At 66.8% G+C, this 56,165-nt stretch carries 48 protein-coding genes, 3 tRNA genes and 1 pseudogene (2 of these 52 running past the window's edge); 19 read left to right on the forward strand and 33 right to left on the reverse strand.

The genetic code is table 11. From position 1 onward, the window contains the following. Nucleotides 1-242 carry the 3' portion of a hypothetical protein gene (locus tag LK539_RS11305; RefSeq protein WP_227801006.1) on the forward strand. The gene continues 229 nt to the left of window position 1, outside the view, so 242 of the gene's 471 nt are visible here — the last part of the coding sequence; its start codon lies beyond the left edge, outside the window; the stop codon is at nt 240-242. Between the two features lie 9 nt (nt 243-251). Here the strand turns inward: LK539_RS11305 and LK539_RS11310 are convergent, their stop codons facing one another. Beyond that, nucleotides 252-1,235, reverse strand: a complete 984-nt coding sequence (locus tag LK539_RS11310; protein WP_227801007.1) for an aldo/keto reductase — start codon at nt 1,233-1,235, stop codon at nt 252-254. Nucleotides 1,236-1,314: 79 nt separating this feature from the next. After that, a complete protein-coding gene (locus LK539_RS11315; protein ID WP_227801008.1) occupies nt 1,315-1,704 on the reverse strand; it encodes a nuclear transport factor 2 family protein in 390 nt (129 codons plus the stop codon). Between the two features lie 147 nt (nt 1,705-1,851). On the opposite strand from LK539_RS11315, the gene LK539_RS11320 reads away from it, so the two are divergent. Beyond that, nucleotides 1,852-3,153 (forward strand): NAD(P)/FAD-dependent oxidoreductase, encoded by a 1,302-nt coding sequence (locus LK539_RS11320; protein ID WP_227801009.1) that lies wholly within the window; start codon nt 1,852-1,854, stop codon nt 3,151-3,153. A gap of 151 nt (nt 3,154-3,304) precedes the next feature. Here LK539_RS11320 and LK539_RS11325 read toward each other — a convergent pair whose 3' ends face one another. Continuing rightward, a complete protein-coding gene (locus LK539_RS11325; RefSeq protein WP_227801010.1) occupies nt 3,305-4,042 on the reverse strand; it encodes a sensor histidine kinase in 738 nt (245 codons plus the stop codon). A gap of 198 nt (nt 4,043-4,240) precedes the next feature. Between LK539_RS11325 and LK539_RS11330 the strand changes: the two genes are divergently transcribed. Continuing rightward, on the forward strand, nt 4,241-4,696 hold the full coding sequence (locus LK539_RS11330; RefSeq protein ID WP_227801011.1) for a hemerythrin domain-containing protein: 456 nt from the start codon (nt 4,241-4,243) through the stop codon (nt 4,694-4,696). Between the two features lie 16 nt (nt 4,697-4,712). Here the strand turns inward: LK539_RS11330 and LK539_RS11335 are convergent, their stop codons facing one another. After that, a complete protein-coding gene (locus LK539_RS11335; RefSeq protein ID WP_227801012.1) occupies nt 4,713-6,341 on the reverse strand; it encodes a response regulator in 1,629 nt (542 codons plus the stop codon). Between the two features lie 349 nt (nt 6,342-6,690). Here LK539_RS11335 and LK539_RS11340 point away from each other — a divergent pair, with 349 nt between their 5' ends. After that, nucleotides 6,691-7,053: a hypothetical protein gene (locus tag LK539_RS11340; protein ID WP_373889535.1), complete on the forward strand. Its 363-nt coding sequence runs from the start codon at nt 6,691-6,693 to the stop codon at nt 7,051-7,053. 253 nt (nt 7,054-7,306) lie between these two features. Here the strand turns inward: LK539_RS11340 and LK539_RS11345 are convergent, their stop codons facing one another. The 4 genes from LK539_RS11345 to LK539_RS11360 all read right to left on the reverse strand — a co-directional run bounded on the left by LK539_RS11345 (nt 7,307) and on the right by LK539_RS11360 (nt 13,467). Next, nucleotides 7,307-8,308 carry a diguanylate cyclase domain-containing protein gene (locus LK539_RS11345; RefSeq protein WP_227801014.1) on the reverse strand — a complete coding sequence of 334 codons (1,002 nt, stop codon included), beginning with the start codon at nt 8,306-8,308 and terminating at the stop codon, nt 7,307-7,309. 131 nt (nt 8,309-8,439) lie between these two features. Next, nucleotides 8,440-11,478: an ATP-binding protein gene (locus tag LK539_RS11350; RefSeq protein ID WP_227801015.1), complete on the reverse strand. Its 3,039-nt coding sequence runs from the start codon at nt 11,476-11,478 to the stop codon at nt 8,440-8,442. Further along, entirely contained in the window at nt 11,475-12,530 is a 1,056-nt protein-coding gene (locus LK539_RS11355; protein ID WP_227801016.1) for a 5-methyltetrahydropteroyltriglutamate--homocysteine methyltransferase, read from the reverse strand. The genes LK539_RS11350 and LK539_RS11355 overlap by 4 nt, the downstream gene beginning before the upstream one ends. Nucleotides 12,531-12,630: 100 nt before the next feature. Next, nucleotides 12,631-13,467 (reverse strand): response regulator, encoded by an 837-nt coding sequence (locus tag LK539_RS11360; RefSeq protein ID WP_227801017.1) that lies wholly within the window; start codon nt 13,465-13,467, stop codon nt 12,631-12,633. A gap of 338 nt (nt 13,468-13,805) precedes the next feature. Between LK539_RS11360 and LK539_RS11365 the strand changes: the two genes are divergently transcribed. From LK539_RS11365 to LK539_RS11375, 3 genes are read left to right on the forward strand one after another with little or no spacing between them, the layout of a single operon-like run. Next, a complete protein-coding gene (locus LK539_RS11365) occupies nt 13,806-15,728 on the forward strand; it encodes a TonB-dependent siderophore receptor (protein ID WP_227801018.1) in 1,923 nt (640 codons plus the stop codon). A 15-nt stretch (nt 15,729-15,743) separates the two neighbouring features. Further along, complete coding sequence (locus LK539_RS11370; RefSeq protein ID WP_227801019.1) at nt 15,744-16,343, forward strand: YfiR family protein; 600 nt, start codon at nt 15,744-15,746, stop codon at nt 16,341-16,343. Continuing rightward, nucleotides 16,340-18,235 carry an ATP-binding protein gene (locus LK539_RS11375; RefSeq protein ID WP_227801020.1) on the forward strand — a complete coding sequence of 632 codons (1,896 nt, stop codon included), beginning with the start codon at nt 16,340-16,342 and terminating at the stop codon, nt 18,233-18,235. The genes LK539_RS11370 and LK539_RS11375 overlap by 4 nt, the downstream gene beginning before the upstream one ends. 168 nt (nt 18,236-18,403) lie before the next feature. Here LK539_RS11375 and LK539_RS11380 read toward each other — a convergent pair whose 3' ends face one another. The 3 genes from LK539_RS11380 to LK539_RS11390 all read right to left on the reverse strand — a co-directional run bounded on the left by LK539_RS11380 (nt 18,404) and on the right by LK539_RS11390 (nt 19,721). Continuing rightward, nucleotides 18,404-18,949 (reverse strand): FxDxF family PEP-CTERM protein, encoded by a 546-nt coding sequence (locus tag LK539_RS11380; RefSeq protein WP_227801021.1) that lies wholly within the window; start codon nt 18,947-18,949, stop codon nt 18,404-18,406. A 498-nt stretch (nt 18,950-19,447) separates the two neighbouring features. Next, nucleotides 19,448-19,524: transfer RNA gene (locus LK539_RS11385), tRNA-Arg, on the reverse strand. 120 nt (nt 19,525-19,644) lie between these two features. Next, a tRNA-Arg gene (locus LK539_RS11390) sits at nt 19,645-19,721 on the reverse strand. Nucleotides 19,722-19,888: 167 nt separating this feature from the next. Here LK539_RS11390 and LK539_RS11395 point away from each other — a divergent pair. Next, nucleotides 19,889-20,149 carry a hypothetical protein gene (locus LK539_RS11395; RefSeq protein ID WP_227801022.1) on the forward strand — a complete coding sequence of 87 codons (261 nt, stop codon included), beginning with the start codon at nt 19,889-19,891 and terminating at the stop codon, nt 20,147-20,149. A 54-nt stretch (nt 20,150-20,203) separates the two neighbouring features. Here the strand turns inward: LK539_RS11395 and LK539_RS11400 are convergent. Further along, nucleotides 20,204-20,280: transfer RNA gene (locus LK539_RS11400), tRNA-Arg, on the reverse strand. 108 nt (nt 20,281-20,388) lie between these two features. Between LK539_RS11400 and LK539_RS11405 the strand changes: the two genes are divergently transcribed. Further along, complete coding sequence (locus LK539_RS11405; RefSeq protein WP_227801023.1) at nt 20,389-24,351, forward strand: sensor histidine kinase; 3,963 nt, start codon at nt 20,389-20,391, stop codon at nt 24,349-24,351. Nucleotides 24,352-24,354: 3 nt separating this feature from the next. Here LK539_RS11405 and LK539_RS11410 read toward each other — a convergent pair whose 3' ends face one another. After that, nucleotides 24,355-25,302: a D-2-hydroxyacid dehydrogenase gene (locus LK539_RS11410; RefSeq protein WP_227801024.1), complete on the reverse strand. Its 948-nt coding sequence runs from the start codon at nt 25,300-25,302 to the stop codon at nt 24,355-24,357. A gap of 96 nt (nt 25,303-25,398) precedes the next feature. Beyond that, the gene (locus tag LK539_RS11415; protein WP_307729100.1) at nt 25,399-25,725 is read right to left on the reverse strand and encodes a hypothetical protein; all 327 of its coding nucleotides are present in this window, start codon (nt 25,723-25,725) and stop codon (nt 25,399-25,401) included. Nucleotides 25,726-25,918: 193 nt separating this feature from the next. Here LK539_RS11415 and ligD point away from each other — a divergent pair, with 193 nt between their 5' ends. Further along, nucleotides 25,919-28,603 (forward strand): DNA ligase D, encoded by a 2,685-nt coding sequence (gene ligD / locus LK539_RS11420; RefSeq protein WP_227801025.1) that lies wholly within the window; start codon nt 25,919-25,921, stop codon nt 28,601-28,603. A 153-nt stretch (nt 28,604-28,756) separates the two neighbouring features. On the opposite strand, the gene LK539_RS11425 is transcribed toward ligD, so the two are convergent. Both LK539_RS11425 and LK539_RS11430 read right to left on the reverse strand, forming a co-directional pair. After that, nucleotides 28,757-30,220 carry a catalase gene (locus tag LK539_RS11425; RefSeq protein WP_227801026.1) on the reverse strand — a complete coding sequence of 488 codons (1,464 nt, stop codon included), beginning with the start codon at nt 30,218-30,220 and terminating at the stop codon, nt 28,757-28,759. Between the two features lie 94 nt (nt 30,221-30,314). Then, the gene (locus LK539_RS11430) at nt 30,315-31,775 is read right to left on the reverse strand and encodes an App1 family protein (RefSeq protein WP_227801027.1); all 1,461 of its coding nucleotides are present in this window, start codon (nt 31,773-31,775) and stop codon (nt 30,315-30,317) included. Nucleotides 31,776-31,966: 191 nt separating this feature from the next. Here LK539_RS11430 and LK539_RS11435 point away from each other — a divergent pair, with 191 nt between their 5' ends. Then, nucleotides 31,967-32,539, forward strand: coding sequence for a hypothetical protein (locus tag LK539_RS11435; protein WP_227801028.1), 573 nt, complete (start codon nt 31,967-31,969; stop codon nt 32,537-32,539). A 167-nt stretch (nt 32,540-32,706) separates the two neighbouring features. Here the strand turns inward: LK539_RS11435 and LK539_RS11440 are convergent, their stop codons facing one another. The 3 genes from LK539_RS11440 to LK539_RS11450 are packed head-to-tail and all read right to left on the reverse strand — an operon-like array spanning nt 32,707 to nt 35,014. Beyond that, nucleotides 32,707-32,943, reverse strand: coding sequence for a hypothetical protein (locus LK539_RS11440; protein WP_227801029.1), 237 nt, complete (start codon nt 32,941-32,943; stop codon nt 32,707-32,709). Between the two features lie 3 nt (nt 32,944-32,946). Continuing rightward, nucleotides 32,947-34,014 (reverse strand): Ku protein, encoded by a 1,068-nt coding sequence (locus LK539_RS11445; RefSeq protein ID WP_227801030.1) that lies wholly within the window; start codon nt 34,012-34,014, stop codon nt 32,947-32,949. Between the two features lie 34 nt (nt 34,015-34,048). After that, the gene (locus LK539_RS11450) at nt 34,049-35,014 is read right to left on the reverse strand and encodes an SDR family oxidoreductase (protein WP_227801031.1); all 966 of its coding nucleotides are present in this window, start codon (nt 35,012-35,014) and stop codon (nt 34,049-34,051) included. Nucleotides 35,015-35,199: 185 nt separating this feature from the next. Here LK539_RS11450 and LK539_RS11455 point away from each other — a divergent pair, with 185 nt between their 5' ends. From LK539_RS11455 to LK539_RS11465, 3 genes are all read left to right on the forward strand, one after another. Next, nucleotides 35,200-36,669: a diguanylate cyclase gene (locus tag LK539_RS11455; RefSeq protein WP_227801032.1), complete on the forward strand. Its 1,470-nt coding sequence runs from the start codon at nt 35,200-35,202 to the stop codon at nt 36,667-36,669. 49 nt (nt 36,670-36,718) lie between these two features. Then, complete coding sequence (locus tag LK539_RS11460; protein ID WP_227801033.1) at nt 36,719-38,359, forward strand: SulP family inorganic anion transporter; 1,641 nt, start codon at nt 36,719-36,721, stop codon at nt 38,357-38,359. 62 nt (nt 38,360-38,421) lie between these two features. Next, the gene (locus LK539_RS11465; protein ID WP_227801034.1) at nt 38,422-38,592 is read left to right on the forward strand and encodes a hypothetical protein; all 171 of its coding nucleotides are present in this window, start codon (nt 38,422-38,424) and stop codon (nt 38,590-38,592) included. A 105-nt stretch (nt 38,593-38,697) separates the two neighbouring features. Here the strand turns inward: LK539_RS11465 and LK539_RS11470 are convergent, their stop codons facing one another. After that, complete coding sequence (locus LK539_RS11470; RefSeq protein ID WP_227801035.1) at nt 38,698-39,330, reverse strand: 1-acyl-sn-glycerol-3-phosphate acyltransferase; 633 nt, start codon at nt 39,328-39,330, stop codon at nt 38,698-38,700. A gap of 168 nt (nt 39,331-39,498) precedes the next feature. Between LK539_RS11470 and arsC the strand changes: the two are divergent. Further along, a pseudogene (gene arsC, locus LK539_RS11475) lies at nt 39,499-39,843 on the forward strand (arsenate reductase (glutaredoxin)); the annotation flags it as partial. Between the two features lie 87 nt (nt 39,844-39,930). Here the strand turns inward: arsC and LK539_RS11480 are convergent. From LK539_RS11480 to LK539_RS11490, 3 genes are all read right to left on the reverse strand, one after another. After that, nucleotides 39,931-41,157, reverse strand: coding sequence for a right-handed parallel beta-helix repeat-containing protein (locus LK539_RS11480; protein WP_227801036.1), 1,227 nt, complete (start codon nt 41,155-41,157; stop codon nt 39,931-39,933). Between the two features lie 118 nt (nt 41,158-41,275). Beyond that, nucleotides 41,276-41,713, reverse strand: a complete 438-nt coding sequence (locus tag LK539_RS11485) for a thioesterase family protein (RefSeq protein ID WP_227801037.1) — start codon at nt 41,711-41,713, stop codon at nt 41,276-41,278. A gap of 76 nt (nt 41,714-41,789) precedes the next feature. After that, on the reverse strand, nt 41,790-42,641 hold the full coding sequence (locus LK539_RS11490; protein WP_227801038.1) for an endonuclease/exonuclease/phosphatase family protein: 852 nt from the start codon (nt 42,639-42,641) through the stop codon (nt 41,790-41,792). Nucleotides 42,642-42,741: 100 nt separating this feature from the next. On the opposite strand from LK539_RS11490, the gene LK539_RS11495 reads away from it, so the two are divergent. Beyond that, the gene (locus LK539_RS11495) at nt 42,742-43,077 is read left to right on the forward strand and encodes a hypothetical protein (protein WP_227801039.1); all 336 of its coding nucleotides are present in this window, start codon (nt 42,742-42,744) and stop codon (nt 43,075-43,077) included. A gap of 4 nt (nt 43,078-43,081) precedes the next feature. On the opposite strand, the gene LK539_RS11500 is transcribed toward LK539_RS11495, so the two are convergent. The 6 genes from LK539_RS11500 to LK539_RS11525 form a co-directional block, all read right to left on the reverse strand. After that, nucleotides 43,082-43,480, reverse strand: a complete 399-nt coding sequence (locus LK539_RS11500; protein ID WP_227801147.1) for a DUF4019 domain-containing protein — start codon at nt 43,478-43,480, stop codon at nt 43,082-43,084. Nucleotides 43,481-43,621: 141 nt separating this feature from the next. Then, nucleotides 43,622-44,206 (reverse strand): hypothetical protein, encoded by a 585-nt coding sequence (locus tag LK539_RS11505; RefSeq protein WP_227801040.1) that lies wholly within the window; start codon nt 44,204-44,206, stop codon nt 43,622-43,624. Nucleotides 44,207-44,336: 130 nt separating this feature from the next. After that, nucleotides 44,337-46,982, reverse strand: a complete 2,646-nt coding sequence (gene pepN / locus LK539_RS11510) for an aminopeptidase N (protein WP_227801041.1) — start codon at nt 46,980-46,982, stop codon at nt 44,337-44,339. Nucleotides 46,983-47,256: 274 nt separating this feature from the next. Beyond that, nucleotides 47,257-48,312, reverse strand: a complete 1,056-nt coding sequence (locus tag LK539_RS11515; protein WP_227801042.1) for an alkene reductase — start codon at nt 48,310-48,312, stop codon at nt 47,257-47,259. An 11-nt stretch (nt 48,313-48,323) separates the two neighbouring features. Beyond that, complete coding sequence (locus tag LK539_RS11520; protein ID WP_227801043.1) at nt 48,324-48,620, reverse strand: helix-turn-helix transcriptional regulator; 297 nt, start codon at nt 48,618-48,620, stop codon at nt 48,324-48,326. Nucleotides 48,621-48,719: 99 nt separating this feature from the next. Then, a complete protein-coding gene (locus tag LK539_RS11525) occupies nt 48,720-49,691 on the reverse strand; it encodes a succinylglutamate desuccinylase/aspartoacylase family protein (protein ID WP_227801044.1) in 972 nt (323 codons plus the stop codon). A gap of 110 nt (nt 49,692-49,801) precedes the next feature. On the opposite strand from LK539_RS11525, the gene LK539_RS11530 reads away from it, so the two are divergent. After that, nucleotides 49,802-50,938: an acyltransferase gene (locus LK539_RS11530; protein WP_227801045.1), complete on the forward strand. Its 1,137-nt coding sequence runs from the start codon at nt 49,802-49,804 to the stop codon at nt 50,936-50,938. Here LK539_RS11530 and LK539_RS11535 read toward each other — a convergent pair. The 3 genes from LK539_RS11535 to LK539_RS11545 form a co-directional block, all read right to left on the reverse strand. Beyond that, nucleotides 50,919-51,392 carry a hypothetical protein gene (locus LK539_RS11535; RefSeq protein ID WP_227801046.1) on the reverse strand — a complete coding sequence of 158 codons (474 nt, stop codon included), beginning with the start codon at nt 51,390-51,392 and terminating at the stop codon, nt 50,919-50,921. The two genes, LK539_RS11530 and LK539_RS11535, sit on opposite strands and share 20 nt — an antisense overlap. Before the next feature lie 66 nt (nt 51,393-51,458). Continuing rightward, entirely contained in the window at nt 51,459-52,328 is an 870-nt protein-coding gene (locus LK539_RS11540; protein ID WP_227801047.1) for a pirin family protein, read from the reverse strand. A gap of 54 nt (nt 52,329-52,382) precedes the next feature. Next, nucleotides 52,383-52,979 carry an FMN-dependent NADH-azoreductase gene (locus tag LK539_RS11545; protein ID WP_227801048.1) on the reverse strand — a complete coding sequence of 199 codons (597 nt, stop codon included), beginning with the start codon at nt 52,977-52,979 and terminating at the stop codon, nt 52,383-52,385. A 105-nt stretch (nt 52,980-53,084) separates the two neighbouring features. Here LK539_RS11545 and LK539_RS11550 point away from each other — a divergent pair, with 105 nt between their 5' ends. Continuing rightward, nucleotides 53,085-54,068: a LysR family transcriptional regulator gene (locus LK539_RS11550; protein WP_227801049.1), complete on the forward strand. Its 984-nt coding sequence runs from the start codon at nt 53,085-53,087 to the stop codon at nt 54,066-54,068. On the opposite strand, the gene asd is transcribed toward LK539_RS11550, so the two are convergent. Further along, on the reverse strand, nt 54,001-54,816 hold the full coding sequence (asd, locus tag LK539_RS11555) for an archaetidylserine decarboxylase (protein ID WP_227801050.1): 816 nt from the start codon (nt 54,814-54,816) through the stop codon (nt 54,001-54,003). The two genes, LK539_RS11550 and asd, sit on opposite strands and share 68 nt — an antisense overlap. Nucleotides 54,817-55,068: 252 nt before the next feature. Here asd and LK539_RS11560 point away from each other — a divergent pair, with 252 nt between their 5' ends. Further along, on the forward strand, nt 55,069-56,165 hold the 5' portion of the coding sequence (locus LK539_RS11560) for a TonB-dependent siderophore receptor (RefSeq protein ID WP_227801051.1). It continues 1,117 nt past the right edge of the window; only the first 1,097 of its 2,214 coding nucleotides appear in the window; the start codon lies at nt 55,069-55,071; its stop codon lies off the right edge, out of view.

Consider the following 56,165-nt stretch of genomic DNA (forward strand, 5'->3'; position numbering starts at 1 on the left):
GCAAGAACTGGAACAAGCACTGCCGCAAATACGGCGCCTGCGGCCAGCCGGTGCTGTTCGTGCAGGATCGCTGGTATGCCGACGTGTATGCGCCGCGCTACCGCGAGCGCCACGGCGGCGGCCACCACGAACGCTGGGACGATCGCGGCCATGATCGCGACCGTCACGAAGAGCGCGGCCATGGCAGGGGCCATGGCAACGGACACGGCAAGGGTCACGGCCACGGCCACGGCCGCGACTGATCCGATTCCTTACCGCGGCAGCGGAGCGTCCGGCGGCAGCAGTCCTTCGTGCACCAGTTCCTGCCAGAAGGCGGCGGGAATCTGCAGCGCCATCAGGACCGCATTGCGCCCGAGGTGCTGCGTGCTGCTGGCGCCGGGGATGGTGGCCGACACCACCGGATGGGCGGCGCCGAACTGCAGCGCCGCCGCGGCCAGGTCGACGCCGTGGCGTCCCGCCACCTGGCGCAGGCGCTCGCGCCGTTCGTAGTGTTCCGGCCTGGCGGGCAGGTAGTCGTAGCGGTCGCCGCCGGCCAGGAAACCCGAGTTGTACGGGCCGCCCAGCACGACCGAAGCGCCGCGCTCCATACACAGCGGGAACAGGGCCTCCAGCGGCGTGGTCTCCATCAGCGTGTAGCGTCCGGCCAGCAGGAAGATGTCGGGGTCCGACTGCTGCAGCGCGCGCATGCAGGGCTCGACCGTGTTCACGCCCAGTCCCCAGGCCTTGATCAGGCCTTCCTCGCGCATGCGCACCAGCTCCTCAAAAGCACCGCCGGGGCCGGCCGCGATCCGGAAGTAATGCTCGAAACTGTCGCCGAAAGCATCGACCGAGAGGTCGTGCACGTAGACGACATCGATGCTGCCCAGCGCCAGGCGCTGCAGGCTGTCCTCGACCGAGCGGCGCGCGCCTGCGGCCGTGAAGTCGATCACGCGCCGGAAGGGCAGGGCCGAGACGAAGGGCGGCGCCACCTCGCCGGCTACATCGGGTGCCAGCAGGCGGCCGACCTTGGTCGAGAGCGTGTACTCCCCACGCGGCCGGGTGCGCAGGGCCTGGCCGAAGCGGTGCTCGGACAGGCCGGCGCCGTAGTGCGGCGCGGTGTCGAAATAGCGGATGCCGGCATCCCAGGCCGCGTCGACGGTGGCGCGCGCCGCCTCGTCGGACGTGGTGTGGTACATGTCGCCGAGCCCGGTGCCGCCCAGGCCCAGGCGCGTGATTGGTCGGTAGCGCTGGTTCATGTCGCATCCTTTCAAGCGTGTCGAGCGGCCATGCTACAGGACCGGCCCATCGCGCCACGCACGGATCGCTGAAGGCCCATCAAGGCGCCGGTGCGCGGATTTCGCTGGCATGCGCCGCCACCACGCGCCAGGCGCCGTCCGGCGCGCGCCGCCACACGCGGCTGTAGCGCAGGTCGGCGCTGAAGGGTGAGCGGCCAAACTGGCCCGCCACCGCCACGCGCACCGAGACGATGGCGCAGTCGCCGTCGACGACCACACGCATCTCGGAGGGCTCCATGCGGGCCAGTCGCAACAGGCCCGAGCGGTGCGTTTCGAGATCGTCGTGCTTGCCGAAGACCTGGCCGAGGTGGTTGGTGAAGATCAGTCCATGGTCGATCAGCTCGTCCAGCACGGCCAGGTCGGAGGCGAGCATGGCGGCGTGCAGGCGGGCTTCGGCATCGGCAATCTCGGCGGGGACGTGGTTGGGCATGGCATCGTTCTCGAGGATGGAATGGCATGATCTTAACCCGGCGTGGGTACCAGGGTGGCGCGCCGCGCCCGCAACGAATGCGTAGTAAGATTGCCACATCGCCCATGTGCTGGCATTGCCGGACGGGCGCCATGAGAGGAGCTTACTTTGCGTAGCGAATTCGTGATCGTGGGTGGCGGTGCGGGCGGCCTGGAACTGGCCTGCAAACTGGGCCGCAAGCTGGGCCCGTCGAAGGTAACGCTGGTGGACAGCCGGCTGTACCACATCTGGAAGCCCTCCTTGCACGAGGTCGCGGCCGGCACCCTGGACATCCACCAGGAAGGTCTGTCCTACCAGATGCTGGCGCACGACAACGGCTTCAACTTCGTATTCGGACCGATGACCGCCCTGGATGCGGCTTCGAAGACCGTCACGGTCGGCGCGATCGTCGCCGCCACCGACAACGACGAGGTGCTCCCCGAGCGCCGCATCCGCTACGACGCGCTGGTGCTGGCGATCGGCAGCACCTCGAATTACTTCGGCGTGCCGGGGGCGCAGGAAAACACCATCTCCCTGAACGCCACCGAGGACGCCGAGCGCTTCCGCCTGCGCATGCTGCGCCTGATGCTGGCCGCGGAACAGGACCATGAAGAAGGCAAGGGCGGTGGCCTGGACGTGGTGATTATCGGCGGCGGCGCCACCGGCGTGGAGCTGGCAGCCGAGCTCCGCGAGGCCTCCGGCGCCTACGTCACCTACGGGTTCGACCAGCTCGACGTCAAGCGCGACGTGCGCATCACCATCCTGGAAGGGGCGCCGCGCGTGCTGGCCCCGCTGCCGGAAAAGGTATCCGCCGCCGCCAACGAGCTGCTGGGCAAGCGCGGCATCCGGGTCGTGACCGACTGCCGCGTGACGCAGATCGAGCGCGACCGGGTGGTCGACAAGGACGGCAACGTGTACCCGGCCAATCTGTGCGTGTGGGCGGCGGGCATCAAGGCGCCCGACCTGCTGGCTTCACTGGGCCTACCGACCGCGAAGGGCGGCCAGGTCGAGGTCGACCCGCACCTGCGGGTGAAGGGCATGGACGACATCTATGCCTTGGGCGACTGCGCCGCCTGCGTCGACGGCAATGGCAACGCCGTGCCGCCGCGCGCCCAGGCCGCGCACCAGCAGGCCGACTACCTGGTGACCACCTTCCTGCGCCGTTCCAAGGGCCATGCGCCGCAGGAGCGGCCCTACGAATACCGCGACTATGGCTCGCTGGTGTCGGTGGGGCGCTCGACCAGCGTGGGCAGCCTGATGGGATCGCTGCGCGGGGCCAGCTGGTTCGTGCAGGGGACGATGGCGCGGCTGATGTATACGAGCCTGCACCTGATGCACCACCGGGCGGTGCTCGGCACCATGCGCACCGGCGTGCTGGCGCTGGCGCGCTTCCTGGTGCGGCGGGCGACGCCGCTGGTCAAGCTGCATTGAGTAGGGTGGGCGGCTATGCCGCCCACGCAGTAGAGCGACATCCGATCTGCTGGAACTTCTGTTCTTGCGCTAACTATCACCGCGTGGGCGTTCGTAGTGCAGGCCACTGGCCTGCACTACCCCGCCCACCCTACGATACTAATCGCGGGAATCAGGCGACCGGCACCTGCCTCGGCAGCGTCATGCGCAGCACGGCGCCGCCGCTCTCGCCGGCGCCGAGTTCCAGAGTGCCGCCGAGGAAACGGGCGCGTTCGCGCAACAGGCGCAGGCCGTGGCAGCTGGTCGACTCCAGCACCTTGTCGTCGTTCGGGAAGCCGGTGCCGTTGTCGCGGATGGTCAGCATCACCTGGTCGCCGTCATCGTCCAGGATCACGTCGACCTCGGTCGCCTGTGCATGGGCGGCGACGTTGCGCAGGCCCTCTTCGACGCAGCGCAGCAGCACCACGCCCTGGGTGCGGGTATAGCTGCCGTCTTCGTCCGGCAGGCTGGTGCGCGCCTTGATGTTGTTGGCGGCGGCAAAGCCTGGCACCAGCTCGGCCAGCGCGGCCTTCAGGCCAAGGAACTCGAGCTTGTCGTTCCACAGCTCGAGCTGCATCTTGCGGTTGGTCTCGATGATGTTGGCGAGCAGCCCCTTCATCTGCGCGCTGCGGTCGCGCATGGCCTGGTTCTCGGCCGGGATGTGCTGGGTCAGCAGCGCCAGGTGCATGGTCAGGGCCGTCATCGACGAGCCCAGGCTGTCATGGAGCTGGCGCGCCAGCAGGCGGCGCTCCTCGTCCCAGCAGGCGGCGAGGTAGCCCAGCATCTCGGTGAGTTCAGCGGTGCGGTCCGCGCCCGGCGCTGCAGATGCGGCAGCGGCCGGGCCGGACTGCGGATGTGCCGGTTCGGTCATCGTAGGCTCGGTTAAATGTTTCCCAAATCATACAACAGTTGGCTCGTGGGCGGCGCGAGCGCAGTGCTGCATTGTACCGGGGGAGGGGACGGAAACAGCGTGCGGTGCCGTACAGTCGGCCCGGCTGTTTCGGGCGAAGCTTGGGGTGTGGCAGATGCCACTTTATTAATAGTTGGGCTCAACAACGGGGGTATTACAATGACAAACGCTACCAAACCGCAGGATGCCATCACGCTGCTGACCGCGCAGCACCGCGAAGTGCACGCGATGTTCGAGAAGTTCGAGAACATGACCGACCGCGCCAAGGTCAGCAAGAAGAAGCTTGCCGACGAAATCTGCCAGGCCCTGATCATGCACACCACGATCGAGGAAGAAATCCTGTATCCGGCGGTCCGCGAAGCAACCGAGGAAACCGAAGACATGGTCGACGAGGCTGTCGTCGAGCACGCTTCGGCCAAGGACCTGATCGCCCAGATCCAGGAAATGGACCCGGGCGACGACCTGTACGACGCCAAGGTCAAGGTCCTCGGCGAGCTGGTCGACCACCACGTCGAGGAAGAAGAAGAGGAAATGTTCCCGAAGATGAAGGAACTGAAGCTGGACCTGCAGGCGCTGGGTCAGGAAATGGCGGCGCGCGCCGCCGAACTGCAGTAATCCTGTTGGCGGCCGGTCAGGCCGCGTCCGCAGCCGGCTGCAGCGCGGCCGGCGCCAGCGCCTCCAGCAACTGGTCCATGCCGACCGGCTTGACCAGGTGCTGGTCGAAACCGGCTTCCAGCACGCGGCGCTGGTCTTCGGCGAGGCCATAGCCGGTCAGGGCGATGAGCCGGATGCCGTTGGTGGCCGGATCGCGCCGCAGGCGGCGCGCCACTTCGTAGCCATCGATGCCGGGCAGGCCGATGTCCACCAGCGCGGCCGCCGGACGGCCGGCCAGCGCCGCCGCCACGCCCTGCAGGCCGTCGGCCGCGGTCGATACCGGGAAGCCGTGGGCGGCCAGCATGGTCGCCATCATTTCGCGTCCATCTTCATTGTCTTCGATCAGGAGCACCGACGGCTTGCCGCTGTTGTCGCCCAGGCTCTGCTGCGGCGCCGTGCTGGCGCTGACCGCTTCGGTACGCGGCAGGCGGATCGTGAAGGTGCTGCCGTTGCCGCTGCCTTCGCTGGCTGCGCTGACGCTGCCGCCATGCAGCTCGACCAGGCGCCGCACCAGCGACAGGCCGATGCCGAGGCCACCCTGCGAGCGGTCGATCGAGATCGCGCCCTGCACGAACACATCGAACACGTGGGGCAGCAGCTCGGCCGGGATGCCGACCCCGCTGTCGCGCACCGTAAGCACCACGTCCTCGCCGGCTTGCGCCAGGTTGATGTCGATGCTGCCGCCGGCCGGCGTGTACTTGATCGCGTTGTCGAGCAGGTTGGAGGTGATCTGTTCCAGCCGGGTCGGGTCGCCGTCGACCCAGCCCGGGGCCAGGTCGACGCTGAAGCGGTAGCCGGCGGTGCGGCCGGTGGCGCGGAAGGTTTCCAGGCAGCCGGACACCAGGTTGGACAGGTCGGTCGGTTTGCGCGCCAGCAGGATTTTGCCGGACATGGCGCGCGACAGGTCGAGGAGGTCGTCGACAATGCGCGACAGGTGCTGGCTCTGGCGCTGGATGATCTGCTTGGCGCGGGTGACGGTCTCGGCATTGGCGCCGGTCATGCCGATCAGCGAGGAGGCGCTGCTGATGGCCGACAGCGGATTGCGCAGCTCGTGGCCGAGCATGGCCAGGAATTCGTCCTTGGCGTGGCTCTTGCGTTCGGCGTCGCGCCGTTCTTCCATCTCGCGTACGAGACGGCGGTTGGTCGCGGTCAGTTCGGTGGTGCGCTGCGACAGCTTTTCGGCCTGGCGCTTGAGCTGTTCGTTCTTCATGGCCAGGGCCACGAACACCGACACCTTGGCGTGCAGGATCTGCGGGATCACCGGGGTGAACAGGAAATCCGCCGCGCCGCGCTGGTAAGCCTTGAGGCGGTCGATTTCGTCGGCCAGGAAGGCGGTGACGAAGATGATCGGGATGTCGGCCGAGCGGGCGCGCTGGTGGATCGCCTCGGCAGTCTCGAAGCCGTCCATGCCCGGCATGTTCACGTCAAGCAGGATCACGGCGAAATCGTGGAGCAGGACCTGGCGCAGCGCTTCCTGGCCGGAGCGGGCCGAATGCACCGTGTAGTTGCTCTCATCTGCCCACTGGTCGAGAAGGCTCGTCAGCGCAAGCAGGCTGGCGGCGTCATCGTTGACGACCAGGATTTTGGGTTTGTCTGTGTGTTCCACGATCGTGTGTAGTGCTTTCGCTAAAAGGTTTTACCTTCAGGAAAGAATCATACCAAAGCAAAGTGTTACGTAAAAGGAACAGCTGTAATAACAAACAATGATATCACGAGCAACTAAAGTGCAAACCGGCAAATCTCAATCGTGCGCTATGACGGTGTACGTTGCCGCACATACGCGGAGCGCGGCTTGTGCGATAGTCAACCCGTCCAGTTTTCAACCGACTCGGATCGAGGACGGGGCTGCCTACATGAAAGGACACACAATGAATATCGACTCTATCGTAAATCAAGATTATCGCGGTAAATCGCTTACTGAGCTCGTCAATTCGCCGCTGAGCGCCCTGAATGGTGTGAGCGAACAACAGGCGAATGCCTTCGCCGCTGCCGGCGTGCGCACCATTGGCGACCTTGCCAATATGCAGATCGTCAACTACGCCATCGCCATCAAGGCCCTGTCCAGCTGCGAAAGCGCTTCCAGCAAGGAGCAGGCCGAAGAAGCGCTGATGGACGACGCCGTGGAAATGACTTTCCCGGCCAGCGACCCGGTCGCGGTCCAGTCCAGCATCACGCGCATCGAAGTGGCGCCGGACAAGGTCGACGCCAGCCGCGACCACCAGCACGCCCAGGCCATGGAAGCGCACAACGAAGAGCTGCTGCGCTCGGCCGAGCCGTCGACGCGCTACATGCAGAAGGACGAGGGCGGGAATCGCTGATCTCCGGCGCTTGTTAGCCTGAAGACGGGCCATCGGTGGCGGGAGCTGCCGGTGGCCTGTTTGTTTTGGGGATAAACACGCGTTCGTGGAGCGCGGCGCAATTAGGCGGAACAATGCCAGTGGCATTGTTCCGGCCTTCACCGGACGTCTTACTGCAAACGCATGGAAAGAGCTTCGTAGTCGGCTGCGTCAAAACGTCATCCCGGCGAAGGCCGGGATCCAAGTTTCTACGAGCAATCGAAAAAACCGACGCTCACCGATGCGGCGCCATCTCCACCGCGGGCGCCGGAGTCGGCGCGGCCGGCATCTTGGCGCCCGACTGGCGGTTGGCTGCCGGCGAGCAGAAGCGGTTCTTGCCGGCGCGCTTGGCTTCGTACAGGGCGTAGTCGGCGATGCTGATCAGGGCGTCCACCGATTCGGCGTCGTCCGGGTAGATGCTGATGCCGATCGAGGTCGACAGGCGCAGCGTCAGGTCGTTGATGAAGTAGGGCTCGGACAGCGCTTCGACCAGCTTGGCGGCCGGGCCCTGGGCGTCGGCCAGGCTGTGGATGTCGCCCAGCACCACCATGAACTCGTCGCCGCCCAGGCGCGCGACCGTGTCTTCCTTGCGCGAACTGGCCAGCAGGCGCTGCGACACCATCTTGAGGATGTCGTCGCCGTAGGCGTGGCCATAGGTGTCGTTGATCGCCTTGAAGCCGTCCAGGTCGAGGTACATGATCGCGGCCTTGGCGTGGCTGCGGTTGGCGTGCTGCAGGGCGGTCTCGATACGGTCTTCCAGCAGGCGCCGGTTGGGCAGGCCGGTGAGGGCGTCGTGCAGGGCCAGTTCCTGCTGCGCGCGGCTGTACTGTGCCAATTCCTTGTAGAGCAGGCGCACTTCCAGCATGTTGTGGATGCGCTTGTGCACTTCGAGCAGGTCGAAGGGCTTGCTGATGAAGTCGCGGGCCCCGGCTTCCAGCGCGGCGATCTTGAAGCTGGGCTGGGCCGTCAGGGCCAGCACCGGCAGGTAGCCGCCCTGTTCGATTTCCTTCAGGCCCTTCATGACCTGGAAGCCGTTCAGGCCGGGCATCTGCAGGTCGAGCAGGATCAGGTCATAGTTGTGCTCGCGATGCAGCGGGCATACCTGTTCCGGCAGCATCGTCGAACTCACGCAGGTGTAGCCTTCCTCGCGCAATATCTCTTCCATCAGCTCGATATTGTCGGGCGAGTCGTCGACCACCAGGATCTTTGCGTTCAAAATGTCTTGTCTGCTCGGCATGCTCGTTCTCTTCTATGCTGTCGGGTTATGTGTTCCATTTCCTTTTGGAATGGACTCATCCCATCACTTCATAGTCTAACAAACCTCATAAAATTTCTTGTAGGACAGCGCCGCGTGTCCGGGTAGGATCATTATCGACCATGGACGCGATTGCCGCCATTGACCAATTGTGCAGGCGGCGCGGCCACCGACGCCACCGCCGCAATCAGTTCGCCCGGCTCCACCGGCTTCGAAATATGGGTCGAAAATCCGGCCTCCAGCGCCTTCAACCGGTCTTCCGGGCGCGCGAACGCGGTCAGGGCGATGGCCGGCAGCTGGCCGCCCTGTTCGCGCGGCAGGGCGCGCACCCAGCCGATCAGTTCGAAGCCGTCGACCTCGGGCATGCCCAGGTCGCTGATCAGAACATGCGGACGGTCGGCGCGCAGGGCGTCGAAGGCTTCGCGCGCGCTCGCCGCGATGCGCACGCGCGCATGGCAGTCGGTCAGGATACGCGCGATCAGCTCGCGGCCGTCGCGCGCGTCGTCCACCACCAGCACCGTCATCCCGGTCAGGTCGCCCGCCGCCGCGTCCGGCGCCCCGGCTGCATCCTGGGCCGGCGCGGGCGCGGGCGTGCCGCTGCCCGGGCGGTTGCCGCTTGCCGGCGCCTCGACCGCCGGCAGCTCGATCGTGAAACTGGAGCCCAGGCCTTCGCCGGGACTCTCGGCGCGCACCGTGCCGCCGTGCTGCTCGACCAGGTGCTTGACGATCGACAGCCCCAGGCCCAGGCCGCCGTGGCGGCGCGTCATCGAGGCGTCTTCCTGGCGGAAGCGTTCGAACACATGGGTGATGAATTCGGGGCGGATGCCGGCGCCGGTGTCGCGCACCGTGACCGCCACCACCTTGCCGCCCTCGGCCTCGCGTTCGCCCACTTCGACCGCCACGCTGCCGTCGCGCGGCGTGAACTTGATGGCGTTCGACAGCAGGTTCCAGATCACCTGCTGCAGGCGGCCGCTGTCGCCCGCCACCAGCGCGCCGGGTGCGCCATAGCGCTTCTCGATGGCGATGTGCTTGGCGTCGGCCGCCGGGCGCACGGTCTCGATGGCGGCGTCGATGAAGCTGGCTGGTGCGATCGTCTGCATGTCGAGCAGTACCTTGCCGGAGGTGATGCGGCTCATGTCGAGCAGGTCTTCGATCAGCTGGGCCTGGGCGCGCGCATTGCGCTCGATGGTCTGCAGGCCGCGCTGCAGGTCGGCGCCGTCGCGGCTGCCGCGGCGCAGCACCTGCGACCAGCCGAGGATGGCCGACAGCGGGGTGCGCAGCTCGTGCGACAGGGTTGCCAGGAACTCGTCCTTCATCTGGCTGCTGCGCTCGGCCTCGGCGCGCGCATCGCGCTCGTTCTCGAGCAGCAGCTTGCGTTCCTCGGCGGCGCGGCGGGTAGCGTCGTACAGGCGCACGTTGTCGACCGCGATCGCGGCCTGGGCGGCGATGCCGCGCACGATGCGCTCGCTGCGCTCGGTGAACATGCCCGGCTCGGGATGGCCGAAGAACAGGGTGCCGAGCAGTTCGCCGGAGCGTGGCGCCACCGGCACCGCCATGTAGCTGCGGATGCCGGCGGGGGCGGCGCCGAAATGCCAGGCTTCGCCTGACAGCGAGGCGTCGGCGGCGAGATCGTCCACCCGCACCAGGTCCTGGCGCCGCAGCGCCGGCGGGAACAGGGCGGAGGCAGTCGCCGGGTCCAGGCTTTCGCTGCCGGCGGCCATCGAGAACAGGGTCGCGGCGCCGTCCTGGCCGTAGTGGATGAAGGCGCCATGACGGGCGCCGCTGACGCCGGCGGCAGCTTCGGTCGCGGCGCGCAGCAGGGTCGGCAGGTCGCGGGTCGAGGCCAGCTCGCTGCCGGTATTGTTCAGCAGCTCCAGCACGTGCGACTCGTCGCGCAGCGCCTGCTCGACGCGCTTGACCTGGTCGACGTCGGTATTGGTGCCGAACCAGCGCACCACGCGTCCCTCGGGATCGCGCACCGCGCTCACCCGGGTCAGGAACCAGCGGTAGCTGCCGTCGGCGCCGCGCAGCGGGAATTCCATCTCGAAGGCCGCGCCGTCGTGGATGGTGGCCTTCCAGCGCGCCATCACAGTGGACAGCACGCCAGGATCGATGACCTGCTGCCACCCCCAGCCGACGCTCTGCTCGGGCGTGCGTCCGGTGTACGCGTACCAGCGGTCGTTGAACCAGACGATGCCGCCGTCGGTGCCGGCCATCCAGGCCAGCTGGGGAATCGTGTTGGCCAGCGCGCGCAGCAGCTCCTCGCTCTGGCGCAAGGTCGCTTCCGCGCCCTTGCGGTCGCTGATGTCCTGCACCACGCCGGTCATCCCGACCAGGGTGTCGCTGCCCTTGCGTTCGGCATAGTCGGGGCGCCCGACCAGCGCCACCCAGCGTGCGCCCCCATGCGGGCCGCTGTCGGGCGGGCAGACCCGGCATTCGATGTTCAGGTCGGCGCGCGCCTTGAAGGCCTTGAGCACCGCGCGCCGCACCTGGATGCGGTGCTCGGGATGCAGGCGCACGCGCAGCTGTGGCCAGGGCAGCGGGGTCTCGGCCGGCAGTCCGAAGATCCCGGCCGCGCGCGGGCCTAGGATGACGCGGTCGAGCGCGGCGTCCCAGCGCCAGTCGCCCAGGCGTCCGGCGGCCAGCGCCACCTGCAGGCGGTTGTTGTTCTCGACCAGGGCCTGCTGGTCCAGCTTGCGCTGGGTGATGTCCTGGAAGTAGAGCGTGAGGCCGTCGGGCGAGGGGTGCAGGCGCATCTCGAGCCAGCACTGCAGGCGCACATAATAGAAGTCGCGCACCACGGTCTCGCGCAGCTCCATCGCCCGCCGGCAGTCGGCCGCCACCGAGGTGCCGTGCAGGTCCTCGAACTCTTCCCACAGATTCCTGCCGAGCAGGCCGGCGCGGCTCTTGTCGAGCGCGGCGATCATGTCGAGCGCGCGCCCGTTGATATAGGTGATGCGCCAGTCGCGGTCGACCGCGCAGAAGCCGTCGGACAGGCTTTCGAGCATGTTTTCCATGCGCTCGCTGGCGCGCCGCAGGGCGTCCTGGGCGGCCATCAGCTCTTCCTCGGCGCGCTGGCGCGCGGCCAGCACGCTCTGGGCGTTGCGCAGGGCGGCGGTACGCATCATCTCGAGCTCGTGTTCCTCGCTCATGCGGCCCCCTGCAGCAGTGCGGCGGCCAGGCGCGTGCCTTCCACCCGCGCGCGCACCTTGGCAAACGCGGTGGCGCGACTGAGGCTGTCGTCGTCGAAGAAGGGCGCGAACCCGGCGTCGTCGGTGGTGCCGAGGCGTCCCGGCTCCAGGTAGCGCGAGGCCAGCAGCACCCGATCGCGCACCTGCTGGGCGCTCTCCACGCGCGCATCGCGCGGGTCGGTGACCCCGACGAACACGCGCTGGCCGGGGCGCGCATAGTCGCGCGCGATGCGCAGCACGCGCTCGGGATCGGGCTGCCCGGCCATGGCGATATAGAAGCTGCCGGCGCGGATCTCGAACAGGGTCGGCAGCAGGTCCGCGTAGTCGACGTCGCCGCCGCCCACGCCGGCAGGCGACACGTGCAGGCCGATCAGCGCACGCTCGGCATCGGAGAAGCGGCCCAGGGCCATGTTGTTGAGGTGGACGAAGCTGGCCAGCAGGGCGCCGCTGGGGTCGAGCCGCATCGCCAGCGGCCCTTCGGCAAAATCGACCTGCACCTTGTGCGCGCCCGCCTCCAGGCAGCGCCGGATCTCGGTCTCGTGTTCGCGCACCAGGTCTTCCAGGAACTGCTCGCGCGGGTAGCCGGGCAAGCCTTCGGGCGGATACATGAGCGACAGGGCGGACGGCGAGATGACGGCCTGCTTGAGCGGCCGGGTGGCGTGCCGTTGCGCCGCGCGCAGGAAGCCGTCGGCATGGCGGGCGTAGCCGAAGGGCCCGTGGGTCAGGCGCGGCATGCGGTGCTGGCGGCCGCCGGCGCCGACCGGCAGCGGAATGTGGAAACCGTCCGGCGCCGTGTTGGCGCAGCCGTGCACCGGGTAGCACCAGAAGTTGTCGAGCTTGCCCTGTTCGCCGTCGCTGATGACGGGCGATCCACTGGCTTCGAATGCGGCGACGGTGGCGCGCACCGCCGCGTCGAGCAGGGGCGCGAGCGCGTCCGGCCCGGCGCCGCCGCGGATCGCGGCGACCAGCTCGGGCGGACGAGGAATGCTGCCGATCGGTTCAGTCGGTATCATCAATGCTGGCATGGATGGGGACCGCAGGCGCACGACGGCCCCGGACCCGGTACGGCCCATTGTAGCCCAGCCGGAGCGCAACGGCACAGGGGCACCAGCCTCACCTGGCGGGCGCCGGCTGGCGCGCCACCTTGGCCAGGGCATCCTGGAGCTGGTCCAGCTCGTAGGGTTTCTGGAGCGACAGATAGGGGAACTCGAGGTGGCGCAGCAGCGAGTCGCCGTAGCCGGAGGCAAAGATCACCTTCAGGCCCGGGTTGCCGGCAAGCGCCTGGCGCGCCAGGTCGACGCCCGACATGCCGGGCAGGCTGACGTCCGAGAACAGCACGTGGTAGCGCCCCTTGGCCAGCAGTTCGAGGGCGTCGTCCGGATGCGCCACGCCGTCCGCTTCGTGGCCGAAGGCCTTGAGCATCTCGCACACCAGGTATTGGGAATCGAGGTTGTCCTCGACCACCAGGATGCGCATGGCGGCGTCGGGCGTGTCCGGTTCCGCGGCAGCCGCGACGCCCGCCGGCGGCGCCAGCAGGACATGCACGCCGGCCACGCCGCCGCTGCCGTCCGCCAGCGGCGTAAGAATCAGGTCGCAGCGGTATTCCTGCGGGCCGTCCGCATGGCGGAAGGACAGCACGGCGCCTGCCACCACGCCAGGCTGGCCCGCCCATGCCGCCTGCAGCGCCGCACCCGCGTTCGACAGCGGCGGCGGCAGCACCGAAGGCACCGAGCCGCCCGGAACCCGGCCGCAGCCCAGGCCGGCCAGAGCAGCATAAGCTTCGTTGAAGACCAGGATCGTTTCACGTCCCCACACGAGCAGCGTCGGCAGGGGAGAATTGAGCAGCAGGTCGGCGGCCACCCGCAGGGGCAGGGGCCAGCGCGCCGGGTCGCCCAGGCTGCTTCCCGTCCAGTCGTAGGAAGCAGCGGTGCGCGGATCGTGTTCAGGCATGGGCAAAGTGTTGTAGGAACGAAAACATGGCGGCCATGCTACACCAAAAGCCGCCTTACCGCCGTCTCGATCCGTGCGCGATACCTTGCCGCGAAACGGGCAAAAAAAAGCCCGCTTCAGGGAAGCGGGCTGAATCTATTTCCTTGGAGGAGAATAGAGGAGACAGGAAGGATGATGCTGCATTGCCGCAAATTAGTCCAATTTATATTTCTAATGACTGCCATCAAGAATATTGATGAGTTAGATTTGTCAACCCGAGCGTGGCGTGCGTGCGACGCCGCGCTGACGGGAATCGTGCACCCTTGGTGCGTGACAGAAAATGTTCTACGATGGCAACTATGTTAAAACCTTCCCAGCTTGCCTGCGCCTGTGCGGCACTGTTGTTACTGCACGCGGGCAGCGGGCATGCGGCTGCGCAGGCGGCCAGCGAGGGCGGCTCGGCCGAGCAGCTGGCGGACTATTCCCTCGAGCAACTGGCCGATATCGTGGTCACCTCGGTCTCGCGCCAGCAGGGCCGTCTGAGCCAGGCCCCGGCCTCCGTGTACGTCATCAGCGGCGCCGACATCGCCCGTTCCGGCGCCACCAGCATTCCCGAAGCGCTGCGCCTGGCGCCGAATCTGCAGGTGGCGCTGACGGGCGCCCAGGAGTATGCGATCAGCGCGCGCGGTTTTTCCTCGCCGCTGGCCAATAAACTGCTGGTGCTGGTCGATGGCCGTAGCGTGTATTCGCCGCTGTTTTCGGGCGTGTTCTGGGAAGCGCTGGACGTGGTGCTGGTCGACGTCGAGCGGATCGAGGTCATCAGCGGCCCCGGCGGCACCATCTGGGGCACCAATGCCGTCAACGGCGTCATCAACATCATCACGCGCAGCGCCGCCGATACCCAGGGCATGCTGGCCGAGGTGCATGCGGGGACGCGCTATGCCGGCGCGACCCTGCGCCAGGGCAAGCGCCTGGCCAACGGCGCCTTCGTGCGCGCCTACGCCAAGCGCGACGAGACCGATGCCGCCCCCGGCGAAGCGGGCGAGGGCGGCGGCGTGGGCCGGCGCCAGGCCGGTTTCCGGCTCGACTGGGAAGGCGGCAGCCAATCCCTGAGCGTGAGCGGCGACCTGCACGCCGGCGCCCTGCGTGCCTACCGCCTCGAACCGCGTACCGAGTTCTCGGGCGCCAACCTGGTCGCCCGTCTCGATACCCGCCTGGCGGGCGAGGCGGAGCTTCGCCTGCAGGCCTGGGTCGACCAGGGCCGGCGCGAGCAGCCCGGCGTCGGGAAGCACGCGCTCGATACCTTCGACATCGAAGCGCAGTATGCCACCCGGCTGGACGAGCGCCACGCGCTGACCTGGGGCGGCGGCTACCGCCATGCGCGCGACCGCTTCGAGAACGGCCCGGTGCTGCAGTTCGCGCCGACCCGGCGCCGCCTGCGCTGGGGAAACTTGTTCGTCCAGGACGAGTTCGCCGTCACGCCGGCGCTGCGCGCGACCGCGGGGCTGCGCCTGGAGCACAATGACTACACCGGCATGGAGCTGTTGCCGAATCTGCGCCTGGCCTGGGACCATGCGCCCGGCGCCATGCTGTGGGCGGCAGCCTCGCGCACGGTGCGGGCCCCGGCGCGCATCGACCGCGACCTGCGCCTGGTCGACCCGGCCTCCGGCGGGGCGCGCTACCTGGTGGCGGGCGGCCCCGATATGGGGTCGGAGACGGCCAGGGTGCTGGAACTGGGTTACCGCGCCCAGCCCACCGCGGCGCTGTCGTTCGCGGCAACCCTGTTCTACAGCCATTACGAGCGCCTGCGCACCCTGGAACCAAGGCCAGGGGGCGCGGTGTTCGCCAACCTCGGCCATGGCGGGGCGCGCGGGCTGGAACTGTGGGGCAACTGGCAGGCGATGCGCGGCTGGCGCCTGGCGGCCGGTGCGGTGCTGCAGGACGTCGACACCGCCGTGCTGCCGCAGAGCGCCGACGTCTCTGCCATGCTTGGCCTGGCGAGCAATGACCCGCGCAGCTACTGGCAGCTGCGCAGCTCGCACGACCTGGCCCGCGGCGTGACAGCCGACCTGCTGCTGCGGCGCGTCGCGCGCCTGCCGCAGCCGGCCCTGCCGGGCTATCATGAACTCGATGCAAGGATCGCGTGGCAGGCACGCCCCGGCGTCGAACTGGCCCTCGCGGGCCGTAACCTGCTGCATGCGCGCCACCCCGAGTTCGGGGCGGCGGGCATGCGTCAACTGGCCGAACGCAGTGTGTTCGCCAGCGCTTCGCTGCGTTTCTGAAGGCCCATGACTAGTATGAAGACACTTCCTCCCGACCGACTGCGACGCCGCCTGGCCTGCCGGGCGCTCGCACTGCCGCTGCTGCTGGCGGCCGCGGGAACCTCGCCGCGCGCGTTCGCCGATCGGTATGCCGAAACGGGCGCGCCCGCACTCGAGCGCCGGGTCAAGGCTGCATTCCTGTACAAATTCCTCGGCTATGCCGAATTCCCGCCCCAGGCCTTCGGCGATCCGGCGGGCCCCTTGATGCTGGCGGTGGTGGGCTCGGACGACATGGCCGCCGAACTGGCGCGCATCGCCGCCGGCCGCGTGATCGCCGGGCGCCCGATCGCCGTGCGCCGGCTGGGCGAGCACGAGCCGATTCCCCCGGTGCACCTGCTGTTCGTGGCCGGCAGCGACAACGAACGGGCCGCCCGCGTGCTGCGCGCCGCGCCTGCCGCCTACCTGACCGTGACCGAGTGCGAAGGCGGGCTGCGCTTCGGCAGCGTGATCAACTTCCGCATCATCGACGAGCGGGTGCGCTTCGACGTGTCGCTCGACGCCGCCGACAGGAAAAACCTGAAGCTCAGTTCGCGTCTGCTGACGGTCGCGAACCGGGTGCAGAAGGGAGGTGCATGATGGGCATGCACGATACCGGCTCGGTCCGCAGCAAACTGATTTTAATGGCGGTGGCCACCACCATCGTGGCCCTGCTGTCGGCCGCCGTCGCCATGCTGGTGGTCGACGTGCGCACCTTCCAGCGCGTCTGGGTCGACGACCTGACCACCCAGGCCGACTTCGTCGCCGACGTCGCCGCCCCGGCGGTGTCCTTCAACGACACCGCCGCCGCCACGCGCAGCCTGTCGGTGCTGCGGGTGCGTCCGCAGATCGAGGCCGGCGCCATCTATACCAACAGCGGCCAGCGCTTCGCCACCTATGCCAGGGCAGGCGTCGAGGCCGCGCTCCCGGCGCGCCCGGAAGCGGCGGGCTACCGCATCGAGCATGGCGCGCTGGTGGTGTTCCGCCCGATCGTCGAGAACGGCGAGCCGCTCGGCACCGTCTACCTGCGCTCGCGCTACGGCCTGTTAGACCGCGTCCTGAGCTACGGCGCGATCCTGGGCGGCGTGATGCTGGCCGCGCTGGTGATCGCCGCCCTGGTGGCCTCGCGCCTGCAGGCCTCGATCACGCGTCCGCTGGAAGCGGTGACCAACGTCGCGCGCCAGGTGATGCTGCGGCGCGACTTCACGCTGCGCGTGCCCGGCAACGAGAAGGGCGAGATCGGGGTGCTGGTGGAAGCCTTCAACGACATGCTGGCCGAGATCGGACGCCGCTCGGACGCGCTGCAGGCCGCCAACCGCACCCTCGAACACGAGATGACGGTGCGCGAGCGCGCCGAGCAGGCCCTGATCGTGGCCGATCGCCGGAAGGACGAATTCCTGGCCACCCTGGCGCACGAACTGCGCAACCCGCTGGCGCCGATCCGCACCGGCCTGGACATCCTGCGCATCCGCAGCGGCGACGCCCAGGCGACCCAGCGCGCCACCGACATCATGGAACGCCAGCTGCGCCAGATGGTGCGCCTGGTCGACGACCTGCTGGACGTTTCACGCATCAACACCGGCAAGTTCACCATCAAGATGGGCCGGGTGGAACTGAAAGCGGTGGTCAACGACGCGCTCGAAGTGGTGCGCTCCTATATAGAACTGCACGGCCACGAACTGGTGATCGACCTGCCGGACCGCCCGGTGTTCCTGCATGGTGACGCCACGCGCCTGGCCCAGGTGCTGTCGAACCTGCTGAACAACGCCGCCAAGTACACCAACCGCGGCGGACGCGTGTCGCTCACGGCCGGCGTCGAGGACCGCACCCTGGTGCTGGAAGTGGCCGACACCGGTATCGGCCTCGCGCCCGACATGCTCGACACCGTGTTCGAAATGTTCGTGCAGGTCGATTCGACGCTGGAGCGCAGCAACGCGGGCCTGGGTGTCGGCCTGTCGCTGGCGCGCAAGCTGGTTGAACTGCACGGCGGCACGATCGAAGCGAAATCCGAGGGCCTGGGCCACGGCAGCCGCTTCGTGGTGCGCCTGCCGATCGTGGTCGATCCGGAACCGATCGCCAAGCCCACGCCGGCCGCCTTCATCAGCTCCGAGACCTACCGCATCCTGCTGGCGGACGACAACGTCGACTTCGTCAACAGCATCGGCGCGCTGCTCACGGCCATGGGCCACAGCGTGGTGATCACGCACAACGGCCCGGACGCGCTGGCGGCGGCGGCGCGCTTCTGCCCGGACTATGCCTTCCTCGACATCGGCCTGCCGCACATGTCGGGCTACGACCTGGCGCGCGGCATCCGCAAGCTGGCCTGCGGATCGATGACGGTGCTGATCGCCGTCACCGGCTGGGGCCAGGAAAAGGACCGCCAGCTGGCCTTCGAAGCCGGCTTCGACCACCACATGGTCAAGCCGGTGCGCTTCGAGCAGATCGAGGAAATCCTGGGCAACCGCAGCATCATCAAGAAGCTGCGTACCTGAATCGGAGCGAATGTAGTCCGCTAGTCGTAGGGTGGTCGGCTCGTCCGACCGCGCGTTCAGCCAGTGCAAGCGATGTGGCGGTGCGACCGATAGTTGGACTACGGATCCAGGCGAAAAAAAGACGGGAGCGCTTGCGCGCTCCCGTCTTTTTGCTATGTCAGGCTGGTATTAAGCCTGCTTTTGCTTGCGGCGGCGTGCCAGGAAGCCCAGGACGCCGAGGCCGCCCAGCATCATGCCGTAGGTTTCCGGTTCCGGAACCGGAGCCAGCATCACGGCGCCACCGAACGAGGCGCCGGCATCCGACACCAGGTTACCGCTGACACGCAGGTAGTAGTCGCCGGCGGCCAGGTTGTCGCTCGAGATGCTCCAGACATCCATTTCGCCGCTTTGCAGCATGGTGCCGTTGGTGATCAGGGTGTCGTCCTCGCCATACAGGGCCAGACCGGTGATGTCCAGGCCCACGTCGGCGCTACGGCTGATCGACGAGATGATCGCATCGAGGTTCATGCCCACGTCACCATCGACAGTGAAGGTGAAGCGGTCCGCGAAGGTGTTACCTTCGTTATCAGCTTCGAAGGTGTCGCCGAAGAAGGCGCTGTTGTCGATCAGCTCGAGCTCCTGGGGGGAGTTGCCGACGACTTCCTGGGCCATCACGGCCGACGAACCAAACGAAGCGGAAGCCAACACAATTGCAGCAATCAGAGATTTTTTCATTTCTTTCCTCGCATAGAATCAGCCGCGTCCTGCAGCCTGGGTTTCAAGTATCGGGGAACTTCATGCTATCAAAGCGACAAAAAAAAGCACGTGGAAGTGTGATTGAACGGTCAATATGTGCACTGTATTCCACGAATCAACATATTTCTGATGGGCTATGCTATAGGCCGGGTTCTCATAGGAGAAGCCGGTTTAATCGCGTTGTATCGTAGAAAATTTTGATCGGCTTGCTGAAAATGCGTCAGCGCAGTCCTACAAAAAGAGGAGGATGTTTCCGGCGCTGAGCCCGTGCGATTTCAGCTCCGTTTAAATAATGAAGCGTAGAAGTTGGTGTGTTTTAGGTGTTTTTGCTGAGTTAGCCCGGCGCTGGAGCTCCGGGGAATGCGCGCGCGAGCATGCCGGGCTGGAGAATATGCCTACCCGGACAGGAAAAACTGAGAGAAGAGAACTGGAAAAGAAAAATGGCCCAGAATCGCTTCTGAGCCATTTAAGAAAAGTTGGCGCGGCTGGCAGGAATCGAACCCACGACCCCTTGGTTCGTAGCCAAGTACTCTATCCAGCTGAGCTACAGCCGCCCGAGGCACGCATTATAGCAGCACCTCCCGGATTGGCAAACCCCCTTTGGCACACCGGCCGCTTGCATGGGTCGCCAACGAAAAAAGGGACCAGATGTTTCCATCTGGTCCCTCATATTCTGGCGCGGCTGGCAGGAATCGAACCCACGACCCCTTGGTTCGTAGCCAAGTACTCTATCCAGCTGAGCTACAGCCGCCCGATGCACGCATTATAGCAGGCGAATGGATATTGGCAAAGCCTCATCGGAAGCCTGTGACAATTCACGCATTATCGCGCCAGCCAGACTGCCAGGATGGCGGCGCCCGCATCCTAGCGGCGATCCTGCGTCCGCCAGGAACAAGCACCACCACGAAACGGGGAACCATGAACTCGCACGACTTGCCCATCGCATGCTTTGCAGTGTCGACGCTTATCTCGCTGTGGAGGCGGCACTGGACCGACGCGAGCTGGTGCGCATGCTTTGCCGCCTTCCTGGTCTTCGACAAGGTTCCGCCGGCTGCGATACCTTGGCGGCTGCATTATCTGTTGCTGGTGGCGGGGGCGGCGCTTGTCGTTTCCCAGGTGCTCAAGGAGTGCCGCGAACACAGGAAGAGTCTGGCCGCCCGCCCCGAGACCGGCGCTTGACTGGCCCGCCAACGAAAAAAGGGACCAGATGTTTCCATCTGGTCCCTCATATTCTGGCGCGGCTGGCAGGAATCGAACCCACGACCCCTTGGTTCGTAGCCAAGTACTCTATCCAGCTGAGCTACAGCCGCCCGATGCACGCATTATAGCAGCGGCTTGTCATTTCTGGAAGAGTCATTTTTTTCCACAGGCAAACAAGCTCTGGTAGATTAGCCGGGTTGGATCGTTTTGGGACTCGTATGCTTGCCTTGAAACCGGGACCGCGCCTCGCCCTGGTCGCTCTCTTGCTCATCTGGATCTGGAGCGGTGTCGCCGTGGCCGCACCGCGCAGCCTGCGCTTCGAGCGCCTGTCGATCGAGCAGGGGCTGTCGCAGCAGTCGGTCCTCACCATCCTGCAGGACCGGCGCGGCTTCATGTGGTTCGGCACCCAAGCCGGCCTGAACCGCTACGACGGCTACCGGGTGACCGTCTACCGCAACGACCCGGACAATCCCGACAGCATTCCCGACAATTATGTCGTCGCCTCGCACGAAGACCAGCAGGGCCGCCTGTGGTTCGGCACCAAGGGCGGGCTGACCCGCTTCGACCACGCCAGCGGCAAGTTCGTGCGCTACCTCGAGCCCGATGCGCTTGGCGCGCCCGCATCCAGGCGGCGCACGCCCGCTCCCTATACCGGCAACCGCGCCGTGCTGGCGATCCAGCCCGCGCGCGGCGGGCTGTGGCTGGCCACCGGCGACGGTTTGCAATTCCTCGATACGGCGAGCGGCGCGCTTCGCAGCTACCGCCACGATCCCGCTGACCCTGCATCGCTGCGCGACAACCGGGTGAATGCGCTCGCGCTGGATGGCGGCGGCAACCTGTGGATCGGCACCGCGGGCGGCATCGACCGCCTGGCGCCCGGCGCCGATCGCTTCGAGCACTTCGACGTCGACAAGAGCGATTTGCAGCGCAATACCGTGCTGGCGCTGTCGATGGGCCCGCGCGACACGCTGTGGGTCGGCACCGCCTCCGGCCTGGAAGCCTGGCGCCTGGGCGACGGCACGCCCTTCGCCCAGCCCCAGCGCCGGCGCCTGGGCAGCCAGGAGGGCATCGGCGAGCAGCGCATCAACGCCTTGTACCACGACGGCGGCGGCACCCTGTGGGTCGGCACCGACATGGACGGCATGAAATGGCTCGATCCGGCCACCGGCCGCTTCCTCAGCTACCGCAACGACCCGGCCGACCCGCACACGCTGTCCGACAACCAGGTCAGCTCGATGCTGGTGGACCGCACCGGCACCCTGTGGGCCGGCACCCAGTATGGCGGGGTGAGTCGTACCGACCTGGCCAGCGGCGGCTTCACCCGCCATGGTGGCAATGAAGGAATGGGTCGCGCCAAGGTGCGCGCCGTGCTCGAGGATCCGGATGGCCGGATATGGATCGGCACCACCGGTGACGGCCTGATGCGGCTTGGCCGTCCGGGCGGGCGGGTCGAACGGATCGGCCGCGAGGGCGAGCCTGGGGACCTGGTCACTGCGCTTGCCTTTGCGCGCGGGCGGCTGTGGATCGGCACTCCGACCGGCCTGGTCTGGCGCGATGCCGACGGACGCTACGGCCAGCTGGCCTTGGGCGGCAGCCCCGGCGCCAACTACGTGCAGGGGCTGCACGCGGGCCGTAGCGGCACGCTGTGGATCGTCACGCGCGGCGGCCTGGCGGCGCTCGCGCCGGGCGAAGACAGCGTGCGGACCTGGCGCCACGATGCCGGCGACCCGCACAGCCTCGGGGAGAACTACGGTTTCACGGCGCTCGAAGACCGGAAGGGCATCGTCTGGATCGGCACCGAAGCCGGCCTGGAACGCTACGACCCGGCATCCGGGCGTTTTACCCATTTCCGCCATGACCCGGACAACCAGAACGGTTTGCGCCACAGCCGCGTCCACCATCTGATGGAATCGGCGCGTGGCGAGCTGTGGGTGGGAACGGCGGGCGGCCTGCACCGCATGCAGCAGACCAGGGAAGGCACGCGCTTTCGCTTCTATCCATTCAGCAGCGGCCCCAAGGCGCTGCCGATCGGGGCATCCCTCGAGGACGAGCATGGCTATATCTGGGCCAGCACCACCAACGGTATCACCCGCGTCGACCCCGGCAGCGGCGCCACCAAGAGCTATACCGCCAAGGATGGCCTGGTGGACGGCTCCTACTTCGTCGGCGCCGCCTTGCGCGCCAGCGACGGCCAGTTCTACTTCGGCGGGATGACCGGACTGACCTCCTTCATGCCGGACGCGGTGCGCGACAATCCGTACGCGCCGGAAGTCGTGATCACCGACTTCCTGGTGCTGAACCGTTCGCGCGCCACGCCCAACTTCCACGAGCAGTCGGCCATCACGCTGTCGCACCGCGATACGGTATTCGCGCTCGAATTCGCCGCGCTGCATTACGCCGACCCGGACGGCAACCGCTACGCCTATCGGCTGGAAGGCTTCGACCAGGGCTGGGTCGACACCGATGCGCGGCGCCGCTACGCCAGCTATACCAACCTCGATCCGGGCACCTATGTGTTCCGTGTCCGCGCCAGCAACAAGGACGGTGTGTGGAGCACGCTGCCCGCCACCCTGGCGATCACCATCACGCCGCCGTTCTGGAAGACCTGGTGGTTCCGCACCCTGGCCGTCCTGGGAACGCTGGCCCTGTTCACGGCCGGCTACCGGCTGCGCATCCGCGCACTGGTGGCGCAGAAGGAGCTGCTCGAGCGCGAAGTCGGCGCCCGCACGGTCGAGCTGCGCAATCAGAAGGAGTCGGCCGAGCGCCGCAAGCAGGAGGTCGAGCAGCAGAAGGAAGTGGTGGAGCAGGCGCACCGCAACATCGCGCTGCTGTCGGACATCGGGCGCACCCTGACCGCCAACCTCGACCTGGAAGCGATCATGCGCACGCTCTACGAGCACGTGCATGCGCTGATGGACGCGAGCCTGTTCGCGGTGCTGTTGCGGCACCCCGAACGCGGCACTCTGGAGTACGTCTATACGGTGATGGACGGCGAACGCCGTGACGCTTTCGAGCTGCCGGAAGATCCGGAGTGCCAGCTGGCCGCATGGGCCATGGCGCGCGGGCGCGAGCTCCTGCTGGCCGACGTTTCACATGAGCTGCACGACTACCTGCCGCAGCTGACGCCGGCCCGTGCGCTGGAACTGGCCCTTCCCGGCGCCTGGCGCGCCGGCCTGCAGCCGGGTTCCCTCCTGATGGTGCCGGTGATGGTGGGCGAGCGGGTGCTGGGCGCCCTGACGGTGCAGAGCCCGGCCACGCGCGCCTACGGCCAGGTCCACCTCGACATGCTGGAAACCCTGGCGGCCTATGTTGGCGTCGCGATCGACAATGCCAGCGCCTACCACCAGCTGAAGGAAACCCAGGCCCAGCTCGCGGCCCAGGAAAAGCTGGCCTCGCTCGGCTCGCTGGTGGCGGGGGTGGCGCACGAACTGAACACGCCGATCGGCAACAGCCTCTTGATGGCCAGCACGCTGCAGGAGCGCACCAGCGACATCGCGGCGCGCTTCGACGGCGCGACCCTGCGCCGCTCCGACCTGGCCGACTACGTCGCCGAATCGCGCGAGGCGGCGGGCCTGATCATGCGCAGCCTGCACAATGCGGCGGAGCTGGTCAACAGCTTCCGCCAGGTCTCGGTGGACCAGGCCAGCGCCCAGAGGCGCCGCTTCGACCTGGCCCAGGCCTGCCAGGAAATCGCCGCCACGCTGATGAACACGGTGCGACTGGCCGGGCACCGCCTGGAGCTGGACGTGCCCCCGGGGATCGTGATGGACAGCTTCCCCGGCCCGCTGGGGCAGGTCGTCATCAACTTCGTCAACAACGCGCTGCTGCATGCCTTTAGCGGGCCGGGCGGCGCCATGCTGCTGAGCGCCAGCCAGCCGGACGGGGCTAGCGTGCGGATCGAATTCCGCGACGACGGGCGCGGCATCCCGCCAGCCGACCAGTCGCGTATCTTCGATCCCTTCTTCACCACCCGCATGGGGCAGGGTGGCACCGGCCTGGGCCTGAACATCAGCTGGAACATCGTGACCACGCTGCTGGGCGGCACGGTGCGGGTGGAGAGCAGCCCGGGGCAGGGCGCCGCCTTCATCCTTGAACTGCCGCTGCGTGCGCCGGACCCGCAGGGCCAGCCGAGCGAGCCGAGCCAGCCGAGCCTGCCGGAAGGGGCGGCGCTCGGCCAGTAAACATCAGGCCAGCACGTTCTGCGGCCGGCCGGCGGCCCAGGCGTCGATGTTATCGACCAGCATGTCGGCCAGGGTCTGCATCGCGCCCGCGCTGGCCCAGGCCACGTGCGGCGTCAGGATGAAGTTCGGCAGGCGCAGGCGCAGCAGCGGATTGGCGGGATCGGGCGGCTCCTTGCTCAGGACGTCGAAGCCGGCGCCGCCGATGCTGTTTGCCTGCAGGGCCGCGGCCAGCGCCGCCTCGTCCACCAGCCCGCCGCGTGCGGTGTTGATGAGCAGGGACGACGGTTTCATGCGCGCCAGCTCGCGCGCCCCGATCAGGTGCCGGGTCTGTTCGGTGAGCGGCAGGTGCAGGCTGACGACGTCCGATGTGGCCAGCAGCTCGTCCAGCGGCAGCTGCAGCACGCCGGGTTCTTCCAGCGGCGCGCGCGCGGTGGCCGCGATTTCCATGCCGAAGGCGCGCCCGAGCTGGGCCACCTTGCGCCCGAGGGCGCCGAAGCCGACGATGCCGAGCCGGCTGCCTGCCAGGTCGCCGATCGGGTGGTCCAGCAGGCAGAAGCGGCTCGAACGCTCCCACAGGCCGGCTTCCACGTCGGCGGCGTAGGCGCGCAGGTTGCGGCGCAGCGCCAGGATCAGGGCGAAGCAGTGCTCCGGTACCGAGACCTGTGAATAGTTGCGGATATTGGCGACCACGATGCCGCGCTCGCGGCAGGCGGCGAGGTCGACGTTGTCGCTGCCGGTGGCGGCGATCGCGACCATCTTCAGCTCGGGAAGCTGCGCGATCGCGCCGGCGCGCAGCGGCACCTTGTTGGTGACGGCGACCGTGGCGCCCGCCAGGCGCGCGACCACGTCGGCTTCATCCGTGCCGGGATAGTCCTGCCACGCGTGGGCAAAGGCGGGAGCGCGGACCCTGGCCTGCAGGCTGTCGCGGTCGAGGAAGACGATTCGGTGCATGGCGCGCTCGCGGCGAGGTAAAACCGCATTGTAGCGCCAGGAATGACAAAGGACAGGGGTACCCTGTCCTTTGATATATGGGGGCTTGGCGGCGTTTTATTTGGTGCTACTGGTGCTCATCTTGTCCGCCTTGGCTTCGGCCTGGTCCGCAGCCTTTTCGGCCTTGGCTTCCGCCTTGTCGGCCTTCGCCTCGGCTTTCTTCTCGGCGGCCTTGCGGTCGGCCTTGGCCTTGTCTTTCTGGGCACTTGCCTTGGCCTTGGCGACATCCTCCTTGGCTTCGGCCGTGGCCTTCTTCACCTTGGCGTCCGCCTGGGCTTTTTCCGCCTTCGCCTCGGCATCCACCTTGGCGTCGGTGGCGGTCTGGGCGAACGCGGAGCTCGCGAACAGGCCGGCGATCAGGACAGCAACAATCTTGCGCATCATGGCTTTTCCTCATTCAGGTTGTCAGGAAAGATCGCATGCTTCTGAGCGATGAACGGCAGGCCGCGACGGCCCGTTGACTGTATTTACATCCGCTTACATTTGCAGGCCGCCACGGTCATGGTTAGCTGGCGTACAGTCGGGCCGGCCAGCGCGGCGCGATACTGAAGGCACGCCGATAGCCGGGAGGTGCCACATGCCAGACGCGCTCAAACTGTACAAGGCCAAGCGCAATTTCGACATCACGTCCGAGCCCGCCGAAGGGGGCGTGGCCAGCACGGACGCGCTGACTTTCGTGATCCAGAAGCACTGGGCAACCCGCCTGCACTACGATTTTCGCCTGGAACTCGACGGGACCATGAAGAGCTGGGCCGTGCCCAAGGGCCCCAGCTACGACACCCATGACAAGCGCATGGCCGTGCACGTCGAGGACCATCCGATTTCGTATTCCGATTTCGAAGGCACCATCCCACCCAAACAATATGGGGCGGGCAAAGTCATCATCTGGGACAAGGGCACATGGGAACCGATCGGCGACCCGCACGAAGGCTACCGCAAGGGCAACCTGAAGTTCGAGATCCACGGCCACAAGATGCACGGGCGCTGGGTGCTGGTGCGGATGAAGGGCCGCGGCGACGACAGGCAGGAACCCTGGCTCCTGATCAAGGAAAACGACGAGTACGCCCGCCCGGCCGAGGAGTTCTCGGTGGTGGACGAAATGCCCGACAGTGTCAAGGAGCTGCCGATGCCGAAACGAGCACGTGGAAAGGTGGCCGCCCTGAAGGCGGAGGCCCAATCGGAAGCGCAATCGGAAGAGGTGCGCAAACCCGCGCGCAAATCTGCTGCGAAGAGCGCCACAAAAGCCGTTAGCAAAACCGCGGCCAGCAAAGCCGCCGCCAAGCCGGCTGCGAAAACAAGCCGTGCCAGGAAGGCCAGCGTGCCCGGCCTGCCGGAAGGCGTGAAGAAGGCGGCCCTGCCGGAGAAGTTCACGCCGGAGCTGGCCACCCTGGTGGACGCCCCGCCGCCCGACCCCGAGAACTGGGTGTTCGAGGTCAAGTTCGACGGCTACCGCATGCTGACGCGGGTCGAGAACGGGCAAGTGCGCCTGATCACCCGCAACGACAACGACTGGACCGACAAGCTGCAGCCGCTGCAGAAGGAACTCGAGCGCATCGGGCTGCCGGACGGCTGGTACGACGGCGAGATCGTGGTGCACGACGAGAACGGCAAGCCGAACTTCGGCCTGCTGCAGCTGGCCTTCGACGGCGTGCGCACGGCCGACATCGTGTACTTCCTGTTCGATGCCCCGTACTGCAACGGCTACGACCTGCGCGACGTCCCGCTGGTCGAGCGCCGCGCGGCGCTGGAACAGGTTCTCAAGGAGGCCAAGTCGGACAAGGTGCGCTTCTCCGCCGAGTTCGGGACCAACCCGGACGAGCTGGTGCTGGCCGCCTGCAAGATCGGCCTGGAAGGCGTGATCGGCAAGCGCCGCGATTCGCGCTACGTGGAGCGCCGCTCCCCCGAATGGATCAAGCTCAAGTGCGGCCTGCGCCAGGAATTCGTGATCGGCGGCTTCACCGACCCGAAGGGTTCGCGCAAGGGCGTCGGCTCGCTGCTGCTCGGCACCTACGACCGCGAAGGCGTGCTGCGCTACGCCGGCAACGTCGGTTCCGGCTTCAACCACGCCTCACTCATGGACATCAGCGAGCGCCTGGAAGCGCTGCGCACCGACGAGAGCCCGTTCCCGCCGCGCGCCGTGCCGGGACGCCAGCATCACTGGGTCAAGCCGGTGCTGGTGGCCGAGGTCAGCTTCTCGGAGTGGACCAATACCGGCTCGGTACGCCATCCGGTGTTCCAGGGCCTGCGCAAGGACAAGCCGGCCAAGGGCATCACCCGCGAAGAGCCGCGCCACATCGAGGACATCGACGCATTGAAGCCGCACTCGGCGCCGACCGACGAACCGGTGAGCCCGCCGCCTCCAGGCCTGCACCGCAAGCTGCCCGAGACCCTGCGCGTGACCAATCCGGACCGGGTGGTCGACCCGTCCACCGGCATCACCAAGCTCGATGTGATCCGCTACTACGCCTTGGTGGGCGAACTGATGATGGAGCACCTCAAGCGGCGTCCCCTGACGCTGGTGCGGGCGCCCAGCGGGATCGGCGCCGAGCTGGTGTTCCAGAAGCACGCCGACGTCAAGAAGCTGCCCGGCGTGAAGCAGATGGACCCGGCGCTCGATCCGGACAATCCGCCGATGCTGGAAATCGCCGGGGTCGAGGGCATCCTGTCGGTAGCGCAGTGGAACGCGATCGAACTGCACACGCAGAATGCGGTGGCGAAGAGCTACGAGACGCCCGACCGCATCGTATTCGACCTCGACCCGGGCGAAGGCGTCGAGTGGCACCAGATGCAGGAGGCCGCGCAGATCATGCACGCCTTCCTCGACGAGCTGGGACTGCCCGCCTTCCTGAAGACCAGCGGCGGCAAGGGCCTGCACGTGGTGGTGCCGATCAAGCCCGAATACGGCTGGGATACGGTCAAGGCCTTCTCCCAGGCGATCGTGCGCCACCTGGCGGCCACGCTGCCGGACCGCTTCGCCTTCAAGAGCGGCGCCAAGAACCGGGTCGGCAAGATCTTCATCGACTACCTGCGCAACGGCCGCGGCGCCACCACCGTCAGCGCCTGGTCGGCGCGCGCCCGGCCGGGCATGGGCATTTCAGTGCCGCTCGAGTGGGATGAGCTGATGAAGCTCAAGTCGAGCACGCAATGGACGGTGACCAACGTGCACACGCGGCTGGACCGGGGGAACGACCCGTGGACGGGGTATGCCAAGGCGGCCAAGGCGGTGACCAAGGCGATGAAAATATTGGGGTTTGATGAGTAAGCTTCGGGCTACTCATGGAAAATTGGGTTCCGGCCTTCGCCGGAACGACGGTCTTTAGGTTGGCAGCTTCGACACGTGCTTCTCTGAGCTGACTGAAAAACCGTCGTCCCGGCGCAGGCCGGGACCCAAGTTCGTTCCGAAGCTACCTGCGCATCAATCGACGTTGCGGCCCAGCGCCTTCAGCGAAGCCCTGACGCCACGTCCATACGCCGCATCCGCCTTGTCGAACTGCCTCAACTGCCGCACCAGGATCTCCTCGTCCACCTGGCTGAGTGGCCCCGCCAGGTTGTCGCACAGGTTCTGGCGCGCTGAGGCCGTCATCAGGCGGAACAGATTGCCGGCCTGGGTGTAGTCGTCTTCCATCCCACGGAAGTCATAGCGCCCGGCGTCACCCGTGATCGGCAGCTCCGGTTCGCCGTGGCCCATGCCCAGGGCGCCGCGGCCGACGCTGTCGATGGTGGCGTAGTTGCGCGCCGCGCCGCCGTTGGCGATCGCCATGGCGCCGTCGCGCTGCTGGTTGTGGAAAGGGCAGCGCGGGGCGTTCACCGGCAGGTGCTGGTGGTTGGTGCCGACCCGGTACAGCTGGGCGTCGTGGTAGGCGAACAGGCGGCCTTGCAGCATCTTGTCCGGCGAGTAGCCCATGCCCGGCACCACGTTGGCCGGGGAGAAGGCGGCCTGCTCGACTTCGGCATGGTAGTTGTCCGGGTTGCGGTTCAGCTCCAGTACCCCTACCGGCAGCATCGGGAAGTCGCCGTGCGGCCACACCTTGGTCATGTCGAACGGGTTCCAGCCGGTGCGCTGCTCCCAGTCCGCCAGTTGCTGCGCGCTGGCCACCTGGACCTTCACATCCCACTGCGGATACTCGCCCCGGCCGATCGACGCGAACAGGTCGCGCTGGGCGTAGTCCGGGTCGCTGCCGGCGATGCGCACCGCGTCGCTGGCGCTGAGGTTCCGGATGCCCTGGCGCGTCTTGAAATGCCACTTCACGTAGACCCGTTCGCCGGCTTCGTTGATCAGGCTATAGGTATGGCTGCCGAAACCGTCCATGTGGCGGTAGCCGTCCGGGGTGCCGCGATCCGAGAACAGGATCGTCACCTGGTGCAGGCTTTCCGGGGCGCGGCTCCAGAAGTCGAACATCATGTTGGCCGACTTCAGGTTGGTCTGCGGATCGCGCTTCTGGGTGTGGATGAAGTCCGGGAACTTGATCGGATCCTTCAGGAAGAACACCGGGGTGTTGTTGCCCACCAGGTCCCAGTTGCCTTCCTCGGTATAGAAGCGCAGGGCGAAGCCGCGCGGATCGCGTTCGGTGTCGGCGCTGCCTTTTTCACCGCCGACGGTGGAAAAGCGCAGGAACACCGGGGTCTGCTTGCCGACCTCGGCGAACAGTTTCGCCTTGGTGAAGGGACGTAGGTCGTGGGTGACGGTGAAGGTGCCGTAGGCGCCCGAGCCCTTGGCATGCACGACGCGTTCCGGAATGCGCTCGCGGTTGAAGTGCTGCAGTTTTTCGATCAGGTGGAAATCCTGCAGCAGCAGCGGGCCGCGTGGGCCGGCGCTGAGCGAATTCTGGTTGTCGGCGACCGGGATGCCGGATGCGGTGGTCAGGCGGGGCTGGGTCATGCGTGAATCTCCTGGTGTTGTCAATCGATAGGAGGATTCTATGGCCCAGCAGTATATTAATAAATTTGATTAATATGATCGCACTGATAGGTTTTCATAATGCAGTGCCTGGTGGGGATGCCAGCTCGTCGTCGCGCTTGTCGGTCCGGATCGATGCCAGCCGGTCGACCGCGATCAGGCCTTCGGCTGCCGCATGCGAAGCGGCGAACACGCTGTCCGGCGACAGCACCAGCTGGGTGCCGACGGCACTGACCTCGTCGATCAGGCGATCGAGGGCGTCGATGCGCGACGGGTCGGGATTGACGTTGCGGATATAGATCATCTTTACCGCACCCGGATGACGGCGCACGACTTCGGTGTAGATTTCGGGATCCTGTTCGCCGCTGTCGCCGATCAGGATGAACTGCATGCCGGGATAGAAATCGATGATGCGTTCGATCTGCTCGAGCTTGTGGTTGCCGTGCTCGGTCAGCTTGAGCACCTGGCGCACGCTCAGTTCGCGCAGCAGCAGGGGGCCGAGCGGGATGTCCTGCAGTTTCAGGAAGTCGACCAGCGGACCGTACAGGTGCCAGGGGCTGCTCGACACATAGAACAGCGGATTGTCCTCGTTGCCGCTCACGCCATCGCGCAGTGCGCGGTAAAAGCCGGCGACCCCCTTGAAAGGCTTGCGCGTGTGGTGGTTGGTGCGGGCCAGCATCAGCGCCATGTTCAGCTTGTTGGTGACATTGGTCCACAGGACGGTGTCGTCGATGTCGCTGATGATGCCGAAGCGGGCGCCGGTGGCCGGGACCTTGATGTCGGCCTGGGCGCGCAGCGCCGCGCCGTCGGGCTGGACGTTGTCCGGGAACTCGAGCTCGACGGTGTGCCAGCCGGGGGACAAGGGTGCATCGGGAGCGAAATCGAAGGAAAAATAGCCGCCGGCGTCGGTACGGGTCTCGAAGGTCTGCGCCTGGAGGCGGGCCAGCACGCGCGCATCGGCGACTTCGTCGGACTCGAGGCGGCGGTACAGCGCGACCAGGTTCTGCCAGCCGCTGTCGGTGCCGCTCTGTTCGCGGAAGGCCGCTTCGTCCAGCAGGCGGCCTTTCAGCCAGATCCGGTGCGTGTTGCCGAAACCGAGGTAGGGCACCGCCAGCAGGCGCCGTCCGTGTTCGGGCGCGCGCAGCCGGCGCAGCGCGTCCAGGGCCAGTACGCCGGCGCTGCGGGCCAGGCGCCGTCCCAGCGGCGTGGCGGGGTTCTGCGCCGGGCTGGCCGGCTGCAGCCGTTCGGCCGCCTTGGCCACCGGCGTCGCGCGCGGCGCGCCGCGCTCCACCCACACGCTGCCGCCGGCGCTACGCGTCAGCAGCAGGGCCTGCTGCACCTCCTGGGGCTTGAGCGGATCGACCGCTGTGGCCATCACGTGGACCGCCGTGCCCGTTTCGCGCAGGCGCGCGATCTCGCTTTCGGTGAGCAGGCCGGGGTTGAGGTAGAGCGCGGCCCTGGCCAGGTCGACCCGGGCGGCGACGTCATCGAAACCGGCACGTGTCAACACGAGGAAGGGCATGGCGCTGTCTGGCATGGTGATCTGGTCGGTAATGGAGACAGCCCAAGTATCCCTCACCCGGGCGGAATCGAACGCACGGTTTCGGCTTGGCGGGAGCGTAGGAAGCGCGGCGGGCAGGGCAGCGCGACAATCGCGGTGCGCGCAGCCGTGCATGTCGTATTTCTCTGGCAAGCTAGACTGCCTTCTTTGCTACCCGCCTGCCTGCCATGAATATCGTCTGTATCGCCTGGGGTTCCCTGCTGTGGAAGCCCGCACCCCTGAAGCTGGCCTCCGGCTGGCACCCCGGCGGCCCGCGCCTGCCGATCGAATTCGTGCGCAAGAGCGACGACAGCGCCGAAGTGGCCCTGGTGCTGTGCGAGGGCGCGCGGCCCATGCCGACCTATTGGGCCTACCTGGCCACCGCAGACCTGACGGAAGCGCGCGCGATGCTGGGCGCGCGCGAAAAGATCACACCCGCGCGGCCGGACTGGATCGGCAGCATTCCGTCACGCGAGGGAGCGCACGAGGATGCCCGCATCGCCGCCTGGCTGCGCCGCATGCGCATCGACGCCGCGGTCTGGACCGCGCTGCCGGCCAAGTTCGAGGGAGAGTCGGGACGGGTGCCGACGCCGGACGAGGTGGTGCGCACGCTCGACAGCCTGCCCGAGGAGGAGCGCGCGGAGGCGGAACGCTACCTGCGTCATACGCCGGCGCATATCGACACCCACTACCGCCGCATCATCGCGCAACGCCTGGGATGGCACGCGCAGCGTGATGCTCACGTGACCAGCATGCGCTGAAGGCGCAGACGTTTCCGTTACTGTAGGGTGGGCGGGTCTCCCGCCCACGCGGTGATACGCGGCCATGCGTGCAGCAAGTGCATGCGAAACCACGAAGCAGCAGTGAGTCGAACGCGCGGTCGGCAGAGCCGACCACCCTACCCAATGCGCTTGTCGCTCAGGCAGTCCTACGCCGACTCGTTCTTGAAGATCCCGCGGATGTTGGTCACCATCAGCGCCGTCTGCAGCGCAATCAGGGCCCAGGCCTCGTCGTGGATGCCCCAGATGATCCACAGCACGTTGCTGAGGATGAAGGTGCAGAAGCCGAACACGCGCCTTTCGGCGCGCTTGGAGCCGATCAGGTAGGCCGCAACGAGGGTGACCAGCATCGCCGGCCACTGGAGGAAATCGATGAATTCATCCATCCGTCACGCCGCCTTCCTGCGGCGCGCGGGAGCCGTCGATGGAGCGCCGGTGGACTTGGCGGCAGTCTTCTTCGCAGCCGGTTTCGCCGCAGCCTTGGTCGCGGTCTTGCGCTTGGGCGCGGCGCCGCTGGCGGCCACCCGGTCGGTGCCGTGTGCGGCCGTCTTGCGGGCGCGTGGCGGCGGCGCTTCTTCCTCGTCCTCGTCATCGCGGGACGGGCGGCGCTTCTTCGGCGGCGGGTCGTCGTCATCGTCGTCATCGTCCGCGGCTTTCGACGGCTTCTTGCCCAGGCTGGCCTGCAGCAGCGAGACCAGGTCGATGACCTTGCCGGTTTCGCGCTTTGTTTCGCCTGGTTCGGGCATGGTGATGGTCTTGGTCTGGTGCGCCTTGACCTTCTTCTCGATCAGGGCCAGCACGTCTTCGCGGTAGGTGTCGTGGTACTGCTCGGGATCCCAGTCCTCGGCCATGCCCTGCACGAGGGCCATCGCCATCTTGAGTTCCTTGTCCGTGATCTGGGCCTTCTTGTCGTCGGCCTCGGGGATCTTGAGGTCGCCCGCATCGCGGATCTCGTCGGCATAGCGCAGCGTGTTCATGACGATGGTGTCGCCCACGCAGACCAGCGCCGCCAGGTGCTGCTTGACGCGGATGACCACGCGCGCGATGCCGATCTTGCCGGCCTTGCGCAGTGTCTCGCGCAGCAGCGCGTAGACCTTGTCGCCGCCCTTGCCGGGTGCGAGGTAGTAGGGCTGCTCGAAGTACAGCAGCGAGACGTCCTCGGCATCGACGAAGGCGAGGATGTCGATGGTCTGGGTCGCCTCCGGGTTGGCGCGCCGCAGGTCTTCGTCGGACAGCACGACGTATTCGCCGCTGGTGTACTCGTAGCCCTTGACGATGTCGTCCCAGGAGACTTCCTTGCCGTTGCCCTTGTTGTAGCGCTTGAAGCCGACCGGCGAGAAGTCGCGCCGGTCGAGCATGGTCAGGTCGAGCCCCTTGTTGTCGACCGCCGGATACATATCGACGGGGATGTGCACCAGTCCAAAGCTGATCGCACCCTTCCACATGCTGCGCGGCATACGCGTTCTCCTTATTGTTGACCTGGTGTCGGCCTCACTCGCCGACGGTGCCGGTGATCGGCAGGATCACGCCGGTGATGTAGCCCGAGCACACCGGCGACGCGAGGAACACGTAGGCCGGCGACAGTTCTTCCGGCTGGGCCGGACGCTTGAAGGTGGTGCTGGCGCCGAATTCCTTGATCTGCTCAGGCGACTGGTCGGCCGGGTTCAGCGGGGTCCAGACCGGGCCCGGGGCCACGCAGTTGACGCGGATGCCCTGGTCGATCACGCTGGCCGCCAGCGACATGGTGAAGGCGTGGATCGCGCCCTTGGTGGCCGAGTAGTCGAGCAGTTTCTTCGAGCCTTTCAGGCCGGTCACCGAACCCGTGTTGATGATCGACGAGCCTTCCTTCAGGTAGGGCAGGGCGGCGCGCGCCATGTGGAAGTAGCCGTAGATGTTGGTGCGGAAGGTCTCGTCCAGGCGGTCCTCGGTGATGTCCAGCAGCGAGCTGGCGTGCTCCTGGAAGGCGGCGTTGTTCACCAGGATGTCGAGGCGCCCGAATTCGGCGACCACCTTCTCGACCGCGTCCTTGCAGAACTCGGCGTCCTTGACGTCGCCCGCGATGGTCACGCAGCGCTGGCCTTCGGCCTCGATGCAGCGCTTGGTTTCGGCGGCGTCCTCGTGTTCGTTCAGGTACATCACGGCGACGTCGGCGCCTTCGCGCGCGTACAGCACCGCGACCGCGCGGCCGATGCCGGAATCGGCTCCGGTGACGATCGCCGTCATGCCGGCCAGCTTGCCGCTGCCCTTGTACTGCTCGGCCATGAACTTCGGTTTCTGCTCCATCTGGGCCTCGATGCCCGGCTTGGCGAGGTGCTGCTCGGGCATCGGCGGGGCCGGCTGCTGGATCCCGGTCTGCACCGGCTCCTCGTTCTCGGCCTTCTGCATGCTGCCGTCGCGCTGGTCCTGGCGGCTCTGGATCGCCTTCTGCTTGTTTGCCACGTCATCCTGGTTTGCCATTGCAATACTCCTGATAGGTTCTGCGTTCGATCGACCGGGAGAGTATTCAATGGCGCGCCCATGTGCGACAGTGCGCTTCCACACACTCGGAGACAAATCTTCGCTATCGGTTCAAGGTGCTTTATGGCAAACTTTCCATCGTTTTGGTCTGGAACCGCTTGTCAGGAATGAAAATGGAAGAAGGGATGTCCCCGCACCACGGCGCACCTGCGCCGGCCAGTTGCCTGTTCGTCAATCCGGCCGCGCCGCGCCGCGCCGGCTTCCAGCGCGACTGCGGCGCCCTGTTCGCGCAGCTGCGCGTGGCCGATGGCGCCGAAAGCGCGAGCGAGCTGCTGGCGCAGCAGCCGGCGGACCTCTTGGTGCTCGACCTCGAACGCTTCGAGATCGGCATCGACCTGGCGGCCCTCGGCCAGCTGGTCGCGCAGCGCGCCGGCGCGCCGGTGCTGGTGCTGTGCCCCTTCACCAATGCGCGCTGGCTGCCGGCGCTGATGGCCCACGGCCCGCTGGACTATGCGATCGGTCCCTTCGGCCCGGGCGAGCTCCAGCCCCAGGTCGCCGCGCGCCTGGCGCAGGGCTTTACGGGAGCGCCGGCACCAGGCCCGGTCGAGGTGGAGCTGGCTTCGCTGCTGGCGGTGCGCAGCGAGGCCCAGCAGGCGCTGGCCGAAGCCGACGACAGCATCCGCTTCGGCGAACGCCTGTGCGTGGCCTTGCAGGGCTGGCCCGGCGTGCTGCACGCGGCGATGTTCCAGCTTCACGAGGGTGGCGACCTGCGCCTCGAAGCGCAGCACGGCGCGGCGGGCCTCGACCTGGCTGCGATCCTGGGGCGGGCCGAGCGCCTGCTGCAGTCGCCGCTGCGCCATGCCTTCCCCGGCCTGCTGGCCGCCGCCAGCGGCGAACCGGCGTTGCTGGATGCCCTCGACAAGGCGGGCGAGCCGGAGCTGGCGCAAGCCCTGCACGCGCGCGGCGTGCAAATGGTGCTGGGTGTCCCGATTCCAGCTTCCGGCCCCGGCGCGCCGCGCGGCTCCCTGTGCCTGCTGTTCGGGCATGCGCGCCCGTTCTCGCGCGCCGAGCTGGGCGCCTTTGCCGATCTGGCCCAGCTGGCCGCGTTTGGTTTGCGCATGGCCGAGATGATGCGCGAAAGCGAAGAGCTGCTGGGCCGCGTGACCCAGCTGGCAACGCTGGATGCGCTCACCGGCGTGGCCAACCGGCGCCACGGCGAATACCTGCTGGAGCAGGAAATCAAGCGTGCGCGCCGCTACCGCCTGCCGCTGGCGCTGATCGCCTTCGATATCGACCGCTTCCGCAACATCAACGACGCCTACGGCCACCCGGTCGGCGACGTGGCGCTGCGCACCGTGGCCGACACGGTCCGTGCGCTGCTGCGTTCGAGCGACGCGCTGGTGCGCTCGGGCGGCGAGGAATTCCAGGTGATCGCCCCGCACACCAGCGCGATCGATGGCCTCAAGCTGGCCGAGAAGCTGCGCGCCGCCATCGAGCAGGCCGAGATCCCGGGTTGCGACCACCTGACGGTGAGCCTGGGCGTGGCCCAGCTGGGCGAACTGGAAAACGGCGATTCGCTGGCAGTCCGGGTCAACGCGGCCCTGGCGCGCGCCAAGCGGGCAGGGCGCAACTGCGTCGAACTCGCGATGCAATAAGCTCGTATCGCTGTGGTAGGCTAGCGGCTTTTCTGTAAGCAATACTCTTATGCTCCAGTGGATGCGGCACTACCGGCGTAGCATGCTGCCGGGCGACATCAGCGCCGGCATCGTGGTGGCGATGATGATGATCCCGCAGGGCATGGCCTACGCCCTGGTGGCCGGGCTGCCGCCGGTGGTCGGGATCTACGCCAGCATCGTGCCGCCGGTCCTGTACGCCTTGTTCGGCACCAGCAGCACCCAGTCGGTGGGGCCGATGGCGATCATCTCGCTGATGACGGCATCCATCCTGGCGCCGCTGGCCGCCCCCGGCAGCGCCCTGTACGGCGTGCTGGCCGCGCAGCTGGCCCTGCTCTCGGGCGCGGTGCTGCTTGCCTGCGGCCTGCTGCGCATCGGCTTTCTCGCCAACTTTTTCTCGCGTCCCGTGATGAGCGGCTTCACCATCGGTTCGGCGCTCCTGATCGCCTGGGGCCAGCTGCCGGCCCTGCTGGGCGCGGCGCCGCCGCAGCTGCATGCTGCCAGCGCGGCGCTGGGCCTGGGCGCGCTGGCGCTGCTGGTGTGGGCGCGCAGGTTTCTAGCGGGCGCCCTGCAGCGGCTCGGCATGGCGCCGGCCGCGGCCGACATCGGAGCGAAGCTGGCGCCCATGCTGGTCGTGGTCGGCGCCACCGCCCTGGTGGCGGGGCTCGGGCTCGACCGGCTGGGCGTGGCCACCACCGGGGCGGTCCCGGCCGGCTTGCCGGGACTGAACCTGGCCACTTCCAGCGCGCACTGGCAGGCGCTGCTGCAGCCGGCACTCCTGGTCGGCTTCATGGTCTTCCTGATCAGCATGTCCGGCGCCCAGACCCTCGCCCTCAAGCGCGGCGAAAAGCTGGGCAGCAACCGCGAACTGGTGGGACTGGGCGTGGCCAATATCGGCAGCGCCCTGAGCGGCGGCTTCCCGGTGACCGGCAGCATCTCGCGTTCGGCCGTGAATTTCGCGGCCGGCGCCAATTCGCAGCTGGCGAGCCTGATCACGGCGGCGCTGCTTGCGGCGGCCCTGGTCGCGCCCACCGGCTGGCTGGCGCTGCTGCCGCTGCCGGTGCTGGCGGCCACCATCATCGTGGCGGTGCTGGGCATGCTCGACCTGTCGACCCTGCGCACCGCCTGGCATTACGACCGCGCCGACGCCGCGGCCTTGCTGGCGACTGCGTGCGGGGTGCTAGGGCTGGGTGTGGAAGCGGGCGTGGTGGTGGGCGTGGCGCTGTCGATGGGAGCGCTGATCTGGCGCGCCAGCCGTCCGCACATTGCGGTGCTGGGACGCATCGCCGGCACCGAGCACTTCCGCAACGTGGATCGCTATTCCACCGAGACCGCACCGGGCCTGCTCCTGCTGCGCGTGGACGCCGGCCTGTTCTTCGGGAACGTCGAGGCGGTCAACGAACGCATCGAGGACGAGCTGGCCGCGCAGCCGGACACGCGCCACCTGGTGCTGGTGCTGTCGGCGGTGAATGCGATCGACACCTCGGCCCTGTTCGGGCTGGAGGAATTGAATACTTCGCTGCGCCAGCGCGGCGTGCTGCTGCACCTGGCCGAAGTCAAGGGACCGGTGATGGACCGGCTGCGCCACAGCACGCTGCTGCAAGCGCTGAATGGCCGACTCTTCCTGAGTGCGGCGATGGCCTGGGATGAACTGGCCGCCGACAAGGCTTAACCTTGCCCTAATAAACCGCTGCCAGACTGGCAAGATTCAAAACAACGATCTCTGGAGACACGATGCGCTACCACCTGCCGACCCTGGCGTTCTTCGCCGCTGCCGCCATCCTGTATTACCTCGGGCTGCGCGAGGATGCGGGGCTGATGTTCCTGGCGGGTGGTGTGGCGGAACTGCTGGCATGGAAGCGCCTGTTCAAAAGGCGCGACGCCATCCAGGCGCCAGGGCGTTAACGCTGATTACCTGCGCTTCCGGATCGTGCGGCGGCGGGAAAAAACATGCGGTGAAGCGAGTTCCGAGCCGGGTGGCCGCGCTTGACCACCCCAATGCATCGGCGCTCAGGCGCGGCGGCGCTGCGGTTCCGACGGGTCGCGCGGCGGCGCCAGCTTGATGGGCGCGGCCTGGTCCGGGTAGCGGCCCTGGCGGCCTGCGTAGACGGCGGCGATGGCTGCCATGTCCTTCTCGGTGTCGCCCGTCAGGGTCAGGGTGTCGGTCACGCTGAGCACCTTGGTGCCGTAGTCGATGTAGACCAGCAGCAGCGGCACGTTCGCGGTGGTGGCAAGGTGGTAGAAACCGCTTTTCCAGTGCGGACGGTAGCTGCGCGTACCTTCCGGCGTGATCGCGATCCAGCACCATGGTGCGGCCAGCATGTCTTCGGCCAGCTTGCGCGTCGCGCCCATCGAGGCCCGGCGGTCGACGGCGATACCGCCCCAGTAGCGCATGATCGTGCCCATCACGCCGCGGAACAGCGAATCCTTGGCCAGCCAGCGGAACTTCAGGCCGACCGCCCACTTGGCGAACAGGCCGACCAGGAAATCCCAGTTCGAGGTGTGCGGGTAAACCACGGCAATCCCGTGCGGCCCCGGCAGGGGTTTGTAATGCACGTTCCAGCCGGCCAGGTTGAGCAGGCGAAGCGCGGTGCGCTGGCCCCAGGTGGGAAGTGCTGCGGGCCGCAGCAGGTACTCGCTCATCGGTTCTCTTTCAAAGTGTTTCCCTGCCAGCATTTGTTGCCAACGGAAAAATAAGCGACGAATTCTATAGCGAGCCCGAGCGAGGAACAAGCAAAAAAGCTGGTGTCAGTGATGTGCTGTGGTTATGATGCCGCTAGTTTTTCGGCAATATTGATGAGAATTTAACAGATGGATATCACGATTTACCATAACCCGCGCTGCGGGACCTCGCGCAATACCCTGGCCGCCATCCGCGAGGCCGGCCATGAACCGCAGGTGATCGACTACCTGACGACGCCGCCGACGCGTGAACCGCTGCGCGAGATGATCGCTGCCGCCGGCCTGACGGTGCGCGATGCCGTACGCAGTAAAGAAGCCCTGTTTGGGGAACTCGGGCTGGATGGCCCCGGCGTCGGCGACGAGGCTCTGCTCGACGCGATGCTCGCGCATCCGGTCTTGATCAACCGGCCGTTCGTGGTCACGCCGAAGGGCGTGCGACTATGCCGGCCTTTCGAGCTGGTGCGCGAGATCCTCTAAGAACGCATGGTAGTTCCCCCACGGTTCTTGCCGTGGGAGGTGCCAGGCGCATTGAGTAGTAGCGGCCTACTGGGGCGGCCTATTCTATTGGGCCGCCGGTGAGGGCACGCCCGCCGGTTCCGCCTCGGTATAGGGCACGGCGCCGATGTCGATCTGGCGGCGCGGCCGCAGGGCCACGGCGTCGCCGGCGTCCGGCGCCAGGCCCTTTCCGATGGCGGGCGAGCCCGGCTGGAGCCGGAAGTCCGGCGTGGGCAGCGAGCGGCTGTAGTCGGCGAACAGCGGGGCCGCGGTGACGGTGCCGGAGTGCTGGCGGCCGGCCGACAGTCTCCAGTCGCCGCCCGAATTCTGGAACACCAGGTTGTTGCGGTAGCTGATGTTGGCGCCGGTCGCTCCCTGTTCGAGGATGCCGTGGCCGTTGTCGTAGACGATATTGTTCGCGGTGTGGGTGTGGTCGTTCGGTCCCTTGCTGTGATAGAAGTCGCCGCCCCCGACCACGATGCCGGTGCCGCAGCCGACCACCGTGTTGCCGCGGATCGTGACGTTGCTGGCGTCGTGCCACAGGTGGATGCCGGCGCCGGAAGCGCGGTAGATGATGTTGTCGCGCACGGTGGCCGTGGTGCTGACGTAGATGCCGTGCATGTAGCGGCACTCGGGCGGGCCGATGTCGTGCACGTGGTTGCCGACCACTTCGGCGTCGTTGCCCTTGTAGTAGCTGTCGATGCCGATGCCGGCCCCGCCCTTGGCTTCGCAGGGTACGTCGTTGCCGATGTGGTGGATGTGGTTGTGGTGGATGCCGTTGTGCGAGCCGCCGTTGTAGATGCCGCTCAGCCACTTCATGCCGCTCTGGTACTGGCCGCCGTCGATTTCGAAGCCGATGATGTCGAGGTAGTTGGCGCGGTTGTCCCAGGCCGCCGGCTGGCGCGAATCGAGTGGCGGCACCAGCCGCGCGCCGCCGCGCTCGGTGGACTCGAACACGATGCGCGCTTCCGCGGTGCCGTGGGTGTTGGTGCGCACACCGCCGAAATAGGTGCCGGGCGCGACATGCACCGTGGTGCCGGGCGTGACCGCCTGGGCGGCGCGCGTGAGCGTCCGGAAGGGCTCGTCGCGGGTGCCGGGATTGCTGTCCGAGCCGGACGGCGATACGTACAGGTGGGTGCGCACCAGTTCGGGAATCACGAGGTCTTCCTGGCCCGTTTCGCGCAGGCGGCAGCCGGATAGAAGGGTGAGCGCGATGAGCGCGGCCAGCGCTGCGACCAGGGCAGTGAGGGAGGACAGCTTGGCGAACTGGGCGGTGGACAGGTAATGGCGCATCTTTCCCTCGTGGCAGCGGACGTGACCTGGCCAGTGTCGCCCGTCACAAGCGGAAAGGGGGCCGGTTGCCTCAATGTCTTCCTTGAGCACACTCAATGCGTGGTGTGCGTCAAGCTGCCTACACCGTCGGCGCCACCGCCGGCATGTAGGTATCGACGAACTCGGCCGGCATGCGGCGCGGCCGGCCGCTGCTGATCTCGATGCAGACCAGGTCCCAGCGTCCGCGCAGCACCGTCGCGCCGTCGCTGTCGCGCACCAGCTGGAAGCGCCGCTCCATCGCCAGCTTTCCGTCGCCCGCCACCAGCCAGGTGGCCAGGCGCAGGCGCTCGCCCAGCAGGGTCGGCAGCAGGTAATCGTATTCGCCCCGCCGGATCGCCATCGCGCGGTCCAGGCGCCGGTAATCGTCCAGCGTGAGGCCGAGCTGCTCCGAATGGGCCCAGCCGGCCTGTTCGCACCAGCGCACGTAGACGGCATTGTTCGTATGGTTCAGGCCGTCGATGTCGCCGGCTTCCGGCGTGACGGGCAGGATAAAGGGTTGCGGGTAATCCCAGTCCAATGTGGCCTCTTGAAACAGTGCGCGGCACGCGGCCGCGAAAGCGCCATTGTACGGCCTGCCCGAGCGTGTTGCCCCTTCAGCCCCAGTCGAGTTCCACCAGCAGGGCCTGGTGGTCGGAACCCTGTTCGCTCGCGTCCACCCGCACGCGGCGCACGCGCCCGGCCAGGTCGGCGCTGGCGAACACGTAGTCGAAGGTGAAGGGCGCGCCGGCGCCGGGGCTGGCATCGTGCAGGCCCACCGTGGGAGCGTGGCGCCGGCCCGGCTGCACCAGCTGCCAGCAGTCGCGCCAGGGCTGCACGCCGTCGGCGAAGGGCGCCAGCAGGCGCTGGTGTTCGGGCGAGCCGGGCAGCATGTTGAAGTCGCCCGCCAGCAGGGCCGGCATGGCGCGCGGCGGCACGGCGAACGGGCCGCGGCCGGGCGCGGGCGGGTTGGCGGCGTGCAGGCTCGCCTCGCGGTGCAGTTCGCGCAGGCGCTCGACCTGGGCCATGCGCTGGCGCTGCGAGAAATACTCGAGGTGCACGGCATGCACGCGCAGGGGGCCGCCGGGCGCCACCACCGTCAGTTCGAGCGTGCTGCGCGGCATGCTCATCACCTCGGGCGCGGACGGCCAGGGCAGGGAATGGCGGAACACCTGCAACACAGGGTGGCGAGAGGACACCATCATGCCAAAGCGGCGGCGCGCGCCTGGCCGGTCGCCTGGCTCGGCGGTGTCGCAGGCGAGGGCAGTAAAGCCCGTGTAGCCGGGCAGGCGTTCGCGCAGCATGGCGAACTGGTCTTCGCCAGCGGGGGTATAGCCGCTTGAAACTTCTTGAACACAAAGCATGTCAAAACTGCAAAAGCGGTCGAGGCATGCGATGATACGGTCGAGGTCGGTCTTGCCGTCCAGGCTGCGGCCGGACTGGATGTTCCAGGTGACGAGCTTGAACATGAAGGGTCCTTTCAGTGGACCCACAGGCTAGCCTGCGGGCCCGGGAGGACGTTTGAACAAGGTCAGGCGTGCGGGGAAGCGGCGCCAGTGAGGAAGCTGAATGTTTACGATGATCCTGCTGCTCTACCTGCAGCAGCACGGCGATGTGATGCTCGAGAGTACGAGCTTGCGCGGAACATACAAGACGAAGAAAGCCTGCGAGGCGGCCGCGCTGCGGGCGCGCGGGCCCTTACCGACGCCGCAGGGCTATGCCGCGGCCTGGCACGACGCGCTCTGCATCCCGGTCAACCGCGGCGTGATCGTCAACGAGGGCAAGCCGGTCGACCTGGGCAAGCTGCTGCAGGGGCGCCCGCCGGTCGTGTGCGAAGGCACCGGCGCCTGGCGCCGGGTGGTGGAGCTGTGCGCGCCGACGGCCAAGGGCCCGGGGCCGCGCTAGGCGCTCAGTCCGAGGCGACGGTGTAGCCGGTCACGCGCCACTTGCCATCCTGGTCGAGCACGGTGGTGACGTTCTCGCGCACCTGCTTGTCCTTCTCGAATTGCGAGTCGAACTCGAACTTGACCCGCTTGCCGCCCGCTTCGGGCGCCGTGGTCACGAGTTTTCGTGCGCGCAGCTGGCCGAGCGGCAGGTGCACCGCGCTGAGCAGCATGTTCCAGGCGAACTTCGGGGTTTTCGCGCGCACCTCGTTCGCGCTTGCCTCGTAGGCGGCCGCATAGTTTTCGGCGTCCACCAGTTTCAGCCACTCCTGCGCCGCGCCGTGGGCGGCCGTGATGACCCGGCCCTCCTGGGCGTGGGCCGGGGCGGCGGACAGGCAGCAGACCGCGAGCACGGCGGCGATCATCGTTTTCACATCCATCTCCTTGTTCGTTGATGGCGGCATCTTAGCGTGCCGCGCCCCTGGCGAAAAAGGGGGCGCCGATGGAACGACGAAAACGAGGGGTCGCCGGCAGAAAACAAGGAATGGGCGCGCAGGCCGACAGTATCAGTCGCGCTTCCATTGGGCGTGGCTCGGGCACTGGATTTCACCGGCTCGCCCGCCGCCGCCCTGCACGTCGAACAGCACCTCGCCGCCGCCGACGGCGCCGCCGATCTTCGGCCCGACGCTGCCGCCGGTGCGGCACATGGTTCTTCCATTGCGGCGGAAGCGGTAGATGACCTGTCCGTCGGGTGCAGTATAGGTCTCGCTGCTCACTCCCATGCCCCGGTCGATATGGGCGGCTTCCAGCGCGCTGCGAAAGCGTGCCCAGGGCGTGTCGGCGACTTCGGGTACGCCTGATTTACCTTTCCTGAGCTCGCGGTCGAACGCACGGGCGTCGCGTTTGGCGCGGCCAACCATGGCATCGAGCGCCGGTTCCGCCGCTGGCGCCGGCTCGGTGATGGCGAAGGGATTGGCGCTTGGTGCCGGTGCATCGACTGCCGGCGTGATCGGCTCGGGCTCGCTGATTGCAGCCCTCGGGGCGTTGCGCGTACCGGGTGCAACGGGCGTGGTGGTGCGGAGTGGGGGAGGCTTGGGACGTACTTCCGGTTGCCGCGGCGCGGGAGGCAGCACGGGAAGCAGTTCGAACACGCGCTCCCCCTGCAGGTCCCGGGCCGGCGGATGCGCAAGCCGCCAGCTCCAGGCCAGCAGCAGGTGAACGCCCAGCGTGGCCAGCAAAGGCCAGCCGGGCGTGCGGCGTGGGTAAGCCGCGTAGGTCAAATCACGACTTCGGTGCGGTCAATGCCTTCTTGATCGCCACGCAGCGCTGGTCTTCCTGCAGCGTGTCGAGCAGCGAGCGGCGGGTGCCGGCCGACAGCTCCTTCATGCTGTCGGCGGCGCGCTGCAGGCGCTGGACGCTTTGCGGCGTGCAGCTGGCCGGGATCATGGTGTTGGCATAGCTGCGCATGAAGACCGGACCGGCCGCCTTGTCGATCGCCGGCAGCTTCGCCAGGCGGTCATTGGCAGTCTGCTCGGCCAGCTTGTGCTGCTCGACCGGGTACATGGCGCCCATCGCCGTGCGCACGCGCGAGAACGGCAGCTTGGTCTTCAGGTCTTCCACGGTGGCCAGCCACTCGCCCTTGACCTTCGGATCCGGACGCACCACGGTGGCCGCGATGGCGGCGCCCTGGCCGGTGTCCGACTTGTCGCGCGCCTGCTCGGCTTCCACCAGCGCAGCCGCGCCCTGGTAATTGAAGCGGTTCAGGCGGTTGATGATGGCCCAGCGCTGGTCCTGGCTGATGTTCAGGCCTTCGGTGCCTTTACCCTCCAGCATGCCTGCCAGGCGCGCCAGTGCTTCCGGGCTGCTCGCCACGCTCATGTAGGCGCCGAACCAGCGGCGCTGGAAGTTGTCGTTGCCCTTGTAGGCGACCACGCCTTGCCAGGTCATGTCTTCCAGCGCCTTGGTGGTCTGGCGGCTGTAGGCATTGTTTAGGCCCATCGCATCGAGGTAGTACTTGGAGAAGGTGACCTTGCCCAGCACGTCGCCCAGCAGGGTGTAATCCTTCTCCTGCGGCGCATTGGCGAGGGCGACCTGGATGAATTCGTTGAGCGGCAGCTTGGCGTCGCGCACGCCGTCCCACAGCGCCTGCCACAGCATGGCGCGCAGCAGCGGGTCGTCCACGCCGCCGAGGGTGGTACGGGCGGTGTCGAAACTGCGCTTGTCGAGGTTGACCTTCACGAAGCCCCAGTCCTGGTAGTTCGGATAGACCAGGTCCGGGCAGGCTGCGCCGACCATGCCCGGCACGGCGGTTTTGGCGCCCGAGTAGGTCACCGGTACGTTCTTGGCTAGTACCAGCTTGCCGTTCTCGAGCTTGAAGGCGCCGACCTGCACGCGCTGCTCGCGCAGGGTCGGCAGGGTCTTGCTCGGCGCGGTCTGCGCCAGCGAGAAGTCCTTGATCTTGCCGTTGGAGCAGCTGTAGCTGGCGGTGATGGTGTTCACGCCGGCCTGGTACAGCCAGTCCTGGGTCCATTTGCTCAGGTCGCGGCCGGCCGCTTCGCCGAGGCTGCCGATGAAGTCTTCCAGCTTCGCATTCTGCCACGAGTACTTGACCAGGTAGTTGTGCACGCCCTTGCGGAACACTTCTTCGCCCAGCATGTGGCGCAGCTGCTTCAGGGTCGAGGCGCCCTTCGAGTAGGTAATGGCGTCGATGTTGTCGAAGGCGTTGGCCGAGGAGGGCACCGGCACTTCGATCGGGTGCGTCGACACCTTCTGGTCCATGTTGTACGCACCCTGCTTGTCTTCCTGGTAGAAGGCCTGCCAGGCGTCCTTGAACTCGGTCGATTCGGCCGTGGCCAGGGTCGCCATGAAGGACGCGAAGCTCTCGTTGAGCCACAGGCCGTTCCACCACTTCATGGTGACCAGGTCGCCGAACCACTGGTGCGCCATCTCGTGCAGGATGACTTCCGCCAGGCGCGCCTTCTGGGCGGCGGTCATCTCGGCCTTGTACAGGAAGCCGCCTTCGGCAAAGGTGATCGCCGCCGCGTTTTCCATGGCGCCGTACAGGAAGTCCGGCACCAGGAGCTGGTCATACTTCTCGAACTGGTAAGGGATGCCGAAGTAGTTCTCGAAGAAGGTGATGCCGCCCTTGGTATAGCGGAACCAGTCGGCCGGCGTCACCTGTGCGGCGACGGACTGGCGCGCGAACAGGCGCATCGGGTACTTGCCGCTGTTGTCTTCCCAGACCTTATACGGACCCGCGTGCAGCGAGAAGTTGTAGGGGCTGAGCTTCTTGGTTTTCGGGAAGGTCCAGCGCTTGCCGCCGCTCGCATCCGCGATATTCGATTCGCGGGTGGTGGTGACCACGTGCCAGTCGGCGGGGGCATTGACGGTGACGGTGTAGGTGGCCTTCAGGTCGGGCTGGTCGAACACCGCGAACATCTGGTGCGCGGCGGCCGGCTCGAAGTGCGAGTAGGTATAGACACGGCCATCGACCGGGTCGACCATACGGTGCAGGCCCTCGCCGTTGGTGCTGTGGGCGCGCTCGTAGCTGATGGTGACGGTATTGCGGCCCTTGACGAGGTCTTGCGGGGCCAGCGTGACGAACCAGTTGTTGTAGGCCGGGGTGACCTGCTTGCCGTTGACGGTGACCGATTTCACGGTCGCCTTGTCGAGGTCGATCGTCAGGGCCGAGTCGGTGTCCTTTAGGTCGAAGGTGACGGTGGTCGTGCCCGCGAAGTTCTCCTTGCCGGTCAGCGTGAAGTCGAGGACGTAGTCCACGTTCGACACGCGCGCCGAACGGGCCATGGCGTCCGCCTGCGACAGATAGGCGTTCTCGGCGCGTGCCGGAGCAGGGGCGGCGTGCGCGGCGTTGAAGGCAAGGGCGGAAGCGATGGCGATCGCCATCACGCGGGGTGCGAAGTGTTTCACGGGGTCTCCTGGACAGCGCTATCGGGCGCGATAAAAATAATCGCGCAAGAATAGCATGGGAGGGCTGTCATTTACACCACGGGCATATTCGTTTGTGGAACGTATGTACGGGGTGAAAGGAGAGGTTAGTGCTGTGCTACGGACTTGGATTCCGGCCTGCGCCGGAATGACGGTCTTTGAGCCGATGGGACAGAAGGCGTATCGTCTAGCCACCTGCCTGGAGACCGTCATCCCGGCGCAGGCCGGGATCCAATTTTAGTTGCGGACCAACTACTTAAGCCAGCGCCGGATAATCGATATACCCCTCCGCCCCCGACGCATAGAACAGCTCCGGACGCGGCGTGTTCAGCGGTGCGTCCTGCTTGAGGCGCTGCGGCAGGTCGGGGTTGGCGATGAACCACACGCCGAAGGCCACCGCATCCGCTTCGCCCGAGGCGATCAGCTGCTGTGCGCTTTCCTTGGTCAGCTTTTCGTTGGCGATGTAGACGCCGCCGAATTCCTTCTTGAGGTGGGCGCGCAGGCTGTCGTCGCCGATCGCTTCGCGGGCGCAGATGAAGGCGATGCCGCGTTTGCCCAGTTCGCGTGCGACGTAGCCAAAGGTCTCCGCCGGGGTCGAGTCGCCCATGTCATGCGAATCGCGGCGTGGCGCCAGGTGCATGCCGACGCGGTCGGCTCCCCACACCTCGATGCAGGCGTCGGTCACTTCCAGCATCAGGCGGGCGCGGTTTTCGATCGAGCCGCCGTACTGGTCATTGCGCTGGTTGGTGGAGTCCTGCAGGAACTGGTCGAGCAGGTAGCCGTTGGCGCCGTGGACTTCGACGCCGTCGAAGCCGGCCTTCTTGGCGTTCTCGGCGCCCTTGCGATATTCGGCCACGATGCGCGGGATCTCGGACAGCTCCAGCGCGCGCGGGGTGGTGTAGTCGCGCATCGGACGCACCAGGCTCACATGGCCCTTGGCGGCGATTGCCGACGGTGCTTCCGGCAGCTCGCCGTCGAGGAAGACCGGGTCCGAGATGCGGCCCACGTGCCACAGCTGCAGGAAGATGCGGCCGCCGGCCTTGTGCACCGCTTCGGTGACCTTCTTCCAGCCTTCGACCTGTTCATCCGACCAGATGCCCGGGGTGTCGGCATAGCCCACGCCACGCGGCGTGACGGCGGTGGCTTCCGACAGGATCAGGCCTGCCGACGCGCGCTGCACGTAGTAATCCACCATCAGCGCGTTGGGCACGCGGCCCGCGCCGACGGCGCGTGCGCGGGTGAGCGGCGCCATGATGATACGGTTCGGCAGTTCCAGCGCTCCTACCTTGAGCGGGTCAAACATCGTCGTCATGCGTTGTACTCCTAAAGTCCGTCGTTCAGTTGATCGAGGAAGGCTTGAATAACCTCCTCGTTACGCTGGAAGAAGATGAACTGTCCGACGCGCCGTGTGCTCACCAGCCCCGCCTTGTGCAGGGTCGCCAGGTGGGCCGAGACCGTCGATTGCGACAGGCCGGTGCGCTGGTCGATCAGCTTGCAGCAGACGCCCAGGTCGAGCGGATGTTCCTGCTCGGCGAAGTGCTGGTGCGGATCCTTCAGCCAGTGCAGGATCTGGCGCCGCACCGGGTTGGCCAGGGCCTTGTGGATCGCGTCGATGTCCATAGAATCTTCCTTGTATCGGGTTCTTTCGATCCGAATATCGTCATCTTACGATATATGCGGAAAGCTTGCTGACGCCGCCTGAAAAGCGGCGTCATGGCTTTATTCGCGGCCGAAGGATGGGTTCGGGCGGGTCAGGTAGTACCACTCCGAATTGGCGCCGGCCTTCGCGTCAGGGAACAGGATGCGGCCGCTGAATTCGGCGGTGACCCTGCTGCCGTCGGCGCGCACGCCGATCTCGTCGCCTTCGCTCACCGGATCGAAACTGGCCCACTGGCGCGAGAAGGCGTCGTCTGCATGCAGCTTGTCGTGCACCACCACCATCGACAGCGCTTCCATCTCCTCGAAAGGCACCGGCTGCGCGTCCGGCGCCTCGATCAGACCCAGGTGCGCCAGGGTGTTCATGATGGCGCGGTAGGCGACTTCCGGCGCGTCCGGGTCCACGTGCTGGCCGCATTCGAGCGTCAGCGCATAGCCGCCTGTGGTGCGCATGTATTCGGTGGTGCCGACGCCGTAGCGCAGCACGGTTTCCAGTTCATCGGCATTGCGGCTGCGGCGCTTGACGCCGTCGCCGTAGGCCGCCAGCCAGCCATCCACGAAGCGCTTCACGCCCAGGCGGCGCGCCCATGCACGCTCTTTCTCCGCGTGCTTGAAGGGCTGCAGCGGACCGTCGTTGTTCAGCGGCCCGACCATCACGAAAGGCTGGCCGCCGACCGCATTGAAGGAGTGCAGGTCGAGCAGCACCTCATGCTGGGCCAGCAGGGGGCACAGCCAGTTGGCGATGTGGTCCTCGAAGTCCTGCGGGGCGTCCTTCGGGAACAAGTTGCGATTCAGGTTGCGGTCGCCGTTGCGGGTGTTCTGTTCATAAGCCTTCGGATTCACCACCGGCACGAAGGTCACGCTGCCGGCCACGATCTGCAGCTTGCCATTGTCGATATCGTCCATCACGCGGCGGATGGCGATGGTGCCGCAGACCTCGTTGCCGTGGGTCGCACCCATGATGATGACGCGCGGGCCCTTCGCGAGGCCGGTGTAGTTGACGGATTTGAACTGGTACTTGTTCGGGGAAGTCATTGCGGTGGTGATCCGGGATAGAGATGAGGTGCCGACATTTTATCGGCAAACCTTGGCGTGCGGTGCGGCAGCGTGGCATGATCCGCCATTCCCCAACGACGATGTACAGCATGCCTTCCACCACCACCCGCATCCACGGCCTCGATTCGCTGCGCGCGCTCGCCGTCACGCTGGTGGTGCTGCATCACTACGTGCTGTTCGTGAGCGATGCGCCGACCTTCGGCTGGGTGGGGGAGGTCGGCTGGGTCGGCGTCGACCTGTTCTTCGCGTTGTCGGGCTACCTGATCGGCAACCAGATCTTCGCGGCGATGAAGAGTCCCGGCGGCTTCTCGCTCAAGCATTTCTATGCGCGGCGCCTGCTGCGCACACTGCCGAATTACTGGGTGGTGCTGGCCCTGTACTTCCTGTGGCCGGCCTTCCGCGGCGACGATCCGCTGCTGCCGCTGTGGGAGTACGCGAGCTTCGTCCAGAACTTCGCGCTGGAGCCGGGCAGCGCGTTTTCCCACAGCTGGTCGCTGGCGATCGAGGAACAGTTCTACCTGCTGCTGCCCGCGCTTGCACTGCTCGGCGTGCTGTTCGGCGGCTCGCTGCGGCTGGCCTGGACGGCGATTGCCCTGGTCTTCGTGGCCGGCATGCTGGTCCGGGCCGAGCTATGGCAGGAGATGGCAGGGCAGAACCATAAGCTTTACTTCTATTTCAAGTACATTTATTACTCTAGCTTCTGCAGAGTGGACGAACTGGTGGCGGGCGTCGCCCTCGCGCTGCTGCGCAACCACCAGCCCGGCGCGTGGACCCGCCTGACCCGCCACGGCAACCTGATGGGCGGTCTGGGACTGCTCGCCTGCGGGGTGGCGTTCTGGTTCTTCCTCGACGACCGCTACGGCTACGGCATCACCGTGTTCGGCTTCCCGCTGATGGCGCTGGGTTTTTCCCTCCTGATCGTGGCGGCGGTAGCGGAAGATTCCTTGCTGCGCTGGCTCAAGGTGCCTGGTGCGGGCGCATTGGCGCTGTGGTCCTACGCGATCTACCTGCTGCACAAGCCGCTATGCGTCATGGCGGCCAAGTGGATGGCTGCCCACGGCTATGGGGCCGAGAATCCGCTTACGATCGGCGCGCTCCTGGCGCTGTCGGTGCTGTCCGGCTGGCTGCTGTATAAGCTAGTGGAGACCCCGTTCATGCTGCTGCGCAAGCGCTACGTGCCGAGCAACGCGGCACATCCCGCGCAGCTTACGGCCGCGCCTCGATGACGCCGAAGGCCGCGGGCGCGTCCGCGAGGTAGGCAAGGATCGCATTGGCTTGCACGTGGGGCTCATAGCCTGAGGTATCGCGGATCGCCTGGCGCAGGCCCGGCACGGTCTCCACGGTGTGCGGGCTGCGGTAGGCGTCTACAAGCAACTGGGCCAGGTCGTTCGGCGCGCCCTGGCCGCGGCGCAGGCGCGCCTCGATGATGCCCAGCAGGGTGCGCTGCATGCGCGGGGTCGGGTTCTGGATTTCGCCGAACAGCACAGGGGTGTTGGCAATCGCCTCGCACATGCGCTGCTCGATCGCCTCGGGTTTCAGGTCCGAGGGAATGTCGAAGTAGGCCTTGTTCCAGCGCGTGCGCGCGTAGGCGTGGCCGGGCGGGAAGGAGTCCGCGGTCTCGAAACCGAGCGCACGGCTGGCGCGCGCAAGAAGGTCGGCTACGGTGTCGATCAATGGCATAAAAAAACGGGATGAACTTGCGTCATCCCGTCAGTGTAGCGCATTGACGTATGGGCTTCAGACTGTTCAAGCGAAGCGGCCGGCCCGGAAGTCGTCGAAGGCCTGGTACAGCTCTTCGGTGGTGTTCATCACGAAGGGGCCATGCTGCGCGATCGGCTCGTTCAGCGGACGGCCAGCCAGCAGGATCAATCTGGTCGCCTCGACCGCCTTGATGCGCACGCCATCGGCGCCCACGGCGTTATCCAGCACCGCCATGCGCGTCTTGCTCACGCCCTTGCCCTCGACCACCGCGTCACCACGGTATACATAGAGGAAGGCATTGTGACCCTGCGGGATCGGCTGCTCGTAGGTGACGCCGGCCGGGATCGCGATATCGAGGTAGAGCGGCTCGGTGTGCTCGCGCTGTACCGCGCCCTTCACGCCTTGCATCTCGCCCGCGATCACCTGCACCGTCACGCCCTCGTCATTGGTAAAGCGCGGCACTTCCTCGGTCGGGATGTCGCGGTACCAGGGCGCCTGCATCTTGCTGCTCGCCGGCAGGTTGAGCCACAGCTGGAAGCCTTCCATCAGTCCCTCGTCCTGCTCCGGCATTTCGGAGTGGATCACGCCGCGGCCGGCTGTCATCCACTGCACGCCGCCGTTGGTCACCAGGCCTTCGTTGCCGGCGCTATCGCGGTGGCGCATGCGGCCGTTGAGCATGTAGGTGACGGTCTCGAAGCCGCGGTGCGGGTGCTCGGGGAAGCCGGCGATGTAGTCGCCCGCCTGGTCGCTGCCGAAGGCATCGAGCATCAGGAAGGGATCGAGGCGGCGCTGCAGCGAACCGGTCAGCACACGGTTGATCTTCACGCCCGCGCCGTCCATCACGAACTGGCCCTGGATCAGGCGTTCGACGCCCCGCGACTTGATGATCGTGGCGTTTAGGGTTTGCTCGGTCATGCTGTTCTCCTCATGTGTTGGTTGCTTGCCCGCCGCTTCTTCAGCGACGAGATCTTACGCCAGCGCGGCTTCCACCGCTGCGTCGGCTTCCTGCTTGCCCTTGGTCGCTGCATCCGGACCCATGTTCAGGCCCGACGAATAGATGAAGGTGTGGTCGGTCAGGCCCAGGAAGTTCAGCAGCATGCGGATGTGCGGCACTTGCGGGTCGGCGTCCGCCGGATAGATGCCGCCGCGGGCGGTGGCCACGTACACCTTCTTGTTCTTCAGCAGACCTTCCGGGCCGGTCTCGGTATAACGGAAGGTCACGCCGGAGCGGGCGATCGCGTCGAACCAGTTCTTCAGCTGCACCGGCATGCCGAAGTTGTACATTGGAGCGCCGATCACGATCACGTCGGCGGCCTGCGCTTCCGCGATCAGGGCGTCGTCCAGAGCCACGCGGGCCGCCTGTTCGCTGCTACGCTGCTCGGCCGGGGTGAACAGGGCGCCGACGGCGGCGCCGTCCAGCAGCGGGTGCGGCTGGGCGCCGAAGTCGCGGCGCACGACTTTCGCGTCCGGATTGCTCGAGACCAGTTTGCCCACGATGAGGTTGGCGACGCGGCTCGATTCCGAATCGTTGCCACGTACGCTGGAAGTGATCTGCAGGATGTTCATGTCGTGTCCTTTGTGTTGGGAGTGTTGATGGACACACTGTAATGGTTCCAAAATCAATCCGGAAGCCAGTAGAATGGATAACATTATCCTACTGGTGGAACAATCATGGAAGTCGAACCAAATGACCTGCTGCTGTTTGCCCGCATCGTCGAGGCAGGCAGTTTCAGCCGCGCCGCCGAGCGCGTGCAGCTGCCCAAATCGACGGTCTCGCGCCGTATCGCCCTGCTGGAGCAGAAGCTGGGCGAACGCCTGTTGCAGCGGACCACGCGCAAGCTGGTGGTGACGGAATTCGGCGCCAGCCTGCTGGAACACGCGCGCAAGGTGGCGGAAGAAGTAGAGGCGGCCGGCGCCCTGGCGCAGCACCGGCAGGGGGAGCCGAGCGGCAAGCTGCGCATATCGCTGCCGGGCGACTTTGCCAACCTCGGCCTGCACGAGGTGATCGCGCGCTTCATCGACCGTTATCCGGGCGTGTCGCTGGAACTGGACCTGTCGCCGCGCCGGGTCGACCTGATCGCCGAGAATTTCGACATCGCGATCCGCATGGGCGAACTGCCGGATGATGCGTCGCTGAATGCGCGGCCGATCAACCTCGAGTACTGGGGACTGTACGCGTCGCCCGCCTACCTGGCGCGCCACGGGATTCCCGAGCATCCCGACGATCTGCTCGAACACGACTTGCTGTGCATGCTGAGCCGCTACGGCAGCGCCGCGGCCTGGGTGCTCACCCGCGGCAAGCTGCGCTGGGAGCGGCAAATGCCGGCGCGCCTGACGGCGAATTCGCCCGAGCTGCTGGCTCGGCTGGCGGCGCGCGGCGCCGGCATTGCCGCGAGCGCGCTGACCTTTGCCAGCCCTTATCTGCAAACGGGAGAACTGGTGCGGGTACTGCCGGAATGGGAACCGCCGACCACCCAGGGATGGGCGGTGTTCCCGGGACGCCGGCTGATGCCGGCCAAGACCCGGGCCTTCCTGGACCTGATGGAAGAAAAGTGCACGGAAGCGGGCCACCGGCCGCAGGCCGTGCTCAGCGCGGACGGTTCCCCATCGTCTCGCCCAGGCGCACCGGGCGTTCCGGCGCCCACTCCTGGTTGAAGGCGATCGCGCCCTTTTTGAACAGCATGACGACGGTGGAACCGAGCAGGAAGCGGCCCATCTCTTCGCCCTTCTTCAGCACTACCGGGTGCGAATCGTAGCTCCATTCGCAGATGCGCGGCATGCGCGGCGGGTTCACCACGCCATGCCAGGCGGTCGCCATGCTGCCGACGATGGTGGCGCCCACTAGGGTCATCACGAAGGGCCCGTGTTCTTCCGACTCGAACACGCAGACGACGCGCTCGTTGCGGGCGAACAGGCCCGGCACGCCGCGCGCCGTGGTCGGGTTCACCGAGAACAGCTTGCCCGGCACGTAGATCATGCGCGTCAGGCGGCCGTCGCAGGGCATGTGGATGCGGTGGTAGTCCTTGGGGCTCAGGTAGAGGTTGGCGAAGTGGCCGTGCTGGAAGTGCGCCGCCAGCGTCGCGTCGCCGCCCACCAGCTCCGCCGAGGTGAACTTATGGCCCTTGGCCTGGAAGATGTGGTGGTCGTCGATGTCGCCGAACTGGCTGATGGCGCCGTCCACCGGGCACACGAAGTCCGCCTGCGCCAGCGGACGCGCGTCAACACGCAGCGGGCGCGTGAAGAATTCGTTGAAGCTGCTGTAGCTGGCGATGTCCGGGTTTGCCGCCTCGTCCATGTTGACGCCGTACTTGCCGACGAACCAGCGGATCAGGCGCGTGGTCATGGCGCCGCCCTTGGCGCCGGCGACGCGGCCGGCGAAGTTGGTCAGCGCCGTTTTCGGCATCACATACTGGGGCAGGACTTTTAGACGGGACACTTTAATAGGCCTCTCGGTGTGGAAACGATCGCGCATTATAGCGGCCTTGTAGCACGGAAATGTGCAGAAAAGCATGAGTGCCGCTCCAGCCCGCAGTGTACTCCAGTGTTGTACGCGCGGGCGTCTGCATTAAAAAGTTGCCGCATGCATATTCGATTCTTGCAGACAGGCTGAGTTGCTTCTGGGACAATTGCTACTCCTATCACTTTTGACGTAGCCATGTCCTTCCAATCCAGCCCTTTCCGCATGACTGCGCTTGCTGCCGCGGTCAGCTTCTGCCTCCCGATCCTCGGCGCCTCCGCGCAGGAGGCCCAGGCCCCGGCCACCGTCAAAGCCGAGGCGCCGAAGGCGGAGCAGGGCAAGAAGATCCAGCAGGTGGAAGTGAAGGGCACGGCGGACACGTATGATCCGCGGCGCGACGATACCGCCGCCAAGGTGGTCGTCACCAGCGAAGAAATCACCAAGTACGGTGACACCAATGTGCTGGACGTGCTCAAGCGCGTGCCCGGCATCACGGTCAACAGCTCGAATGGCCGCGGCGGCGAGATCCGCATGCGCGGCCTGGGCGCCGGTTATACCCAGGTCCTGATCAACGGCGAGCGTGCACCTGCCGGCTTCACCATGGACTCGCTGGCGCCGGACTCGATCGAGCGTATCGAGGTGCTGCGCGCCGCCAGCGCCGAGTTCTCGACCCAGTCGGTGGCCGGTACCATCAACATCATCCTGAAGCGCTCGGTGAAGAACCGCATGCGCGAGCTGAAGCTGGCGGCCCAGGCCTCGAGCAACAGCTGGGGCCCGAACGCCAACCTGCAGCTGTCCGACCGCGACGGCAAGTTCTCGTACTCGGTGTCGGCCAATGTCATGCAGGACCGCTTCGACTTCGAATCCTGGGGCACCGAGGTGGGCGTGGCGCCGAATGGCCAGACCGTCCTGTACCGCACCAGCCGCCTGCCGCAGAAAGGCCAGCTCACGGGCCTGAACATCAGCCCGCGCCTGAACTGGACCTTGGGCCAGGACCATACCCTGACCTCGCAGACCTTCCTGACCTCGAACCGCTTCCGCAACCGCTTCCACCAGCCGACCACCACCTACATAGGCCCGGCGCCCAGCTACCCGGACCTGTTCAACGCCTTCAAGGGTGACAACGACTTCCTGCGTTCGGATGTGATGTGGTCGCGCAAGTTCGAATCCGGCGCCAAGCTCGACCTGAAGGTCGGCATCCAGGCCGGCAAGAACGACAGCGTGTCGCACCGCACCGCCAGCTCGACGTCCGGCGTGCCGCTACTCGACGCCACCAGCGATCTGGCGGGCCGCGA

Origin of the sequence: Massilia sp. IC2-476, from assembly GCF_020707295.1 — a bacterium.
GTDB lineage: Bacteria > Pseudomonadota > Gammaproteobacteria > Burkholderiales > Burkholderiaceae_D > Telluria.

What these genes read in the sequence shown, in the direction of transcription:
- LK539_RS11310 (WP_227801007.1), bottom strand. Translation starts at nt 1,235, where the DNA reads ATGAACCAGCGCTACCGACCAATCACGCGCCTGGGCCTGGGCGGCACC.
- LK539_RS11315 (WP_227801008.1), bottom strand. Translation starts at nt 1,704, where the DNA reads ATGCCCAACCACGTCCCCGCCGAGATTGCCGATGCCGAAGCCCGCCTG.
- LK539_RS11325 (WP_227801010.1), bottom strand. Translation starts at nt 4,042, where the DNA reads ATGACCGAACCGGCACATCCGCAGTCCGGCCCGGCCGCTGCCGCATCT.
- LK539_RS11330 (WP_227801011.1), top strand. Translation starts at nt 4,241, where the DNA reads ATGACAAACGCTACCAAACCGCAGGATGCCATCACGCTGCTGACCGCG.
- LK539_RS11345 (WP_227801014.1), bottom strand. Translation starts at nt 8,308, where the DNA reads ATGCCGAGCAGACAAGACATTTTGAACGCAAAGATCCTGGTGGTCGAC.
- LK539_RS11350 (WP_227801015.1), bottom strand. Translation starts at nt 11,478, where the DNA reads ATGAGCGAGGAACACGAGCTCGAGATGATGCGTACCGCCGCCCTGCGC.
- LK539_RS11355 (WP_227801016.1), bottom strand. Translation starts at nt 12,530, where the DNA reads ATGATACCGACTGAACCGATCGGCAGCATTCCTCGTCCGCCCGAGCTG.
- LK539_RS11360 (WP_227801017.1), bottom strand. Translation starts at nt 13,467, where the DNA reads ATGCCTGAACACGATCCGCGCACCGCTGCTTCCTACGACTGGACGGGA.
- LK539_RS11365 (WP_227801018.1), top strand. Translation starts at nt 13,806, where the DNA reads ATGTTAAAACCTTCCCAGCTTGCCTGCGCCTGTGCGGCACTGTTGTTA.
- LK539_RS11370 (WP_227801019.1), top strand. Translation starts at nt 15,744, where the DNA reads ATGAAGACACTTCCTCCCGACCGACTGCGACGCCGCCTGGCCTGCCGG.
- LK539_RS11375 (WP_227801020.1), top strand. Translation starts at nt 16,340, where the DNA reads ATGATGGGCATGCACGATACCGGCTCGGTCCGCAGCAAACTGATTTTA.
- LK539_RS11380 (WP_227801021.1), bottom strand. Translation starts at nt 18,949, where the DNA reads ATGAAAAAATCTCTGATTGCTGCAATTGTGTTGGCTTCCGCTTCGTTT.
- LK539_RS11395 (WP_227801022.1), top strand. Translation starts at nt 19,889, where the DNA reads ATGAACTCGCACGACTTGCCCATCGCATGCTTTGCAGTGTCGACGCTT.
- LK539_RS11405 (WP_227801023.1), top strand. Translation starts at nt 20,389, where the DNA reads ATGCTTGCCTTGAAACCGGGACCGCGCCTCGCCCTGGTCGCTCTCTTG.
- LK539_RS11410 (WP_227801024.1), bottom strand. Translation starts at nt 25,302, where the DNA reads ATGCACCGAATCGTCTTCCTCGACCGCGACAGCCTGCAGGCCAGGGTC.
- LK539_RS11415 (WP_307729100.1), bottom strand. Translation starts at nt 25,725, where the DNA reads ATGATGCGCAAGATTGTTGCTGTCCTGATCGCCGGCCTGTTCGCGAGC.
- ligD (WP_227801025.1), top strand. Translation starts at nt 25,919, where the DNA reads ATGCCAGACGCGCTCAAACTGTACAAGGCCAAGCGCAATTTCGACATC.
- LK539_RS11425 (WP_227801026.1), bottom strand. Translation starts at nt 30,220, where the DNA reads ATGACCCAGCCCCGCCTGACCACCGCATCCGGCATCCCGGTCGCCGAC.
- LK539_RS11430 (WP_227801027.1), bottom strand. Translation starts at nt 31,775, where the DNA reads ATGCCAGACAGCGCCATGCCCTTCCTCGTGTTGACACGTGCCGGTTTC.
- LK539_RS11435 (WP_227801028.1), top strand. Translation starts at nt 31,967, where the DNA reads ATGAATATCGTCTGTATCGCCTGGGGTTCCCTGCTGTGGAAGCCCGCA.
- LK539_RS11440 (WP_227801029.1), bottom strand. Translation starts at nt 32,943, where the DNA reads ATGGATGAATTCATCGATTTCCTCCAGTGGCCGGCGATGCTGGTCACC.
- LK539_RS11445 (WP_227801030.1), bottom strand. Translation starts at nt 34,014, where the DNA reads ATGCCGCGCAGCATGTGGAAGGGTGCGATCAGCTTTGGACTGGTGCAC.
- LK539_RS11450 (WP_227801031.1), bottom strand. Translation starts at nt 35,014, where the DNA reads ATGGCAAACCAGGATGACGTGGCAAACAAGCAGAAGGCGATCCAGAGC.
- LK539_RS11455 (WP_227801032.1), top strand. Translation starts at nt 35,200, where the DNA reads ATGTCCCCGCACCACGGCGCACCTGCGCCGGCCAGTTGCCTGTTCGTC.
- LK539_RS11460 (WP_227801033.1), top strand. Translation starts at nt 36,719, where the DNA reads ATGCTCCAGTGGATGCGGCACTACCGGCGTAGCATGCTGCCGGGCGAC.
- LK539_RS11465 (WP_227801034.1), top strand. Translation starts at nt 38,422, where the DNA reads ATGCGCTACCACCTGCCGACCCTGGCGTTCTTCGCCGCTGCCGCCATC.
- LK539_RS11470 (WP_227801035.1), bottom strand. Translation starts at nt 39,330, where the DNA reads ATGAGCGAGTACCTGCTGCGGCCCGCAGCACTTCCCACCTGGGGCCAG.
- LK539_RS11480 (WP_227801036.1), bottom strand. Translation starts at nt 41,157, where the DNA reads ATGCGCCATTACCTGTCCACCGCCCAGTTCGCCAAGCTGTCCTCCCTC.
- LK539_RS11490 (WP_227801038.1), bottom strand. Translation starts at nt 42,641, where the DNA reads ATGTTCAAGCTCGTCACCTGGAACATCCAGTCCGGCCGCAGCCTGGAC.
- LK539_RS11495 (WP_227801039.1), top strand. Translation starts at nt 42,742, where the DNA reads ATGTTTACGATGATCCTGCTGCTCTACCTGCAGCAGCACGGCGATGTG.
- LK539_RS11500 (WP_227801147.1), bottom strand. Translation starts at nt 43,480, where the DNA reads ATGATCGCCGCCGTGCTCGCGGTCTGCTGCCTGTCCGCCGCCCCGGCC.
- LK539_RS11515 (WP_227801042.1), bottom strand. Translation starts at nt 48,312, where the DNA reads ATGACGACGATGTTTGACCCGCTCAAGGTAGGAGCGCTGGAACTGCCG.
- LK539_RS11520 (WP_227801043.1), bottom strand. Translation starts at nt 48,620, where the DNA reads ATGGACATCGACGCGATCCACAAGGCCCTGGCCAACCCGGTGCGGCGC.
- LK539_RS11525 (WP_227801044.1), bottom strand. Translation starts at nt 49,691, where the DNA reads ATGACTTCCCCGAACAAGTACCAGTTCAAATCCGTCAACTACACCGGC.
- LK539_RS11530 (WP_227801045.1), top strand. Translation starts at nt 49,802, where the DNA reads ATGCCTTCCACCACCACCCGCATCCACGGCCTCGATTCGCTGCGCGCG.
- LK539_RS11535 (WP_227801046.1), bottom strand. Translation starts at nt 51,392, where the DNA reads ATGCCATTGATCGACACCGTAGCCGACCTTCTTGCGCGCGCCAGCCGT.
- LK539_RS11540 (WP_227801047.1), bottom strand. Translation starts at nt 52,328, where the DNA reads ATGACCGAGCAAACCCTAAACGCCACGATCATCAAGTCGCGGGGCGTC.
- LK539_RS11545 (WP_227801048.1), bottom strand. Translation starts at nt 52,979, where the DNA reads ATGAACATCCTGCAGATCACTTCCAGCGTACGTGGCAACGATTCGGAA.
- LK539_RS11550 (WP_227801049.1), top strand. Translation starts at nt 53,085, where the DNA reads ATGGAAGTCGAACCAAATGACCTGCTGCTGTTTGCCCGCATCGTCGAG.
- asd (WP_227801050.1), bottom strand. Translation starts at nt 54,816, where the DNA reads ATGCCGAAAACGGCGCTGACCAACTTCGCCGGCCGCGTCGCCGGCGCC.